Source organism: Litorivivens lipolytica (assembly GCF_014191715.1).
Lineage (GTDB): Bacteria > Pseudomonadota > Gammaproteobacteria > Pseudomonadales > Spongiibacteraceae > Litorivivens > Litorivivens lipolytica.
Genome location: NZ_JACHWY010000001.1, coordinates 576,715 through 634,385, shown reverse-complemented (window position 1 = coordinate 634,385; position 57,671 = coordinate 576,715). Strand labels below are relative to the sequence as shown.

The following is a 57,671-nucleotide window of genomic DNA, read 5'->3' as shown; positions in this document are numbered from 1 at the left end:
GCCATCCAACTTGAGGTCAACGACCGCGTGTGTGGGGTGACATTCTTTCAGTGCCTCAACGGTGGTTTCCAGACTACTGGCATTCACCACGGTGTAACCCCGGCGTTCAAAGGAGCGACCCAGTGTGCGGGCAAAGGCGGCATCGTCTTCCACCAGCAGCAAGGTCTTGTCACTGTCTGTCATGGCTCAGTCCTCCTTCAACACCAAAGATTCGAGGGGTAAGCGCAGTATAACTTCTGCGCCCTCACCCGGCAGGTTTTTGGTCTGCACCTCGCCGCCCAGTGTACGCACCACGTTAAACACCAGAAACAGTCCTAAACCACTGCCTGGCCTGCCTTTGGTAGATTGATAAGGCTGCCCAAGATGCTTAAAGACTTCGCCGTCAAAGCCGGGCCCCCGGTCGAATACGCGGATTATCAGGTCATCAGCATCACGTGACACTTCCATACCCACCCACAGGGGCGATGCTTCCAGCGCATTATCCAACAGGTTGCAGATCGTCTGCTTCAGTACCGAATCCGAGGCGATATCCACATCTTCGCCAAAGCGGTTTTCGAAATGCAGTTCCTGACTTTTACGGGTATCCAGCCACTCGGCGATCAACTCATCAAAAAACTCGTTGACCGTGGTTTCACCCGAGGCCTCGCCGCGTGTTTCCCCCGCTGACATTAGAATGCCGCTGACGATGGATTTACAGCGCCGAACCTGTGCCTGCATCTCCTCGATATCCTGATTCAGATCAGGATTATCCTTAAGCTCGGGCATGTGGCGCCAATCACCCAACAGCACCGCAATCGTGGCCAACGGGGTACCGAGTTCATGGGCCGCACCGGAGGCCAACAAACCCATACGCAAAATATGTTCTTCCTCGGCAGCGCGCTGTCGAAGCTCCGCCAGTCGCGCATCGCGCTCGCGATGGGTTTGGGTAATCCGGTTAACAAAAATTACGAGCAAAGCCGCATTGAGCAGGAGGCAAATAAACATGCCCTGCACGTAAAAACTCTCGAAACCCAGGTGGTAGTCCAGCGGCAAGTCGAGGGGCTTTGCCTTTTCTGCCAGCCAGAGAAAGCAAAGCGTCGCCACGCCGAGAAGCGCCCAGGCGAGAGGTGCCGCCATTAACACTGCGGCCAGGCCTACCTGAAGCACGTAAAGAAATACAAATGGATTAGTTGCGCCGCCACTTAAATAGAGCTGAAAGGTCAACGTGGTGATATCGACTAACAAGCCCACAAAGAGCTCAGCCGTATGAATCGGGCGCCCTACCCGCAGACTAATTTCATAAAGACCGTTAAATACGACCAATCCGGCCAGCACGCCAAACATTTGCCCCAGCGGCAAACTCACCCCAAAACTATAGTGGGCGACCAGAATGGTGAGCAATTGGCCAAGCACTGCCATCCAGCGGAGCTGAACCAGCTGCCGCATTTGTTTGCTCAGGGTGTCGTCGCTGTGCTGCTTAGTGTTGTAGCTGCGCAGACGCGTGATCGCTCTCAACATAGTCGTTGATGTTCCATCAGCCGGTTCAGGGCTGGGATCGACGAGATTTCAAAACGAAAAAGGCCGCCCCAGCCGCCATCAGGGCTAGGGTATACCAAGTGAGCGCATAGACCCTATGGGTATTGCTGAATTGAATAACGGTCAGGCCACCGATGGGGCCATCGCCGCCGGGGCTGCCCGGCTGATCTGCCGCAGCATCGACAAAATAAGGTGCGAGTTTGACGCCGTGATATTCACCGATGGCCGCCACATCGCGGGAATACCAGCGATTCGCTGCTGGCAGGTTCTCTCGTAGAAAGCCGCCTTTGGGCTCAGAAAGTCGCAGCAAGCCGCGAAGTGTCACCGTACCAGAGGGTGGCGTGGCAGGCTCAGTGCCCTGCCCCACAAAGCCCCGGTTAATTAAAACCGTGCCTCGCTCAGCCGTCTGCAGTGGTGTCATCACCCAATAGCCGCTGCCTTCCTCGGAAACCGCGAGCACACGGGTATCGCGATTCTGCAGGAAAGTGCCTTTGAGAAAGATATGACGGTATTCATGCGAGTCGACGCGAATATCCGGCCATTCTGCCGGCAGCGGCGCAGGCGCCGCGTCTGCATGAACCCGGGATTCAACGCGGTCAATGAGTGCAACTTTCCAGTCGAGCCGATCAAGTTGCCAATTACCCAGGGCAATAAACCCGGCGCCGGCCAGCAGCAATAATGCAGAAAATACCCAGCGCCAGTTCATGAGAGCGCTACATCATGCCCGGCATCATGAGCACATTCATGTTGTACATCACCCATAGCGAGCCAAACAGGGTGATAAACAACAGCACGGCGGTAAACAACAGCGAGAGCATGTTCCAGCCGCCTTCCGAATGAAAGTTCATGTGCAGGAAGTAGATCATATGCACCACGACCTGTACTGCCGCAAAGGCGAGAATAATCACCGCGGTGGTTCCCTTGGATTCAAATACCCCGCCCATAACCAGCCAGAAGGGAATTGCCGTGAGAAAAACCGACAGCAGAAAGCCGATCATATAACCGCTGAAAGACGCGTGCGGCGTATCGTCCTGGTGGTGATCGTGATGTTCGCTCATGCCATGGACCCCATCAGATAAACAAAGGTGAAAACGCCAATCCAGATCACATCAAGAAAGTGCCAGAACATGGACAGGCAGAACAGGCGACGGCGATTCTCGGGAATCAGACCGTGCTTTTTCAATTGAACCAGCAGCGTTACCAGCCAGATCAGACCGATGGTCACGTGCAGGCCGTGGGTGCCAACCAGCGTAAAGAAGGCTGACCAATAGGCACTGCGTTGCGGCCCGGCGCCCACATGCAGCAGGTGTGAGAACTCATACAGCTCTACCGCCAGAAAGGCCGCCCCGAGCAAGCCGGTAATAGCCAGCCAGATCATGGTGCCCTGCCTCTTGCCCTGCTGCATTTGCAGCATGGCGAAGCCGTAGGTGATCGACGAAAACAGCAGAAACGCCGTATTCAACGCCACTAAGGGCAGATCAAAGAGCTCTGCGCCGGTCGGGCCTCCTGCATAGCTCTGGCTCAGTACGCCATAGGTAGCAAACAGGGCCGCGAAAATCAGGCAGTCGCTCATTAAGTAGAGCCAGAAGCCGAACAGGGTGCCGTTCGGCGCGTGATGATCGCGGGCGATAAAGTTCAGGTTAGTATTGGCAGCAACAGACTGAGACATCAGGCAATCACCTCCCCGCGTTGCAGCTCGACTTTTTCTACTTCCTCAACGGGAATGTAGTAGTCGCGCTTGTAGTTAAAGGTGTGAACAATGATCGCGCCCAGCAAACCGGCGAAGGACACACCCGCCAGCAGCCACATATGCCAGATCAAGGCAAAACCCAGCACCGTACTGATACCAGCGATTACCACACCGGCGGCGGTGTTTTTCGGCATATGAATTGGCTCAAAACCGCTCTTCGGATGCTGATAGCCGTTGGCCTTCATCTGCCACCAGGCGTCGTTGTCGTGCACACGCGGTGTAAAGGCAAAGTTGTACTGGGGCGGCGGTGAGGTGGTGGACCACTCCAGTGTGCGGCCATCCCACGGGTCGCCAGTCTCGTCGCGCAATTGATCTCGCTTCTTGTAGCTCACATAGAACTGCAGCAGGAAGCAAATAATGCCGATACCAATCAGGATGGCGCCAACCAGTGCGATCTGGAACCAGATCTGCAGTGAGGGGTCATCGAACTGGCTCATACGACGGGTGACGCCCATCAGACCGAGCACGTATAGCGGCATAAAGGCCAGATAGAAACCAATCAACCAGAACCAGAAGGTTAGCTTGCCCCAGAACTCATCGATCTTGTAACCGGTGACTTTCGGGTACCAGTAGGTAATCGCGGCAAACACACCAAACACCACCCCGCCAATAATCACGTTGTGGAAGTGGGCAATCAGGAACAGGCTGTTGTGCAGCACAAAGTCAGCCGGGGGAACGGCCAGCAATACGCCAGTCATACCACCGATAACGAAGGTCACCATAAAACCGACAGTCCACAGCATCGGCACATCAAAGCGAATGCGGCCGCGGTACATGGTAAACAGCCAGTTAAACACCTTGGCACCCGTCGGGATCGAAATGATCATCGTGGTGATGCCGAAGAAGCTGTTCACCGTCGCACCGGAACCCATGGTAAAGAAGTGATGCAGCCACACCAGATACGACAGGATTGTGATGACCACGGTGGCGTAAACCATCGAGGAGTATCCAAACAGGCGCTTGCCACTGTAGGTCGCAACGATTTCCGAAAACACACCAAAGACCGGCAGAATCAGGATATAAACTTCCGGGTGACCCCAGATCCAGATCAGGTTCACGTACATCATGGCGTTGCCGCCAAGATCATTGGTGAAGAAATTCATATCGAGGTAGCGGTCGAGCGACAGCAGGCCAAGTACCGCCGTCAGAATCGGGAACGCCGCGACGATCAGAATGTTAGTGCACAGCGCGGTCCACACAAACACCGGCATTTTCATCAGGGTCATGCCGGGCGCGCGCATCTTAACGATGGTCACAACAAAGTTCACGCCCGATAGCAGTGTACCGACCCCGGCTATCTGCAGGGCCCAGATATAGTAATCCACCCCGACCCCGGGACTTTGTAATATCCCGGTTAACGGCGGATAAGCCAGCCAGCCGGATTTGGCAAACTCACCCACAAACAGAGACACCATCACCAGAATGGCGCCAGAAGCGGTCATCCAGAAACTGAAGTTATTCAGGAAAGGAAAGGCGACATCGCGCGCGCCAATCTGCAACGGAACGATGTAGTTCATGAGGCCGACCACAAACGGCATAGCCACAAAGAAGATCATGATTACACCGTGGGCGGTAAAAATCTGGTCGTAGTGATCTGGCGGCAGATAGCCCATGGAATCGCCAAAGGCGATGGCTTGCTGAATCCGCATCATGATGGCGTCGGCAAAGCCGCGCAGCAGCATCACAATGCCGAGAATCATGTACATCACACCGATGCGCTTGTGGTCAATACTGGTAAACCACTCGCGCCATAAATAGCCCCACAACCCCGCGCGCGTAACCGCTACTACCAGCGCGATACCGCCAAGGGCGACCATGATAAAGGTCGCGACAATAATCGGGTCGTGAAAAGGAAACGACTCCCAGGTAAGTCGCCCGAAAATAAGTTTACCGAGGTCCAACTGATCAGACATTTTCAACTACGCTCGCTGAGTAATTCGGATTGGCTGCGTGTTTCAACAACCGTATATTCAGTGCTCATGATGCCCGGCTACGGCTGGCATACTCTCTTGTTTGCTCTCTCGCTTATGAGCCGCATGCTTATGGCCACTCATCATGTCTTCCATGCAGAGCGTGCCGGGATCAACGCAACGGTTAAGAATCTTGTGATAGAGATCAGGCATCACCGTGCTGTAGTAACGCACAGGCTCTCTTTCACTAGGTTTTTCCAGTTCTTTGTAAACCGAACGGGTTAAGGCGTCGCCCTCCCCTTTAACCTTACTGACCCATTGTTCAAAGTCAGCCTCTTCCATGCCGTGGAATTTGAAACGCATGCCGTTAAAGCCAGCGCCGGAATAATTGGCTGAAAAACCGTCGTAGACGCCGACTTCATTAATCACCGCATGAAGTTTGGTTTCCATACCGCCCATGGCGTAAATCTGGCCAGCCAGCGCCGGGATGAAAAATGAGTTCATCATCGTGGTGGCAGTAATTTTGAATTTGATCGGGCGATCCAGTGGCGCAGCCAACTCATTAACAACCGCCATGTCGTACTCGGGGTAGAAAAACAGCCACTTCCAGTCCATTGCCACGACTTCAACCACAAGCGGTTCGACGCCTTCGGGGATCGGTTTGCCTTCGTCAAGACGGGACAGGGGGCGATAAGGATCCAGCTGATGGGTGCTAACCCAGGTCATGGCGCCCAGTGCGATAATGATGGCCAGCGGCGCGGCCCAGATCACCAGTTCCAGGTGAGTAGAGTGATCCCAATCGGGGCTATATTTGGCGTCGCGATTTGAGGCACGATAGCGCCACGCAAACCAGAAGGTCAGCGCGATGACCGGCACCACGATGATCAGCATCAGGATGGTAGCCCAGATGATCAGGTCAGCCTGCTGGGACGCAATGTCACCGGAGGGTGACATCACCACCCAGTTACAGCCGGATAGAGCCGGCACCAAGGCAGCGATTATCAGCGCTTTACTGAGATTTGTGAGTTTGAACATTGCCACATTTCGATCCGGCTGCTGGTAACGGGGGCAAACTTTACGGCAATCAACTGGGAGGGTGAATTGGACAATTTGTCCTATGGCTGCCCCCCGGCAAAAGCGGTAGTCTTTGCCCAGATCGAGTGAAATCACCGGGATTTGCCTGACTATGGCCACAGTTAACGCTAATACGACTACTGCTCCAGCATCAGATTTTCAGACGCCAGAAGGCCATTCGCCGGTCGCTCCGGGCGAGATCGCGGTCGGTGTAATCATCGGCCGCGCATCAGAACACTTTGACTTCTTTGTATTCGGAATGGCCTGTGTACTGGTCTTTCCGCAGGTGTTTTTCCCTTTTGCCGACACGCTTCAGGGCATGCTCTACGGCTTTGCCATCTTCGGTATGGCCTTTGTTTCACGTCCCTTTGGTACCGCGCTGTTTATGAGCATCCAGCGCCGCTGGGGCCGTAGCGTCAAATTGACCGCCTCACTGTTTCTGTTAGGTACAGCAACGGCAGGAATCGCCTTTCTGCCGGGCTATGCAACGCTTGGTGGTACGGCGATATTTCTGCTGGCTATGTTCCGTATTCTTCAGGGTTTTGCCCTTGGCGGTTCTTGGGATGGCCTACCTTCTCTGCTGGCACTGAACGCACCTCGCGCACGCCGCAATTGGTTCACCATGTTTGGTCAGCTCGGCGCACCGATTGGCTTCCTGTTGGCTAACTCACTCTTCCTTTATCTGATCCTGAACGTCAGCGCGGAAGATTTTCAGGCGTGGGCGTGGCGTTATCCCTTCTTTGTAGCCTTTGCGATAAACGTCGTTGCCCTTTTCGCACGCTTGCGTTTAGTGCTGACTGAGGAATACACCCTCGCTATGGAAGAAAGTGCACTGGAGCCCATCAGCACTCAGGAAATGCTGGATGAAGAAGGCCCGACCATTTTCCTCGGCGCATTTGCAGCCTTGGCCAGCTACGCCCTCTTCCACATTGTGACCATCTTTCCGCTGTCGTGGATTCTGTTGAACGGCTCGCAGACTATCAATGACGTACTGATTATTCAGGTGTTCGGCGCACTGATTGGTATTGTTGCCACAATTGCCTCAGGCGTCCTCGCCGGCAAAATCGGCAAACGCCGCACCGTCGGCTGGATGGCCGCTTTGATTGGTATTTTCGCCCTGTTCGCTCCCTACCTGATGAGCGGCACACCGGCATTGCAGAATGTGTTTATTCTGCTGGGCTTTGCCCTGCTGGGAGTTTCCTACGGCCAGTCTCAAGGCACAGTAACCGCAAACTTTAAACGCCGCTTCCGCTACACCGGCGCTGCCTTAACTTCTGATTTTGCCTGGCTGTTTGGTGCCGCCTTTGCTCCGCTGATTGCATTGGGATTGTCAGTGCAGTTTGGATTGGAGGCCGTAAGCCTGTATCTGATTTCGGGTGCGATTGGCACGCTGCTGGCGCTGTACATAAACCGCCGGATAGAGGCTCAGTAGATTCGAATTGGGTGCCACAACTCGAGCGGAAGCGGTAGCGCTTTTCGAATCGGGCATCACCCAGCCAAAAACGCCAGCGCTACGGAACTCGCGCTGTGCGCTCAGACAGTCCTCGCCTGTTCTTTCGAAAATATTGGCTCTGACGTTTTTGGCTGGGTGACTGCATGCCCTGACTGATTCGAAAAGCACTCCCCCTTCCGCCCTCACATTGGCGATAGACCATTACCGTCATTGCGAGCGAAGCGAAGCAATCTCAATCAGAGTGGCATCTGACCCTAGAGATTGTCGCGTCGCTGCGCTCCTCGCAATGACGCTAGAAGAGCCGCCGAGCCGGATTTAGCACTCCGCCCCCCAACACAAACAAAAAAGGCGCCAAAGTTACCCAAGGCGCCTTTCTCGAAACCAACAAAGCACTTACTTAAAGTAGGCGTTCTCCGTGTTGGTGTGATCCGTCATATCCCGAACACCCGCCAGCTCAGGAATTTGCTCAATCAAGGATTTCTCAACGCCCTCTTTCAGGGTCACATCCACCATGCCACAGCCCTGACAGCCACCACCAAACTTCAAAATAGCGAACTTCTCTTCAGTGATTTCAACCAGCGATACTTCACCACCGTGGGCCGCCAGCGAAGGATTCACCTCGTTGTAGAGAATATAGTTCACCCGATCTTCCAGCGGGCTGTTCTCGTTAACACGTGGCAAACGTGAGTTCGGGGCTTTGATGGTCAGCTGACCACCCATGCGATCCTTGGCGTAATCCACCGTCGCATCTTCCAGAAACGGCACACTGCGCGTTTCAACGTAGATGGTCAGTTTCGGGTAAGGAATCTGAATATCATCTTCTTTAGCATCGCCATCACGGCAGTAGGCAATGCAAGTTTCCGCTTTGGGGGTACCCGGCTGGGTAATGAAAACACGCACGCCAAGCACGTCATCACCCTGCTTGGCCAACAATTCTGCCAGGTATTCCTGAGCAGATTCGGTGATGGTCATTTTGACTTCAGTGCCGTCAGTTGCGGCAACCGTTTGACCTTCCGACATATATACCTCTTTGCTTTGCTGCCTGCGGTGCACAAATCGGGAATTCGCAGGCGTAGTCTGATAGAATCCGCCAGTTTAGCACGAAGGCCAATTTTCACATAAGCGGATAACCGTTTGTGGGGCCTTTTATTCGCCTTTTCAAGGGTTTAATCCCATAGAGTTTGTAAGGATTTAGCAGCACAATGGCCAATCGAGCACAACGTATTCAGGCACTTAAAGACGCTCTCAAAGATCGCATCCTGGTGATCGACGGCGCTATGGGCAGCCTGATCCAGTCTTACAAGCTCGAAGAAGCCGATTACCGTGGCGAGCGTTTTGCGGACTACCACCTTGATATCAAGGGTAACAACGACCTTCTGTCGATTACCCGCCCCGACGTAATCAAGGAAATACATCAGGCCTATCTGGATTCCGGCGCGGATATTATCGGTACCAATACCTTTAACTCGACTCAAGTGGCCCAGGGCGACTACGAAATGGGTTTTGTGGCCGAGGAGCTGAACCGGGCTGGCGCCAAGGTAGCCCGCGAGGTAGCCGACGCCCAGACCGCCCTTAACCCTGACAAGCCGCGCTTTGTTGCAGGCATTCTCGGCCCGACACCGAAAACAGCCTCGATTTCACCGGATGTAAACGACCCCGGTGCGCGCAATATCACCTTTGACCAGCTAGTCGACGACTATTACATGGCGACCAAAGCGCTGGTTGAAAGCGATGTCGACCTGCTGCTGATCGAGACCATTTTCGACAGCCTCAACGCCAAAGCCGCGGTTTACGCCATTCTTCAGTATTTTGAGGAAAGCGGCGAAGAAATTCCGATCATGGTATCCGTCACCTTCCCGGATGTGAGCGGCCGCACCCTGTCGGGTCAGACGCCGACTGCCTTTTGGAACTCCATTGCCCACGCCAAGCCGCTGATCGTCGGCACCAACTGTGGTCGCCGTATCTCGGAAATCCGCCCCTTCTTTGAAGAGCTCGCGGATGCAGCCGAATGCTACGTCAGCGGCCATTTCAATGCCGGCCTGCCGAACGAATTCGGTGAGTACGATGAAACCCCCGACGATATGGGTCGCGAACTGCGTGAACTGGGTGAGCGCGGCTATCTGAACCTGGTCGGTGGCTGCTGTGGCACCACGCCTGCGCATATTGAGAAAATCGGCGCATCCATTGCCGATGTAAAACCGCGCGAAATTCCTAAAAAGGAAGTCGCCTGTCGCCTGAGTGGCCTTGAGCCCTTCACTATCACACCGGACTCACTCTTTGTGAACGTAGGTGAGCGCTGTAACGTCACTGGTTCAGCTAAATTCAAGCGCCTGATTCTGGAGGGCGATTACGACACCGCCTTGGCCATTGCCCGTGAGCAGGTTGAAAACGGTGCCCAGATTATCGACGTGAATATGGACGAAGGCATGCTGGATGCCCATGCCGCCATCGTCAAATTCCTCAACCTGATCGCCTCGGAGCCAGAGATCTCCAAGGTGCCGATCATGGTCGACTCCTCCAAGTGGGATGTTATCGAAGCCGGCCTGAAATGCATTCAGGGCAAAGCGGTGGTGAACTCCATCTCCCTGAAGGAAGGCGAAGCAGAGTTTATCGAAAAGGCCCGCATCTGCCGCCGCTTTGGCGCGGCTGTGGTGGTCATGGCCTTTGACGAAGATGGTCAGGCCGACAATATCGAACGTCGCAAAGAAATCTGCTCCAAGTCCTACGACATTCTGGTGAACAAGGTCGGCTTCCCGCCCCAGGACATTATCTTCGACCCGAATATCTTCGCCGTGGCCACGGGTATCGACGAGCACAACAATTACGCGGTGGATTTCATCGAGTCGGTGAAATTCATCAAGAGCGAGCTGCCCCACGCACTCGTTTCCGGCGGTGTTTCCAACGTGTCGTTCTCGTTCCGCGGCAACAACCCGGTGCGTGAAGCGATTCACTCGGTCTTCCTCTATCACGCCATCAAGGCCGGTATGGATATGGGCATCGTCAACGCCGGTCAGCTGGCGGTTTACGACGATCTGCCGGAAGAACTGCGCGAACACGTTGAAGACGTGATTCTCAACCGTCGCGACGACGGCACCGAGCGCCTGCTGGAAATCGCCGAAAAATACCGCGGTGACGGCAGCACTGCGTCCAAGCAAGAGGACTTGAGCTGGCGCGAGCTGTCGGTTTCCAAGCGCATTGAGCATGCTCTGGTTAAAGGCATTACCACCTACATTGAAGAAGATGCCGAAGCCGCCCGTCAGGAAGCCAACAAGCCCATTGAGGTTATCGAAGGCCCGCTGATGGACGGTATGAATGTGGTTGGCGATCTGTTCGGCGCGGGCAAAATGTTCCTGCCGCAGGTTGTTAAATCCGCTCGCGTCATGAAGCAGGCCGTCGCCTACCTCCAGCCTTACATCGAGGCCGAAAAAGAGGAAGGCGCCAAACCCAACGGTAAGATTCTGATGGCTACCGTTAAAGGCGATGTACACGATATCGGCAAGAATATTGTTGGCGTGGTGCTGCAGTGTAATAACTTCGAGGTGATTGACCTCGGCGTTATGGTGCCCTGCGACAAAATTCTTGAAACCGCCAAAAAAGAAAACGTCGATATTATCGGCCTCAGCGGCCTGATCACGCCATCACTGGATGAAATGGTGCATGTTGCCGCCGAGATGCAGCGCCTGGATTACAACTTACCCTTGATGATCGGCGGTGCGACCACATCCAAGGCGCACACGGCCGTCAAAATCGAGCCCAAGTACAAAAACGATGCGGTGATTTATGTAGCGGATGCGTCGCGTAGCGTCGGTGTGGCCACGCAGCTAATCAGCGAAACCCAGAAAGAAAAGTTCGTTGCCGAACGCCGTGATGAATACGAGCGTATTCGCGAGCGCCGTGCGGGCAGCGAAAATCGCGGCCGTCGCCTGCCCTACACCGATGTGCTGGAAAAAGGCTTTAAAACCGACTGGGCGACTTACACTCCGCCCGCGCCTAGCTTTATCGGCACCAAGACCTTCGACGATTATCCGCTGGAAAAGCTGCGAGAAACCATCGACTGGACGCCCTTCTTCATCACCTGGAGTCTGGCCGGCAAATACCCCAAGATTCTCGAGGACGAGAAAGTCGGTGAAGCAGCGCGCAACCTGTTCAAGGATGCACAGGCAATGCTGGATCGCATTATTGATGAAAAGCTGCTGAAAGCCTCCGGAGTGATCGGCTTCTGGCCGGCAGCCAGCGAAGGTGACGATGTGGCGCTTTACAACGAGGACGGCAGCGAGCTCGCTACCCTCCACCACCTGCGCCAACAAACCGAGAAGCCGGACGACAGCAAGCCCTACATGAGTCTGGCCGACTACGTGGCCCCGAAAAGTAGCGGCGTGAAAGATTACGTGGGTGGCTTTGTGGTCACCGCCGGCATTGGCGCGGAAGCGTTGGCGGCTGAGTATGAAGCCAAAAATGACGACTACAGCGCCATCATGGTGAAGGCACTGGCAGACCGATTAGCCGAATCTTTCGCCGAGCATATGCACCAGCTGGTGCGCACCGAGTACTGGGGCTATGTCGATGCAGAAAGCTTCAGCAATGAGGAGCTGATCAAAGAGAAGTATCAGGGTATCCGTCCGGCGCCCGGTTACCCGGCCTGCCCGGATCACACGGAAAAACCGACCCTGTTCAACATCCTCAACGCCGCAGCCGAAACCGGCGTGGAGCTGACCGAGCACTTTGCGATGACCCCAGCGGCCTCGGTCAGCGGGTTTTACTACTCGCACCCGCAGTCACGCTACTTCGCGGTGGGCAAGATCGCCAAGGATCAAGTTCAGAGCATCGCGGAGCGCAAGGGCAAATCGCTTAAGGAAATGGAGCGCTGGCTGTCACCGGTACTGGACTATGATCCTTAAAATAGCTCGCTGAGGGTGAAAAACACCCGCCCATAAAAAAAGCCTCAATCGAGGCTTTTTTTATGCTTTCTTGCGGGCTTGGCAGCCAAACTTACTTGGGCATGCTCGCCAGCCAGAAAGTAACGGTGCCAACCACCAGCGCGATGATCGCAATGCTGGCAAAGGCATCGGCCAGGGCGTCTTGACGGGCTTCATCAGACATCAGAAATTCCTCAGCGTGGTTTGATTCGGGCCGCATTGTAGCGGATTCCCTGCAGACGACCAAGCGCCAGAGACCAACAATGACGCTTTGTCCTAAGCATATGAAAAACCAATCTTTCCCCTACTCCGCCGTAATCCGTAACATAGCGCCCGATCTAGGCTAAAGCGGCGTAAGCTCGCGCTAGCACAGGGTTTTAGTGTAAAATTACGCGCCTTCAAAGTAGGCCCCGGAGCACTTTTCGCCGCTTTCCGAGGCTAAAATCGAACTACGATTGGGACTACGATGTACATTTACGATCAATTCGACCGTCAGATCATCAACGAGCGTGTCGCCCAGTTTCGGGATCAGACCGAGCGTTATCTGGCCGGTGAAATCACTGACGAGCAGTTTCTTCCCCTGCGCCTTCAGAACGGCCTCTATATTCAGCGCCTGGCGCCGATGCTCCGCATCTGTATCCCCTACGGTACGCTGAACGCAACCCAGCTGCGCAAACTCGCGGAAATCAGCCGCAAGTACGACAAGGGTTATGCTCACTTCAGCACTCGCCAGAATATCCAGCTGAACTGGCCGAAGCTGGAAGAAGTGCCCGATATTCTGGCTGATCTGGCAACAGTGGAAATGCACGCCAACCAGACCAGTGGTAATTGTATTCGTAACTTCACCGCGGATCAGTTCTCTGGCGTTGCTCAGGACGAGGTTGAAGATGCCCGCCCTTGGTGTGAAATCCTGCGCCAGTGGTCAACCTTCCACCCGGAATTTGCCTTCCTGCCTCGCAAATTCAAGATTGCTATCTGTGGCTCTAAGCGCGACCGCGCTGCGGTGGCCTTCCATGACATTGGCCTGGAAATCATTAAAGACGCCCAGGGTGAGACTGCTTTTAAGGTGTTTGTGGGCGGCGGTCTGGGCCGCACCCCGGTAATCGGCTCACTGATTCACGACAGCCTGCCGAAAGAGCATGTGATCTCCTACCTCGACGCCATCCTGCGGGTTTATAACCAGCTGGGCCGTCGCGACAACAAGTACAAGGCGCGCATCAAGATTCTGGTGAAGGCCATGGGCGCCGAAGCCTTCAAACAAAAAGTTGAAGAAGAGTGGCAAGCCATCAAGGATGGCCCGATGACCCTGACACAGGATGCCATCGACCACGCCTTCAGCTTCTTCCAACCGCCTGCTTATGAGCAAGTTGATGCCGCCGGCGCTCAGTCTGCACTGGATGACAAGCGCCTGGCAGAGCCCCGCTTTGCGGCCTGGCTTAGCCATAACGTGGTTGCCCACAAGCAGCCCGGCTATGCTGCGGTGAATGTCTCGTTGAAAGAAACGGGCGTGGCTCCTGGCGATATTACCGCCGAGCAAATGGAAGCGGTTGCCGATCTCGCAGAGGAATTTGGTTTCGGTGAACTGCGCAGTACCCACGAGCAGAATCTGGTACTGCCGGATGTCCGCAAGAGCGATCTGTTTGCTTTGTGGCAAAAACTGGATGCCCTGCGCCTGGCTTCACCGGTTATCGGCACCCTGAACGATATGATCTGCTGCCCCGGCGGTGATTACTGTGCCCTGGCAAACGCCAAATCCATTCCGGTGGCCGAGGCCATTCAGCGTCGCTTCGACGATCTGGATTATCTCTACGATCTCGGTGAAATTGAGCTGAACATCTCCGGCTGTATGAACGCTTGTGGTCACCACCACATTGGCCACATCGGAATTCTGGGTGTCGACAAGAAAGGCCAGGAGTTCTATCAGGTGTCACTGGGCGGCAGCCAGAGCAATGACGCTGCCATCGGCAAAATTCTGGGCCCCTCTTTCGCTCAGGATGAAGTTCCCGAGGTGATCAGCAAACTGCTGGAAACTTACGTCGCCAACCGTACCGAGGAAGAACGCTTCCTGGATACCTACCGCCGTATCGGTATTGAGCCATTCAAGGAGCGTGTTTATGCCTGATCGTATTATTAAAGACGGCGCCGTTGTCGACGACAGCTGGCAAGTGATTCGCGAGCTTGAAGGCGATCTGCCCGCCGGCAAGATTATTGTGCCCGCGCAGCACTGGCTTGAGAACAAAGACGCCCTGCAAGCGCGCGGTGATGTGGCCGTATGGCTGGCCAGCGATCAATCGCCGAAACTGCTCGGCGATGACATTAAAAGCTTTGAGCTGATTGCGGTGGACTTCCCGGCTTTTGCAGACGGTCGTGGTTTCAGCTACGGCCGCGAACTGCGTGAGCGAGGCTTCAGTGGTGAGTTACGCGCCATTGGCGGCTTTATGCGCGATCAATTGGCCTACCTGACACGCTGTGGTTTTAACAGTTTTGCGCTTGAGAATGCGGATCTGGATAAGGCTGTCGCCAGTCTGAAGGATTTTTCCGTGCACTATCAGGTATCAATTGATAACCCCCAGCCCATCTTCCGGGCTCGTCAGGGTTAATTATCTGGCCGCCCTATTCAGGGCGGCAATTCTTACAGCCCGATGTAAACCTTAGAAGGTCATAAAATCGGGCGTATTGAACTTCCAGCTCTTCACCTCTGCCCGCTCCTTGATTCGCCAGCCCTGCTCAGTGCGAACGTATTTGTCCACATACCAAAGGCCAAGCATGAAAACGTGGGTCTTGCCCTCGCCCATATCCATTTCCATGGGGTTAAAACACATCACTCGACCTTCGCCGGTGTCACCGTTCACCTTAATCTGAATATTGGCATTCAGATGCTGGGAGTTCGGGAAGGCGGGCAGTGCCTGCTTCAAAAAATCGATCGTGGTGTCCAAGTCCCCCACCGATCCATCAAAGGCACTGTAATCAATATGCGCGTCGGCGGTAAATACATCGCGCAATTCATCCGCCGCCTTGCGGTCGATGATATCGGCATAGTGATAGAGCAGATCCTGTATTTCAAAGCGATCCGAGATTTCCTGTTGCGAAAGCATGGCGTGACTCCATTGTTATCATTAGTCACAGAATAAAAGCACGCCCGATAATAAACCTCACCCTAATGGGCTAACGAGCAGCCATAAAAAAAGGCCGCTTTCGCGGCCTTCAGATCAGTCTTCCAGTTTAAAGACTCGGCGAGCATTGTCACCGAGGAATTTTGGCCAGACTTCGTCTTTAAAGGGCACGTTAGGCATATCCTTGAATATCCGATCCAAAGACAGGCCCATAGGGAAGTAACCCGCGTACATGATCTTGTCAGCACCGCGCTTGTTGGCGAAGTTGATGATCTCTTCCGGATAGTGTTTTGGTGCAAAGGCGCTGGTCATGTAGTACAGGTTCGGGTACTTCAGCATCAGCTTCCAGGCCAGCTTTTCCCAAGGCTCTGCACCGTGGCGCATAACCACTTTCAGCTCAGGGAAGAACCAGCAGATTTCATCCAGCAGCTCGACTTTTTGCGGCGCCATCGGCAGACGTGGTCCGGGGACACCAATACAGGGGCAGAACGGGATATCGAGCTCAACCAGCTTGGCGTAAATCGGGTACCACTTGTTTTCGTTGTAAGGCACCTGCGGGCACAGGCCGGAGGCAAAGGCCGTTACCGCCTTGATGCCATATTCCTTGTGAAGGCGCTCAATCTTGCGCACTTCTTCCATACCATTGTTGGGGTTTGCCTCGTAGGCGCAGAAAAAGCGCTCCGGGAATCGCTCCAGTGCTTCCTTGGCGACGACGTTATGGTCGTCGATACCGAGCATGGCGCGCTGAATACCATGCTTGTCCATCTGCTCAACGGTATAGGCGATATAGTCGTCCTTGCCGCCAACTTGAGGCACGTCCTTGAACATATACTGGGCCGGAAATTTAAACATCTCGCGGCTTTCCTGATCCATGAGCAAGGGCTTCATGAATTCATACCACTGGCTATTGTCTTCGCCGGGTACGTTGAGCATCAGGTCGATGATCGGGAAATCGGTTGGCATGGGCATGGTAACGTCCTCGTTATCGTTGTCGGCTTGCATAAAGCGCCAAGAATGACCGTATTCTCCGCAAGGGGTCATTCTCTCTCAATAACAAACTACGTCAGATATACACGCAAATCCGGTCAGTTATGCTAGTCGCAACCGGAAATAGATAGAAAAACAGCATTGATAAGGCAGTATGCGGCGCTTAGCTGGTTACACCGGTCTCGACAATGGTTCGATTACGGCCCTGATTTTTGGCGCGATAAAGTGCCATATCTGCCAGGATCATCAGACCATCAAGCTCCTTTTGATCGGTCATACCGACAATACCGGAACTCACGGTTACAGGCCGGATGGTACCGTCCTCATTGCTAAGGAGGTGCTCTTTTATAAGCCGGGTTCGCAAACGCTCGAATATATTGTAAGCGTCCATAGGCTTGGAATTGGGCAGCAATACAGCAAATTCCTCACCACCGATCCGCCCCACAACATCATGTAATCGAAGGCTGCTTTTCAACAGTTTGCCGAATGCCCGAAGTACGTCATCGCCCTTGGGGTGGCCGTATGTATCGTTGATCTGTTTGAAATGATCGATATCCAGAATAGCGACAGACAATGGCTCCCTCGCGGATTTGGCGATTTCAAACTCGGCGTTGGCACGTTCAAAAAACGCGCGCCGGTTGAGTAGCCCCGTCATTTCGTCGCGATACGCCAGATCGCGCAATTTCTCGGCTTCGCGGGTCAGCTTGATGGCATCTTTCTGGGTGCGCAGTACATTATTCACCCTTGCGACCAGCGCGGTGAAGCTAAACGGCTTGGTCACATAATCATTGGCGCCGGATTCGAGGCAACGAGCGAGATTGCTGTCTTCGGTATTGGCGGTAAGAATAATCACGGGCAAATCGCCGTACTCGTCGCTCAAGCGGATCTGCTGCAGCACCTGATGCCCATCCATTTCGGGCATGCCAATATCAAGCAGCACCAGATCTGGTCGCTCCTGATCGATTAACATCAATCCCTCGCGGCCACTTTGTGCCGTCACCATATCGAATCCTTCGTCCTCAAGACCGTTCTTGAGAATATCCAGGTTGTAGGGCGTATCGTCGATGGCGAGAATTTTCGTCATGCTGGCGGGCAAGCTTTCCTGCGATATGGTTTCAGTCGACACGTATTAGCCTAACAGTTTTTATGTTGCGATTGTGCAAATAAGCTTCTGTTTTCAGTAAGCTACATCAAGCTTACTGTGATCCCAACTTACTGTTCGCTCAGCAATTATACGTATCGCGGTTTTCTTCGCGACCATGCTGCGTGTGGCTTCTACGAGCATCTCTTCCGGGTAGTCCCGGGTATTGTTACGTAGTAATACGGCCATGTGTAAGCGATGAACCTCTTCCGGGTCACGGATTAGTTCAGCTCGGCCATAGACCACAACCGCTTTCAGTTCTTCATATTCGGTGCCACTTTCGAACAGCACAGAAATGCGGTTATCCCGCTCGAGGTTTTTAATCTTCTGGGATTTGGTAAAGGTCTCCAGCACGATATCACCCTCATCCAACGCAAACCAGAGCGTTGTCATGTGGGGCCAGCCGTCTTTGCCATTCGTGGCGACCTGCGCGTTCTTCTGGGTAGCGATGAAATGCCAGACTTCCTCGTCTGTCATCTGAATCAGATCGCGCCTTTTCATATCTTCGTCCCGTTAGTGGTCCTAGACCTTAAGTGGATACAGGCCTTAGACTTCAATTGGCGCCATATCTTTATGGTGACTTTTACCGGCACGCGTTGCCACGGTTTTATCGGTAGTCTGGTAGCAGTTCACACCGCGCTCGTCCTGTTCACGCACCATACGCCCTGTCGCCACCAGGTAATTCAGGTGGGCAATGGCCTCGCCAAGTGCCAAGTTCATCTGGGTAACTTCAATCTTGCGATCAAACAACACGGGCAGCATGTCGATAGCATGTTGCGGTTCCAGACAGGCCTCTTCAATCGCCTCCAGATGATCCTGATGGTGTTCCTTTAAATAGTTTAGTCGAGATTGAACACCATAGAAGGGCGTGTTGTGGGCGGGAAACACCAATGCGTCATCCGGCAGGTCACGACTGAAACGCTCCAGCGAATCCAGCCAGCGCTGCAGAGGATTCGCCTCAGGTTCTGACGGCATCACGCTGATATTGCTGGTTATTCTCGGGATAATTTGATCCCCGGAGAACAGCAGCTTGTCGCGCTCATTGAAGAGACAAACATGCTCAGGTGAATGGCCGCTGCCGATCATTACCCGCCAATCTCGCCCACCGATGCTCAGTACATCGCCTTCGCTGAGACGATTAAAGGCCATAGGCAGAGGCTCGACAATGGAACCAAAACCGCGAAACTTGGCGCGCACCTGCTCCAGATAATCATCCGCAACACCTGCGGCGCTATAGAATGCCCGCGTTGTCCAGGAGATGTTGTCGAAGTCCATGGTGGAGAAAGTGCGGGCGTTGTAATACTCGCCAAAACTCATATACAAGGGCACCCGCCACTTCTCGCAGAGCCAGCCGGCTTGCCCTACGTGGTCAGGGTGCATGTGGGTCACAATAACGCCAAGTACCGGTTTGCCCTGCATGGGCCCTTCAAATAGCTGATTCCACGCCGCTTGGGTCTGCTTCAGACCCATACCGGTATCTATGATCCACCAGCCAGACTCATCTTCCAGCACGTAGAGATTGATATGATCGAGCGCCATGGGCAAAGCCATACGCAGCCAATACACCCCATCTGCGACTTCAGTCCACTCGCCAGTATCTGGTGTATTTTCAAAGGGGTATGAAATATCTCTCATGCAATTCCTTATCTAAGCCCTTAGGCCAGTTTCAGCGGCAAGTCGCGCAGGCGCTGGCCTGTGGCGGCAAATACGGCGTTCGCCAGAGCGGGAGCGACGGGTGGCAACCCGGGTTCGCCCACGCCGGTCGGCGCTTCCTGGGACGGCATGATATGAATCTCGATTTCCGGCGTTTCCGCCAGGGTGAGCATCGGGTAATCGTGGAAGTTGCTCTGCATAACCCGGCCATCTTCCAGAGTAATGCCGCTCTTTAAGGCTGCCGTCAAGCCAAAAACAATACCGCTTTCCATCTGGGATTTGACCACATCGGGATTGACTGCCAATCCGCAATCAACCACGCAGACGACCTTGTGAACGCGAATAGCGCCGTTTTCCACGGAAGCGGTCACGACCTGTGCGACCGAAGTGTGAAAACTCTCATGCGCCGCGACGCCTTGATACTGGCCCGGCTCGGTTTGCCCCCAGGACGCCTTCTCCGCAGCCATTTTCAACACGCCATAGCGCTTGGAGTCGGTAGGCATATGCTGCATACGGAACGCTACCGGGTCTTCACCAACCCGATGAGCTAGTTCGTCGATAAAACTCTCGGTAAAAAATGCGTTCTGGGAGTGCCCGACCGAGCGCCAAAAACCGACAGGAATGGGCGTGTCATCGTGTACTGCATCCACTTTCATATAGGGGAAACGGTAATCGGTGTGACTGATACCTTCCGCCATGGTGGAATCCACATGTTTTAGCAATCCGCCCAAACTGCGCGGGATCGCTGGTGGCAACCATTCCGGCATGGAGGCGGCTGCAAACATGGGCATCAGCTGGGACATGATACTCGGCACCACCGTTTTCGCCGTGATACTGGTGACCTTGCCTTTATCAAGAGTTGCCGCCATAACTGTTGTCGCGGCTGGTCGATAATAGTCGTGCTGGATGTCGTCTTCCCGACTCCAGACCATTTTGATCGGTGTTCCGGTTTTTTCGGATATACGTGCCGCTTCCACGATGTAATCCGGCACCAGGCGGCGACCAAAGCCGCCCCCGAGCATCTGGTTGTGCACAACAATCTGCTCGCGAGGCCGTTCTAGGGCTGCCGCCACCACGCCAATGACGGTATCCGGCACCTGGGTGCCAGTCCATATCTCAACGCGGTCAGCAACTACATTGACCAGTGCATTGGGTGGCTCCATAGGGCTATGGGATAGCATCGGGGCCTGATAGGTCACCTCGAAGCGCTCGCCCGTTGCTAGCGCCGCGTCACCCTCTTCACTAATATTTCGCCCTTCTTCTTTGAGTAGCGCGGTGTGATGGGCACGCAAACCCTTTTCATCAAGACCAGCCAGTGGACCTTTGTCCCAGATGATATCAAGCGCGTCAGCGGCTTTGCGCGCCGCCCAGTAACCGTCGGCGACCACGGCAACACCGCCATTGGTCTCAAAAATTGCCGAAACCCCTTTAATCGCTTTTGCGCCACTGTCATCGAAGGATTTCACTCGACCGCCCAAGTGCGGGCAGCGACGCATAACCGCCGTCTTCGAACCGGGCAAATTACAGTCGATACCGAAAGTTGCCGTGCCGGTAACCTTCGCCAGCGCATCGAGTCGCACACCATCGCGACCAATCTGGGTGAAATCCTCTGCAGATTTCAGTGGTGCGGCTTCCGGTGGTGTCAGATTGCGCGCGGTTTCAACCAATTCCGCAAAACTGAAACTGTCACCGTTTGCGTTGTAAACCATGCCGTTTTCAACGCTCAGCATGTCAGTACCGCCACCCCATTGTTTGGCAGCCGCCTGTCGCATCAGCTCGCGAAGATTCGCGCCAGCCTGCCTTATGGCCGTGAAGTTATTGCGCAGAGACACGCTGCCGCCGGTCATCATCATCTGAAATTCAGGGTCTCTGAAATCCGGATGGTAATAAGCGTGCTCCACTACAATATCGGTGGCAGGCAAATTCAGCTCTTCCGCCGCCAGGGTCGTCAGACCGGTATAAACCCCCTGCCCCATTTCCGCGCGTGGCAACTGGAACACGACCACGCCGTCCGGGCGTACCTGAAGAAAGGCGTTGGGGCGCAGCTCATCGGCTGTGGTACCCGGATACGGCGGCTCTCCGCCGCAACCGGTGAGGTGAATACCGATGGCAACACCACCGCCAAGGGCTGCACTACGTTTGAAAAAATCTCGACGACTGAGGCTCATGCGGACACCTCCTGCGCTTTGGTAACCACTGGATCAACAATCGACACCGCGCCGTCCTGACGCACCAGACTAGCCGCTTGCTTCACAGCAGTGCGAATGCGGGGATAGGTGCCACAGCGACAGATATTGCTCATGGCTGAGTTGATTTCTTCATCCGAGGGGTTGTTGTTTCGCTCCAGCAGCGCAACCGCCGCCATGATCTGGCCCGACTGGCAGTAGCCGCATTGGGGGACGCTGTTTTCCAGCCAGACCTGCTGTACCGGGTGTAACTGGGTGATATCGGGCGAAATGCCTTCAATGGTTCGAATGTCGCGACCGGCAGCGGCTGAGACGGGGAAACTACAGCTGCGTATGGCGTAGCCATCCATATGCACGGTGCAGGCGCCGCACAGGCCCTTGCCACAACCGAACTTGGTGCCGGTCAGCTCGAACTGTTCCCGAACAACCCACAGTAACGGGGTGTCCGGTTCTACATCAACGCGCTGCTCGCGACCATTAAGCGTAAAAGCAATTTCAGCCATAGATCCCTTCCATTCCTTCCTTCAAGCGCCGTGCCTGCTAAGGCCATACGGCACAACTATCTGTTCTGTTACCGCTTTTAAACGCGGTTTGGACCCAATGATACGCGAATACTCATCCATTCGACGAAAATTAACGGAAATTCACTCGCGGGAGTGCGGTATTTTGAATCCGAACTTGATTAGCCATCTATACTGAAGAAGTCTCCCCAAAACGGGGCTTTGGCAGTAGCATGTGAACCCGAATCGAGTTGCACTCACAGACAACGAGTCACCATGTTAGATATTTCTTTCTCCAGCATTATGGCGGTACTGCGCTACCCCCTCGTCGACCTGGGTAAAGGCCCGGTAACCCTCGCCTCGATCATGCTGGGGTTAGGCGTGATTTTTGCCTCCCTGTATCTGGCGAAACTACTCAAACAGAACGTTAAAAACCTCAATCGCGGCCGCTATGCGCTAACGCCCAGCTCCATTTATACCCTGGAACGGATCTCCCATTACCTTGTGATGATTGTCGGTGTACTGGTGGGTATATCGGTAATGGGTGTGGATTTCGGCAAACTGGCCTTGATTGTGTCGGCGCTGTCGGTCGGCATTGGTTTTGGCCTGCAGGCCATTGTCAGTAACTTTGTGTCTGGGCTGATTATTCTGCTGGAGCGCTCACTGAAGGTGGGAGACTTTGTTCAGCTGGACAGCGGCGTCACTGGCGTGGTTTCAGAAATCCGGGTACGAGCCACGGTCATCACCACGGCGGAAAATTCCGAGGTCATTGTGCCGAACGCGGAATTTGTTAACGGTAAGGTTACCAACTTTACCCATACCGATAATTTTTGCCGCCATCGTATTCCCTTTGGCGTTGCCTACGGTACCGACAAGGCCCTGATGACCCAATGCGTACTGGATGCCGCGCTGGCGCAGGAAATGACCCTGTCAGACACCAAGGAACATCAGCCTCAGGTCGTGATGAAGTCGTTTGGCGACTCCAGTCTGGATTTTGAACTGTTGGTCTGGACCAAGCCTGAGTATTCCGCTCGACCGTCGCTGGTTCGAGGTGTTTACCTCAGCGCCATCGACGATGCCTTCCGCGATGCCAATATTTCGGTGCCCTTCCCACAGCGCGATTTGCACTTTATAACCGACCGACGCGCGCCGGGTTCATAGCGGTACCAACTCACGCGGCAGTGGGAAGCAGTTCCTTCGGAAGTATTACTTCGTACGTCGCACCGCCTTTGCGATAGCGCTGGGAACTGAAATAAAGGCGGCTACCGTCAGGTGAGAACGCCGGGCCGCATATCTCTGAACCGGGGTGATGGATCTCGAGCAAGGTCTTGGCACCCTGATTGGGGTTCAGGATGATGAGACGGGCAACGTCTTTTGACGGGTCTTCAGCCACTAGAATATCGCCCCAGGGGCTGACTGTCAGGTTGTCGACGCTCATGATGGCTTCATCAATCTGTGAATTATCAAAGATCAGTTCAACGGCTTGATTAGCCACATCCAGACACCAGACCCGGTTGTCATATTTGGTCGTCCAGAAGATCAGAGAATCCGGAGCCTTGCCGCCCTTGGGCTGCAGTGTTCGCGCCACGGACGCCGGTAATGTGTACTGCCAAAGCCCTTCACCGCCCGCAAAGGTTGTGCCCGGAACCGCTTTCCCTTTTCGGCGCAAACGACCGCGATGTTTATCCTGACGCAGTTCCGGCGATGATAAGTCTACCCAGGATACGGGCAGCTGCCCCCTTACCAGCGCGTCACTCTCGGGATAGCAGTCATCCGCATAGCCCGCAATATTCATAACCTGAAGCCGACCTTTTTCGAGCCGTAATCGACCGTTGTCGAGCCTGTCTTCCGGGTCCGCGACCCAGCGATAAAATCGGCCGTCGCGGGTATCTTCGGTCAGGTAAGCAGTCGCCCTGCGTTCGTCGAGGGCAAAGGCTTCATGCGCGAAAATACCCAGCGCGGGTTTGGCCTGCCCCTGACCGGGCGCGAAGGGATCGCATTCAAAGCACTGGCCATCGCGTGATTCTTCACAGGAAATCCAGGTCTGCCAAGGCGTGGTACCACCAGCACAATTCTGCGTTGTACCACTGAGAATAGAATAGGCGCTATCGACCACGCCTTCTTTATTAAAGCTGATCGCGCCGCAGCCGCCTAAGGGCACCATCGGAACTTCAGAATTGGAGGTATAGACCCAGCCCCCTTCGGTACGGGCAAACACCGCCCCGCCATCCGGATAGGTATGCCAGGAATAATCACTCCGGTCGCTCACGCCACCGGGCGTTACCACCCGATCGCCCGCGACCGCCAGCAATCGCGCCTCGCAGCCTTTTGCCAACGATAGCCCCAAACCGTTTACTGGCTGCAGAGAACCGATATTCCAGAGGGGGCCCGTCGGCAAAGCCATCTGCTGATGGCTACTGACCTCCAGACAGGCGCTCAAGCTGCGCGCCGCGGGTGTGGTAGCGGCGGCTGCAAGAAAAGTTTGTTTCAGTAAGGTGCGTCGGCGCAAGCTAGTCATCAGTGTCTCTGTTGTATCAGGGAAAGCATCGCCTGAGTATGCCGATGAGCAACCAGCCTAAGCAACCACAAGCCGAGTAGCAGAGGCAAAATGCCGAGCAGCAATGGAAAGCGAATCATGAAAACAACAGGCTCCAGCACCATTCTCACGAGCCACTTGAGCCCCTCGTGTTGTTCAATGACCTCGGCAATTGCCGGTGAGAAATCATAGTAACGCTCAATAAACCAGCGCCCAACAGCCGTCGTCTGCAATACCTGATCGCGAAATTCGCGAAGCACTTGCACTTGACGGTGCCAAAGGCTGCCATAGGCGGCTGTGGCGATAAAACAGGGGCCGCCGGAACCGTCACCGAACCCACCCAAGGGTGGTCCTATAACAGGGTTGCGGTTGTTACGCAGATACGTCAGCGCGGCACCTGCATCAACCAAACCCGCGCCTGAAACGTCATCGTCTCCCGGCGCCGCCCGGTTCCCATTAACATCGATAGCTGTCGCTTGCAGGCTTTCGGTAAGCAAGACAGGCGTCGCGCTGCTTTCCACCTCGCGAAGCAAAGCAATTACGGCGGCCACATTCGGGGCCGCAGCCGACGTGCCAAAGAAGTTCGGAAAGCCATCAGGCTCACCAAAATCGCTCAGGGCATTTGACTGAAAATCCTGACCAAAGAACGTATTGTTATTGCCATCGACCCCGGACACGGTGGGCGCGATGCGCTGCTGTGGCGCGTAGTCACCGGCGGTATTAAACGGAATCTCTAAAACCCCGCCGCGTGAGGTATAGGGCTGGGGGTCGATATTGACTGAACCAAATTGCGAGGGCGCGTAGGCAGGCGATTCCCACCACCCCACAGCCGCCGTGCTGATTACACCGGCTGCAGCGACGTGTCCCCAAGCTGTGGGGCCGTTATAAGGATACTCTGCAGAATCAACAGAACCCACAAGCAGCAAGCGAAACTCCAGCGGTACGCCAGGAGCCTGCGGGATGTCATCCTGACTGCCTGCGTAGTGCTCCACCGCCAGATAAAACAGGGTGTCATTGGCTTGATCAGCCTGTAATTGCAGCAGCTCCCCGGCATCGCCCTCTGGATTTCCGGTCACACCTTGTTGAGCAATACTGCGCGCGACAAAGTCAGGGTGCGAGGGGTTCAAGGCCGCTACATTGTCGGACCGCGTCGCGTAGAGATCGAGGTCTATCTGCGCCCCCCTATCAGAGCGAACCGAGGCATTGGGCTGATTCCACTGCAACATAACAAAGACCCGCTCTCCTGCCGGCACGTTCACAGCAAGAAATCCGTCTCCTGTACCCCAGTCGTGCAGATCATCTCCGCTTGGCACGAAGCTCGAGGGCTGATCGTCTGTCGATGGATTAATGTCTCTGTAAATTTTACGAAAGCCCTGATCGCCATCATTCCCGACAGAGCTAACATAGGGTATGCCTGCTGCCACGCAACGCGCAGCTGCCTGAGCAACGATATCGTCCTGATAGAACGCCTCGTTGAGAAAACCGATATCATCCACAACAACCGTGGCGCGATTTTCAGAACACAAGGTATCAATCGCAGTGGCAAAAGCCGCTAATGATCTGCCAGCTGCATGGAACGCAATACCTGCCTCCGGCGCGATATCAAAGGCCAGTTCGGCCATTGCCGCACCTTCATCGGTACTTCCTACTGCACCCTCCAACAGCAAATTGACGACCGATGGAAGGTCCCCAGAATCCTGGGGTCGACTGCCTTGAAGACTGCCAGCTTCGCCACTAGGCGGCGTGGTATCACCATCGCGCACATCGTTGGTTCGGGCAAAGCTGTCTGAAATGATCCCGATGATCTGGCCACTACCTCCGCCCAGCTCACTCGCCTCGCTGCGCAAGGCAACAGGCGCGCGGCTCAACGCGCTCCCGGCACGTCGCACAAAGGGCGGTGGCGGCTCGATCTGCTCAACCTCTCTCAGGTTAAGCAAGGCATCGAGTTGATTTTCATCACTCACACTGACCGTTGCACTGCCATAGCGGCTGGAAGCAAAGTCCACGCTAACACCGAGAGCTTTAAGGTTGGCAATCAACTGCGATGTAATGCGTCCCCGCACTTCGAGCGTCAGCGGGAAGTCACTGGCCAAAAAGCGCTCATCAATACTTGAGCTCTGCGCCGCAAAACGGGCTACAAGCTGCGAACGCTTAGCGGCCAAAGAATTTTGGGTGAGTTTTGGACTGATGTGCGGCGACGTGGATTGAACGTTGCCTGAATAGTTCTCCGGAACGGCGAGCGCGAGCGAAGTGATCAGCGCGCCACAGGTGCCAATAAGACATCTCAAAGTCATCGGGTAATCGCCGTTGGAAGTGCCTGAACGCGAAATACACTGCCGAGGCCCGTGATCGCATCGAGCTCGGCGTAACTACTAATCACAACATCAAGGCGCTGATAGCGTGGGTAACGATGCAAAACCGTTAGACCTAAAGCGTTAAGCGATGCTTCAAGAGGGTTAACGTCTCCCTCATAGGCCACCTGCACCAGCAAGCCCTCCTCTGTCGTCGTCAAACCCGCAGCTTTTGCTTCTTCGACTAATAACGCCTGGCGCGGCATTGAAGCCAGCAAAGGCCCTAGTTTGCGATGAGGTTTTGCGAGCGGAACGGCATCGCTTTTCGCGGGTCGTGATGCCGCTTGCGATGACTGTGAAGTAGCGGCAGCATCTGAAGTGACCTGACAGGCCATCAACAGGCCGCTAACGGCAACAATCCCTAGGACTGCTAGACGGACTGCACCTGTCTTAGACCTGATCTGCCTGAACCTGATCTGTCTGAGATTTGAACCGAATACCATCTCGACTGCCTTAAATCATAGGTCATCATTGTCACCCATCATCGCGCAGCGATGAAACGGCGTTTAGGTAATAATTCACAAGGTGTCGCACGGGGGCATGGAGATCGATAACGTTACCGGTATTTTCTGATCCGAAACCCGAACATAATAAATCACACGCACTATTCTGATCACACAGAGGCAAGAATGAATACGATCAAAACGCGAAAATCGGCCACACTGGGGCTAGCCCTATTCTGTATAAGCTTGGCCGGAGGGGCTACCGCCGGCTTGTTTGACACCGTTGAAAAAGCGGCAAAGCCAGCTACCCAAGCCCTGGAAAAAGTCACCCCCTCAGGGGGCAAGATACTTCAGGTCTCGGATGCCCTGCCGCACCGTTACATCATTGTGCTGAAAGACGGCGTCAATGTTGAGCCGGCAATGAAAACGCTGATGAGCACCTTCGGTGGACAAGCAGACCTGAGCTTTACCAGTGTGCTTAACGGCTTTGCTGCCTACCTCACCTCGACTCAGGCAAAGGCTCTCAGCCTGGACAAAACTGTACGCTATGTAGAGCAAGATGCCATTGCCCGAATTTCCAAAAAAACGGTGCAACAAGGTGCCACCTGGGGCCTTGATCGTCTTGATCAGCGCGACCTGCCACTGGACAAGCAATTCTCTTACACGCTCACAGGTAGTAACACACATACTTATATTGTCGACACGGGTATTCGTAGCGATCACAAAGACTTTGCCGGTCGATTGGGCAAAGGCGTAAATACTAGCGATGATCCAAAGCAGCCGCCGGCCGGTTTGCTCGATCCGATCTTCGCCGCGCTGTTCGGTGAGAAGGAAAAACCCGATGACCCCACGAATGACTGTAATGGTCATGGCACACACGTTGCTGGTACCGCGGGTGGCACCGAATGGGGGGTTGCCAAAAACACCACCTTGTATGCTGTGCGCGTGTTGAATTGCGAAGGCGCGGGCTCCAACTCAACCGTAATTGCTGGACTGGATTGGATCGCAAAGAACGCCAAGCGACCTGCGGTCGTTAACATGAGTCTTGGTGGTGGCGCGTCATCCGCCATGGACGACGCGGTCAACGATCTCGTCAGCAAAGGCATTACTGTGATTGTCGCGGCAGGCAATGACGACAAAGACGCATGTCAGGCCTCCCCTGCCCGGGCGAAAAAGGCCATTACCGTTGCAGCCAGTGATAACCGCGACCGTCGCGCCGGCTTTTCCAACCACGGTCGATGCGCCGACCTGTTCGCACCCGGGAAAGACATCACCTCAGCATGGATTGATAGCAATCGTTCTACGAAAACGATCAGCGGCACTTCGATGGCTAGCCCACACGTCGCCGGCGTAGCAGCCCTGATGTTGGAGGCCGAGCCAGATCGCTCTCCCGCTGAGCTGGAAAAGGCATTGCTCAAGGCTAGCGTCAGCGGCAAAATCGGCGACCGTAAAGGCAGCCCGGACAAGCTGCTGCAAGTCATTCACAATTAAACGGAGAACGCTATGGGATTTGCACTTTCCGAAATGCGATTGACGAGCTCCGCCTTTACAGAAGGCGGTGCGATCCCCAGTAAACACACTGGCGAAGGCGAAGATATCTCTCCTGCGCTGAGCTGGACTAACGCACCAGAGGGAACCAAAAGCTTTGCTGTGATCTGCCACGATCCCGATGCACCACTTGTTTCTCCAGGTGGCACCTATGGTTACGTGCATTGGGTTCTGTATAACCTCCCGGCAGATTGCAGTGAGCTATCGGAAGGCTCGGACAGAGGTACGGCAGGCAAAAATGACTTTGGGAATAACAATTATGGCGGACCGATGCCGCCGCCGGGGCATGGCCTGCACCGATACTACTTTTGGGTACTGGCACTTAACAGTGATGAGCAACTTCCCGAAGGTCTAACCCTGTGGGAGCTTTTGGAAAAAATAGAAGCTAACGTGATTGGTATGAATCGCTTGGTGGGAACCTACCAGCGCGCCTAATAGCTTACGCAAGTCTTAGAGAGCTGAATCACCCTTGGGTGTCAGCTCTTTTTTTTTCTGGAGCGCTCTCTGAATCTTTGTACGCCACTTTTCTGGCATCATTGATCTCATCTATGGATGCGAGCGAGGCCGGCTCCACAATAGCTCCTGCCAAGGCGATCTGATTACTGCCACGGCGTTTGGCCATATACATCGCCTGATCAGCTTTTCGAAGAAGATTATCGATATCAGACGCGTCTTCAGGTGCAATCGCAATACCAATACTCGCACCAAAGTCAATTTCCACGCCGCGAAATTCAATCGGTAACAGCACAGCCTTGCGGATTTTCCGAGCAACGGAAACTGCGACGTCCGGAACGTCAATCTTGCGCAGTAACACGGCAAATTCGTCGCCACCCAGGCGCGCTATAACATCTTCGCCACGCAGCGTGCGGCGAATACGCTTTACCAGCTCTATGAGCACCTCATCACCGGCCTCATGACCATAGTCATCATTAATCGCCTTAAAACGATCAAGATCGAGATACAGTAACGCCAGACGACCGCCATCACGCGGACGCTGACGCAGTTCCATATTCAGTATTTCTTTTAACAAGTTTGGCCGAATTGCACCCGTCAGATCATCGTAGTGTGCTGCAGCCTTCAGTGCTTCACGCGACTCGAGCAGCTCCTCTGTCATACCAATCATGGCCGACGAAATACGATGCACCAGAACAAGGGTTACGACGACACCACCGATAAGGTAGTTAGCCCAGGCTGAGAAACTGAAAACATAATCGCGGGGATTAAACTGCGGCTCGATAATCTCGAGCACGAATCCAAGCCCCACCAGAGCGACCACGGCGCACACAAGGCCACTTGCGATTCGCCCGGCTTTCGGGGAGATCACAATACCGCTAAACAAAGCGCAGACAATCAACCAGAACGGCGCCGCCCCAAGCATCCCATATTGAACAAGGCCAGTGACTCCGGCGATCGCCAAAAGGCTGATGATGAAAAGACTGCGGGCGAACAAACTGATTTCAGCGCGGAGCATCCAGCTGATCAGCATGAGAATCGTAAAGGTAATAGCTCCAGCCTGCTCTAGCAGGTTAGCTGCAGAAGGATCACGAGCCAGAATAAACGGCAAGCCGGCGGCGCTGACAATCGCCACCACGGCGTGTACACCGTCTACAGTTCGCTGCTTGACTTCGAAAGCATCGTCAACCACCGATTTCTGGTTCTCGAATCCAGACATGGTTGTGTATTACTCAGTCTTCCTTAAATGAGTCATCATAATCCACCCTGTACAATTTTTGACTAAGTTGTGACCATCGGGTTTGGCAAAAATTACTTAGAGGAATCATCTGATGCCCAATGGCCCGGGCACCAGTGCTTATAGTAAGCGCCGAAGGCGATTCTAACCAATCTATTTTGCCGCGATATTCCCAAAATCGGCATTTATCGGGGGCTTAAGAACAGTACTATAACGCCAATAAGCGACCAATCCGCCTCAATTTGGGCCTTTTTGTGTCGTAGCAATGGTGTTTTCAAGAGGTTTGGTGCCCGGGGCCGGAATCGAACCGGCACGCCAGCAATAGGCGGGAGATTTTAAGTCTCCTGTGTCTACCAATTCCACCACCCGGGCCTGAAGATCTGCGCCGTTACTGACGCCAGATTAAGCAAGAGCTCAACCTGAGGGATTACGCTGAAAACGATCGATCTTTATCCAATAAATTCAATCGCTTAAGTTGAAGTAGCGCAGTGGAGGCGGAGAATACTAGCTTACTGCGCACGCTTTTACAATCGAAGTGTGATGCTGGCAAAAACTCATGGTCTTTCGCGTTGCAATGATTTCCGGAAAGAATCGATTTTAAGGACTATGCTGTAGTTTTATGGAATAAACGCCTCAGCGCTCTGATTCGCAGTTGTAAACCTTGCGGTATCTCTACGGAACATCGCGCAACACGTGGAAAACTATGAACTTTTGGCGATTCAACCTTGAAGACTCTTCACTCGGAAATCAGGTTCTGGGCACCTACGACCCGATACTCGTAGCGATCTCGGTTGCAATAGCTGCGCTTGCCGGTATCACCGTACTCGCGCTTGCCGACAGAATCACCGCATCGCCCGACCGCTCAACTAAAGCCTGGTGGCACGTAGGCGGAGCTGTCGCACTAGCGTGCGGTATATGGTCAATGCACTTTACCGGGATGCTGGCCTTCGAGCTGCCCGGCCATCCGGCCATGAATTACGATGCCGGTCTTACTCTGATATCGGTTTTCCCCGCTTTTCTCGCCAGCATGGCCGCCCTCCACTTTATTACCAAGAGCGAACTAAAGGGTTTCCACCGGCAAATGGCCGCGCTATTACTCGCCGCCGGCATAGGCACGATGCACTACACCGGGATGGAAGCGATGCTCATGCCCGGACTACGCTACGACTTTGCTCTGTTTGTGCTTTCTATCGTTGTCGCCCATCTGCTCGCGCTAATAGCACTAACCACGCGTATAAAGCTTCGCGCCACAAAAAGCATGCCTGAAAATGCAGTGAACCTGATTGCGGGCGTGGTGATTGGCGGGTCGATTGCCGGAATGCACTACACGGCAATGGCCTCAAGCAAGTTCTTTCTGACAACCAATACCCACGTGCCGAGCTCACAGTTCTCCGACAATACTCTGGCGCTGGGCATTTGTATTTTTGCAGCCGTTACTTTGGGGCTCAGTATTTTGGCCACCTGGATCGACCGGCAAGTGGGCTTTCAGAGGCTGCTGCATCTGGAGCGAATGGCGCACACCGATGCATTAACCGGTCTTCCCAATCGCGTGCTTTATGACAACCAGTTACAAACTGCGCTCGAACAAAATAAACGCTCTCAAGATGGCTATTTCGCGCTACTTTATTTCGACCTTAATAAGTTCAAACCGATAAACGATACCTATGGGCACGCAGCCGGGGATCTGTTGCTGCGTGAATTCGCGGTGCGCTTGAAAAAAAGCTTGAGAGAAACGGATCTTCCGGCGCGGCTTGGCGGTGACGAGTTTGCAGCCATCGTTCGCGACTTCGGCACGCGCAGCGACCTCGTGCTCCTGATCGAGCGTATTCAAGCTGCCATGAAAAAGCCCGTAGTACTGGGGCGCATAAGTCTCTCCATTGAGGTTAGCATTGGTGTCAGTCGTTACCCCCATAACGGGGATACGCCTCAACAGCTGATCCAAGCCGCTGATGACGCAATGTACCAAGCCAAATCCTCACAGCAGCCTTACTGCTTTGCTACGAAACCTCATTTATCGGCTGTCAAGAACCCTATCAACAACGGCGCCGATCTTAACAACATATCGATACGCTATCTGCCCAGTTTCGACCTAAAATCCGGCAACCTGGTCGGCGCAACTTGTCTGCCGGTAAGTTTGGATAGCCAAGGCAATGTTGACGATGCGACCGCGCCAAATCTTCCGGCCGACGCTCTAATTGACAAGATTGGTGAAACCTTAGTGGAGGATACCGCGTATTGGAGAAACGAGGGGGCCCGGGTTCCGCCAGTAGCAATCCCACTTACCCGAGAGCAGTTAGAAGCGCTGGAGCCAGCAGATATTAGCGCCTTTTGTGAGAAAACAGGCATATCGCCCGACAACCTTGCACTGGAAATACCCGCCAGCGTTTTCGCTATACAGCAAGAGTCAACCAAGAAGTCACTGCAACAGCTAGAAAAGACCGGCACACGTAGAATCATTAGTTATGTAGACAACTCCTCATCTCTACAATCTCTGTCTGATGCACGTGCAAATTGCGTAAAGCTTTCACCGGATTTTGTTAAGCAAGCTCTGGCGTCTGAGCACGCAAAGACCCTGCTGAAAACCATTGTAATCTTGGGAAGAGAATTTAATTTCGAGGTCAGCTGCGCTGGCGTCAGTAATGAACTCGAAATGCAGGCGTTACGCGAAGTCGGTTGTAGCAGCGCTCAGGGTGATTTCTTGCACGCACCCACATCCAGAGAGTCCATTGCAGAGCTCGTAAAAAAAGCGTCTGGGCAAGTATCTGTGATAGGTGGAGCGCAGGAATAAAAGGGGAAATGGAGGCGCGGGTCGGAATCGAACCGGCGTACACGGAGTTGCAGTCCGCTGCATAACCACTCTGCCACCGCGCCTTCAAGTCGATTTTGTTCTACACCGAGAAGTGTACGCCGGTTCGATAACCGGCTCTTTCTTTGGCCGTTGGCGCTGGAGTTGCAGTCCGCTGCATAACCACTCTGCCAACATGCCTCTATCGATTTTTTCTACACGTTCCAGAAAACCAGAGCGTGTACGCCGGTTCGATAACCGGTCTCTCCAAAGAGAGTTTGGAGCGGGAAACCGGGTTCGAACCGGCGACCTCAACCTTGGCAAGGTTGCGCTCTACCAACTGAGCTATTCCCGCAACATCGGCCTCGCCATAAGCCACTAAGGGGCCTGTTTGGCGAAGGCGGTTATTCTATGCTGTGACAGCGAGGAGTCAAGACAAGAAACTGCAATTGATTGAAATTTAAGGCTGGATTGCTCAAATAGCCATCAACTCCATCAGTCTTGAGAACGGGTAAGGTCTGGCCAGGCCGCTCGCAGGTAGATCACCATCGACCACAGGGTCAGCAAGGCAGCAACATAGAGCGCCACCATATTGGCCATGTAGAGAATGTTGTCACGGCTTTCCTGAAATAACAGCAGACCAATAATGGCGATTATCTGGGCCGTCGTTTTCAATTTACCGATAAACGAAACCGCTACGCTGGTGCGCTTGCCCAGCTCCGCCATCCATTCCCGCAACGCTGAAATCACGATTTCACGACCGATAATGACAACCGCCGGCAAGGTAAACCACCAGGCATCGTATACCTCAATCAGCAACGCCAATGCGATAGCGACCATCAATTTGTCCGCTACCGGGTCCAGAAAAGCTCCCAATGGCGTCATCTGACCAAGCTTGCGCGCGAAATAGCCGTCCAGCCAATCGGTGATTCCGGCCACCGAGAACACGAGTGCGGTATAAAAAGCCCGGTTATCCAGGGGCATATAAAACAGAATGACAAACACAGGAATTAGAAAAATCCTGAATAGTGTCAATAAGTTAGGAATATTCATTAGGACCCCTGAATCAAAGTGCGCCCATTTTAGGCGGGATTCGATCTTAGTGCTACTCGCTGCGTAGGCTTTCGTAAATATCTTGCGCCAGTTTACGGCTGATACCAGGCACCCGGCTCAGATCCTCAACACTCGCGGCGACAATGCCCTGCAGGCCGCCAAATTGCCGCAACAGCGCTTTCCGTCGCTGCGCACCAACTCCGGGGATGCTGTCGAGCGTTGATTGACGACGCTTTTTGTCCCGCCGGTTTTTGTGGGCGGTGATGGCAAACCGGTGAGACTCATCGCGCACATGCTGAATCAGATGCAGCGCGGGGCTGTTGGGCGGCAACCGGAGTTCTTTTCCGTTGTCACCGCGAATCAAGACCTCCATGCCGGCCCGTCGTTCGACGCCTTTGGCGACCCCCACCACTAGAAATTCGGGCAAAGACAGCTCCGCGAGGGTTTCTTTCGCGGCGTTCAATTGCCCCTTGCCTCCGTCGATCAAGAGAATATCGGGCACGGGATACTCCCCGGCGGCCACTCGCTTGTAGCGACGCTGTAACGCCTGCGCCATAGCCGCGTAATCATCGCCGCCAGTAATACCCTCGATATTAAACTGGCGATAATCGGATTTCAGTGGTCCATTGCCGTCAAAGACCACGCAGGACGCCACTGTCAGTTCCCCACCACTGTGGCTAATATCAAAGCATTCCAGGCGTTGTGGCAACTCATCCAGCTCTAGCGCTTCTTGCAAGGCTTCGTAGCGCTCCTGAAAATTGGCTTGCGTTGCCAGTCGATTCCCCAGATTCTGCTCCGCTGCAGTTTCGGCTAGGCTCAGCCACTTGGCTCGCCCCGCTCGAACTCGATGAGAAATGACCAGTTTCTGACCACGCGCCTCGCGCAAAGCGGCGACCAAGGTGTCGGGTTCAGGCAATTCCCGATTCACAATCAGTTCGCCCGGCAGATCGCGAATACCATTCAAATAGTACTGGGCAATAAAGGCCTCCAGCACCTCTGCTTCCGACTCTTCCAGATGCAGTTTGGGATAATAACTGCGACTACCGAGAATTCGCCCGGCCCGCACATAGAGCAGCTGAACACAGGCCTGACCGGCGCGAATAATGGCGGCCACGATATCGAGGTCGCCGCCCTCGCCTTCAATCCACTGGCTGGCTTGTACTTTCTGCAAGTGAGCAATCTGGTCGCGGTAAGTCGCGGCTTCTTCGAATGCCAGTTGCTCTGATGCCTGTTCCATCTTGTCACCCAGCTCGGCGATAAGGCTGGCATTTTTGCCTTCCAGAAACATCATGGTGTGACGGACATCGTCGGCGTAATCCTCGGCGCTGATACGATTCACACAGGGACCAGTGCAGCGATTAATCTGATACTGCAGACAGGGGCGACTCCGATTGGCAAAGTAGCTGTCTTCACATTGCCTGACCTTAAAGACTTTCTGCAGCAGGTTCAGACTCTCACGTACGGATGAGGCGTTCGGATAAGGGCCAAAATAACGTCCCTGTTTCGATTTGGCGCCGCGGTGAACGGTAATTCGCGGGTAATTGTGCTGGGTGGAGAGATAAATATAGGGGTAGGACTTATCGTCCCGCAGCAGAATATTGTAGGGCGGTTTGTACTGCTTGATCAGGTTCTGTTCGAGAAGCAGCGCCTCGCCTTCTGTCGCAGTAACCGTGACGTCAATGTGGGCGATGCGCTCCACCAAAGCCATGGTCTTGGCGGCCAGGCCGGAGGCACGGAAGTAGCTGGCCAGCCTGTTTCGCAGGTTCTTTGCCTTGCCAACATAGAGAATCTCATTGGCGACGTCCTGCATCACGTAAACCCCGGCCTTGCGGGTAACGTGCTTTAGAAAGGTTTCGTGATCGAAGGAAGTACTACTCATGTGCCGCGACAGTTCAGGGTGTCGCGGGCAACTCTACCACACCGTGTCGCAATGCCAACCAGGCCAGCTCGACATCACTGTTGATATTCAGCTTTTCGAAAATACGATAGCGGTAGGTATTCACCGTTTTAGTGCTGATATTCAGCAGCCTCGAAATATTCGCAACCTTTTCGCAGTTGACCAGCATCAAGGAGATTTCCAGCTCGCGGCGCGAGAGGCTATCAAACGGCGATTCCTTTGCGCCGAGGCTGCGCAGCGCGATATTGCCAGCCACTTCAGGGCTGATGTAGCACCCACCGGAAACCACGGTTTTAATGGCTTTAATAATCTCATCAAAGCTCGACCCTTTGGTGACATAACCACTGGCGCCGGCCTTGAGAAATTGCGAGGGGAAGGGTTCGTCTGCGTATACACTGAGCCCGATAACCCGGGTCGATGGGCAGGTCTGGACGATGCGGCGGGTAGCGCCCAAGCCGCCAATTCCCGGCATGCGGTGATCCATCAGCACAACGGCAGGGTTGAGTTCGCGGCTACGGGCAATGGCTTCTTCGCCGGTGCGGGCAGTCGCAACAATACGGTAACCCGGTTCGGCCTCCAGCATTTTTTCTATGCCAAAGCGAACAAGATCGTGGTCGTCAGCTAACAGAATACTGACCATGGTTGGGACTCCTGCCTGGCCCGAGCATCCCTTCAGTGGTGTCCGTCCCTGGTATTTTTTAGTGTTCGGGGGAGTTCACACGGCGGAATGTCAGATTAATACGCCCTTCCCTGACTCGCCGCGCTGCGGGTACCGCATGTAACCAATCGTGCTGAAAGCGCCCGGCCATGACCGGTAGACTGCCACCTTCCAGCATCACTTCACGCTTTACCTTTGGATCATTGCGCCGTTTCATCACAAAGCGGCGTGGCGCCCCGAGGCTGATTGAAGCAATGGTCGGCTCAGGGCCTAAGACGGCTTCATCATCGGCGTGATAGCCCATGGTATCGCCCCCATCGCGATACCAGTTCAATAGCACCGTATTAAAACGTGTCCCGAGCAAGCTGTCGATACGGGTTTTCAGCATCTGTAAACTAGCGGGCCAGCCCTCAGCGCGATGGGTGAGCCCGGAGTAACGGTATTCAACCCCGGAATCCCCGTAAAAGGCATTCAAACGTGGAACTTTATGCCGTTTACCAAACAGAAAGACCGCTGGCTGCGACCATTGACACTCGTCACAAAGTTGCTGATACAGTGCCTGCTGGTCTGTCACATAGTGTTGATTTAGCCCCACGCGGCTGGCGCCGAACTCCAGCCAGTCCAGCGTCTCTCGGTCTATCGGGTCAAAAAGATCCAAAAAGCCTCCTGAATCTGGCGTATCAGCCCGTTCGACTATACGTGGTAAAACGATCAGTACACTCTCGGTTCGATTTCCAGAGTAACACCGAATCGATCTTGGACGGATGACTGAATATCGGCGGCAAAGCCGAGAATCCGCTCTCCGGAGCAACGGCCCGGGTTGATCAGCACCAGCGCCTGTTCGCGATACATACCAACGCCGTTGTGCTCGACACCTCGCCAGCCCGCCTGTTCGACCAGCCAGCCGGCGGCCAGTTTACAGGCGTCGCCGTGAGGCCATAGCGGCATTTCCGGGTGAGACTGTTGCAGTTCATCCGCTTGAGCCCGTGAGATGATCGGGTTTTTAAAGAAGCTGCCGGCATTGGGCAGATCGGCTGGCGACGGCAGTTTACGGCCTCGCACTTTTCGAACCGCAGCCGCCACTTCCTGCGGGCTGGCATCAGCAGAAACTTCAACGGCCAGCGCCGGATACGACAAATTCACCGCAGACTGCCGGTGCAAGGCCAATTCCACCTCGGTAATCACAAACCGGTCGCGCAAACCCTGTTTAAAAATACTGTCCCGGTAGGACAATTCGCACTCTGCTGCACTGAGGCGGCGCTCAGAGTCATTCGCCAGATCGACGCCGACCACGGCATGCAACACGCTGCTGAGCTCTACCCCATAGGCACCAATGTTCTGAATCGGCGCAGCACCCACGCTACCGGGTATCGCGCTGAGATTCTCAAGCCCATACCAACCCTGCTCCAGACTATAGCGAACAAAGGCATCCCAGTTTTCTCCAGCGGCGACTGACACCAGCACGGTTTCCCCATCGTCGCTCAGGACACGGACGCCCCGGAGATTCAGCGCGATGACCACACCGTCGTAATCTCTCGACAGCACGATATTCGAGCCACCGCCTAGAATTAGCTGAGGGAGCTCATGTTGACGGGCAAAGGCCAAACCGTCCCGAAGCTCACTGAGTGTCGTTGCGGTAATAAAATGACGAGCGTTTGCCGGCACTGCCAGCGTGTTTCTCATCTGAAGGGAGACGTTGGACTCAGGGCTCACGCCCCACGCTCCTGCAAGGTTTTAAGCAGTCCATTGGCGGCATCCTCGACCAGATCCAGCACATGTGTGAAGCCTTCATCGCCACCATAGTAAGGGTCGGGAACTTCTCTCTCGGTAAAGTGGCTCGCGTAGTCGAGAAACAATTCAACTCTGGCCCCATGAGAGGCCGGCGCCAGCGCCTGAATGTCACTGAGATTGGCCTCATCCATCGCCAGAATATAGTCAAAGTTCTGGAAGTCCTCGGTGCAAAACTGCCTCGCTCTGAGGTGTGACATATCAAAACCACGTTTTGCAGCAGCCTCAGTGGCTCGCGGGTCCGGCGGTCGACCGATATGCCAGTCGCCAGTGCCAGCGGAATCCACGCTGACCCTGTCGCTGAGGCCGGCGTCTTTCACTCGCTGCTCGAAGATCGCGTGGGCGGTAGGAGAACGGCAGATATTGCCCAGACAGACAAAAAGAACGCGTACCACCTCAGTTGCCCTCCCCTGCCAGCACGCGACGAACGGTCTCCAGATCCGCCTGGGTATCTACACCCGCAGGAATGCTGGCTACGGCTTCGGCCACGTGAATGCGCGCGCCCTGTTCGAGCGCACGCAGTTGTTCGAGTTTTTCGATGGTTTCCAGTTGACCGGGTGGCCAGCTTACAAAATCATTCAGCAAGCTCACGCGGTAAGCATAGATGCCAATATGTCGAAAATATGGCAATGAGGTCGGCAAAACCTCTGGCTCGGCAGCAAATTCATCCCGCGCCCAGGGTATGCAGGCACGACTGAAATACAATGCAAAACCGTTAGCGGCGAGCGCGACCTTGACGACATTGGGGTTGCGCAGGGCAGCAAGGGAGTCGAGCGGCTCGGCCAATGTCGCCATTTCTGCGCGGTCGTTGGCCACCAAATTCTCTGCCACTTGATCAATTACTACGGGCGGGATCAGTGGTTCATCACCTTGCACATTCACTACAACCGCATCGTCAGCCAAGCCGAGTTGGGCCGCCACTTCCTGAAGACGATCCGTTCCGGACTGGTGGTCCTCGCGGGTCATGCAGACTTCTGCACCAAAGCCTTCACAGGCAGCCTGCACGCGCTGATCATCCGTGGCGACGATGACGCGGTCAGCATTACTTTGACAGGCTCTATCCCAGACATGCTGAATCATGGGCTTACCCTGTATATCCAGCAGGGGCTTGCCCGGCAGACGCGTTGACGCATAGCGCGCGGGAATTATGACGGTAAAACTCATCCCTTATCCTCAGACAGTTTCTTCAGCTTGCGCTCGAGGCTCGTGTAAAAACTCGCTGGCAGGGCCGCCTGCACGGGCAGTGACCACATAGCGTCGCTGGCAAAAGGTGCACATTTTACCGCGTCTTTCTCTGTCATCACGAGGGGCAGTTCCCCTTCAAAACGCAAATCCCGCTCGGTATAGGCGTAGTGATCGGGAAATACATGGGGAATCGGGGTCAGGCCGAGTTCGACCAATGTGGTAAAAAAACGCTTCGGATTACCGATACCAGCGACCGCGTGAACACGCCCGCCACCTTGTTGATCAATCTGCTCTACAATCAGGTCGCCCGCGGCCAGGGTCTTCCCGGTTTTAAGATTCTTCAGTTTGCCGGGTTCGAGGCGCATTTCACAGTGACTGCGCGTCAGTGAAAGTGTGCTGTCTCCGTTCACCACAATCAAATCGACTTCGTCTAGCCGGTTCTCTGGCTCGCGCAGCGGCCCAACCGGTAGGCAATGGCCATTGCCGAAACCGCGAACACCATCTATCACAGCGATTTCGATATCCCGATGCAACCGGTAGTGCTGAAGGCCATCGTCGCTGACCACAATATCGCAATCAAATTGTGCTTGTAGCGCCCGGACATCCGCCACCCGATCCGGACCAACGACAACCGGACAGCCGGTTGAGCGGGCGATCAGCAGGGGCTCATCCCCAACCAGCTCAGCACTCGCATTCGCTTTGACAACATAGGGATACGTCGGCGCCTGCCCGCCGTAACCCCGGCTGATAACGCCGGGCTTGTAACCCTGCGACTGTAGCCAGCGCACCAAGGCAATGACCAAGGGGGTTTTGCCGGTGCCGCCAACGGCAACATTGCCAACCACGATAACCGGGAGAGGCAGCGGCTCGGCGGATTGCTGCAAGCGCTTTCGGCGATAGCGGGTAACAACGCGATAAAAACATTCCAGCGGCCACAGCAGCCACAGCGCGCGCAAACGCCGTCTATACCAGGCTCTTTCTAAGCGCTGCGCAAAGCTCATTATTCCGGCTTGGGTTCACGGGTTGTAAGACTGAGCGAGGTAAAACCCAACTGACCGGCAGCATCCATCGCTCTGATCACAGATTGATGCGGTGCCTTCGCGTCGGCGGTAATGACCACAGGCTGGGTGGTATCGCCGTCGGAGACTTCCGCTATCGCGGCTTTCAAACCTTTCAGATTCGGCGTTACAACCGTCAGCTTATTGACCATGTATTGGCCCTGGGCATCGACGATAACCTCAAGGGGCACCATTTCCTGCGGCGCCGGGTCACCACTGGCCTCGGGCAGCTCCAGCGTCAGCCGGCTTTCCTTGGTAAAGGTTGTGGACACCATAAAAAAGATCAGCAGCAGGAATACCACATCAATCAGCGGCGTCAGATTGACCGAAACCTCTTCCAGTTTCTGCCGTTTGAAATTCACGACTTACCGCCCTTTGGGTTCACTAGGTGCATGTGGTTTACCAGCTTGATGGTCTCCTGCTCCAGCTCGACCACAATCGAATCGATACGGCGGATATAGTAGCGGTGCATCATCAGCGCTGGAATGGCGACACTCAAACCGGATGCGGTGGTAATCAGCGCTTCGGAGATACCACCCGCCAGAACCCCGGCATTACCGGTTCCTTGCAGCATGATTTCGGAAAAGACCCGAATCATACCGATTACCGTGCCCAGCAGACCTAACAGCGGCGTAATGGCTGCGATGGTCCCCAATGCATTCAGGTATTTTTCAAGGCGGTGTATCACGTGCGACGCGGCATCTTCGATACTTTCCTTCATAATATCCCGGCCATAACGGGCATTCGATAAACCCGCCGCCAGAATTTCCCCCAGCGCGGAGGAGCGATGCAGGCGGCGCAGCTTCTCGGCATCCAGCTGATTGTTTTTCAGCCAGTCGGAGACTTGAGGGAAGGTGTTGGGTGGCGCAATCTTTTTCGGGTCGAGTTCAATCCAGCGCTCTATACAAATGGCCAGCGCGGCCGCGGAACAGAGCAGTATCGGCAGCATCAACCAGCCGCCAGCCTTAACCAGTTCAAACACAGGAATACCTCTTATTCTGATCTGCCTGCATTATACGTACTTCGCGGCTTGAAGCGACACACTCACTGCCAGTAAAAACGGCGCTGTTCGCGGTGCCGTGTGACACCCTCCACACCACGGGGCGATAGCAGGATGCTGATTGCCCCGGACGCGGCGGTCGAGGCGACGCCGCTACCCGCATTTTTATACCGTTCGACGACCTCCGGAGCCGGATGACCAAACTGGTGTTTATACCCTGCAGAGAAAACCACCAAATGGGGCTGCAGTAGCCCAATAAATGAGCTCGACGACGAGGTTTTGCTGCCATGGTGCGGCGCAATCAGGACCGAAAGCGGAGGATTAACAGCACGTGCTAAATCAGCCTGCAAACGTTGTTCGACAGAACGATCAATATCGCCGGGCAATAGAATAGACGCACTTCCCGACTGAATTAATAGAACGCAGGAACGGTTATTCGAGGAAGATTCCAATCGGGCCTGCCTTGGATGCAGCCACTGAAACCTCACGCGATCCCACTGCCAACTTTCACCCGCCCGACACGGCTCACTGTCAGAGAGTAATTCGCCAGAAAGGAGCTTCACGTCCGGGTACGCCTGAACCACTTTTGAATACGCACCCGCGTGGTCATTATCGTTGTGGCTGACTATCAGTTTATCCAGCCGACTGATACGCTCGTGAGCAAGGAAGGGTAGCACCACTGCATCGGCCAGATCGAAACTGTCGGAATAACGGGCCCCCACATCATAAACCAGAGAATGACTGCGGGTTCTGATCACAACCGAGAGCCCCTGCCCGACATCCAGTACATCGACTTTCAAGCTCCCCCTGTCGAGTTCAGGACTTTGCACGGCAAGCATTAACGCGCCAGCTAATGGCGTCAGAAACAGTATAAAGAGATAGCGCGCCGGCAATACGTTTGGAGCCAGCAGCAGAGCGAATGCCAAGCATATGCCTGACCAGGCGTGCGTGTCAGGCGTGTACTGCCAGGCCGGCAATCGCGGCACCAGCCACTCGACCTTAGTCATTACCGCGTGCAAGCCGATATTGGCTAACCACCACAGGCCCTCAGCCAAGGCAGGTTGGACGCCTTCAAGGCAGAGCGCGACTAAGGTCAGAGGAATCAGCACCACACTGAAAATCGGTACGGCAATCAGGTTAACAGGCAAGCTGAGGGGCGAAAGCAGACTGAAAAAAGCCAGACTCAGCGGCGCCAGCCCAAGTAACAGCGACCACTGAGCCCTGAATAGACTCAGCCAGCTTTTCGTGCGGTCAAACACCGCTAGTAATACCGCAACCGCGCCGAATGACAGCCAGAAACCGGGCGTCAGGCTGGCCATCGGTTGCAAGAGAAGGACAAGAAGTAGCGCCAGCGACATTACCTGCCAGCGATTGACGCCGCGCCCCAGAAAAAGCGCCAACAATCCCGCGCTAACCATGATCAACGCCCGCTGAGTGGGTAGGCTGAAGCCCGCTAGCCAGGCATAGCCTGTCGCCGCGCCCAAACCACATGCCATAGCCAACCAAGAGCGCCCATAGATTTGGGACAACAAGCGACCCAACAGCAGCCCCATCCCTGCCGCAATCCCGATATGCAAGCCGGAAATCGCCACCAGATGAGAGAGACCAGACTCCCTGAGTATTTCCCAGTCGCCCTCACTCAGGCGATCTCGATCACCAACCGCCAGCGCCAGCAGCAAGGGATGGCGCCCATAGGGCTGCAGACGCTCCCTTAGATACTCAACTACGCGAGCGCGAGGGGCTGAGCCCTCCGCGACCAGCGTACCTGAGCGAACATAGCCGGAAGCGTGCAGACCTGAGCTCACCAACCAGCGAGCGTAGTCAAATGAACCCGGGTTGGCATAACTGCGAGGGCGCTTGAGTCGCACCTGAAGGTTCCAAGCCTGACCTTCGCGCAGTAGTGCGTTTGTCCTGAAGCTTAAACGTACCCGTTTCACGACACAGCCCGTTTCACTGCAATGGTCGACACGAAAATCAAAACGCCAGGTGCCACCTCGATGCGGACGGTACTGGGGTAAGCCCTCAATCGTCCCGCGTAGGGAAAGATCTTGCCCTTCCAGCGGCTCGGGAAGCAGATCACGCAATAAAAGGTTTCCGTGGACGGTCCCGATGATGAGACCAACAAAGAGGCAAACCACACAAACACTCAAATGACGCCAGCGACTGCGCAGAAAAAACCAACAGAGCAAACAGACCGTAAAGGCTGTAAGCAAGACAGCCATAGAAGGCAGCGCTGGCAACCAGGCGACACAGCCAACGCCAACTGCAGTGGATATCGTCCTTGATACCATGGTGGTGAAGCATTCCCTTAGCAGGCATAATGGCAGCCTGCTGGCGGTGTTAATCCCCCGCCCTACTCTTGCAGCAGGCCTGTTACGTCATTATGCCCCGCAAAATTTTCAAAAGGTACATGCCACACCCGGATGCTATTAAAGAGCATCCGTCGGTGCGCTGGTTGGGACCGATGATCCATGAACCCAACCTTTGGCACCTGAATCGTCGTTCGGTGACCCTCGCCTTCTTTATCGGTGTGTTTGTGGCGTTTATGCCGCTTCCGGGCCAGATGGTGATTGCTGCGCTGGCGGCCATCCTGTTCAGCGCTAATCTCCCCCTATCTGCCTGCCTGGTCTGGATAACCAATCCGGTTACCATGCCCGCGTTTTTTTATATTGCCTACAAACTCGGTGCCATTCTGCTGGATATGCCGCCAACCGGCTTCTACTTTGAACTCAGCTGGGAATGGTTTCAAACCGGCTTGCTGACGAAATGGCGCCCCCTCTTGCTGGGATGCACGTTGATGGGACTGTTTTTTGGTCTGTTATCAGCGGTTACCGTGCACATTCTCTGGCGAATTCACACCATTCGCCGATGGCGCAAGCGCAAGCGCGACCGCGCCGATAGAAAGCTGCGAGCCGCCCGCAAGAAAACAACCTAACGGTAGCTCAATACGGCAGCCGGTTGTACGCTCGCCGCCCGCCACGCCGGATACAGCGTCGCCAGCAGACAGATCAGATACGACACGCCACACACCATCAGCCAGTCTTCCATGCGTAAATCCGAGGGTAAATACGTTATCGGGTAAACATCACCCTGCAGAAACTGGATACCTGCTGCGCGTTCAATCCAGGCCACAATGTCGGTAATCGCCCAAGCACCGAGTGCCCCCAGCACACCACCGGCCAGCACACCGATCAAACCGATCACGGCGCCGTAAAGCAGAAACGTTTTAATGATCTGCCCCGGTGTCGCCCCCTGACTTCGAAGAATGGCGATATCACTTTCTTTTTCATGGACGACCATAACCAGCGTCGACACGATATTGAAAACCGCGACCGCGACCACCGCCAGCAGCATCACCACAACCAGATTGCGTGACATTTGAATCGCGTGGTACAGATTGCCTAGCTGGCTGGTCCAATCTGAATATTGATAATGGAAACCAAGCTGATTACGCAGCTCCCAGGCGATGGTTCGCGCGCTGAAGACATCTTCCACAGAAACCCGCAGCCCAATCACAGGATCCACACCGGTAGCGCGAGCGGCATATAAATCCATGAGCACCAGACGCTGATCGATCTCCGTCCCTGAATCCAGCACATCGACCACTTCCAGGCGGTTAAAGCTGACATTGGACGATTGCTGGGCCGATGCCGGTGTCACCAGATTCAGGCTGTCACCCACCGCAACGCCCAAGAGCTTTGCTAAACCGGCACCGATAATCACGGGGGCAACTTGCTCACTGGTTTGCGAAAGACGCGGCAAATCCACAAAGCGCCCAAGGCCTGATACCCGGTCTTCCACTGCAGCGTCCACACCATAAACGAGGGCGGGCTCCATACTGCGACCGCGCGACAGCATGGCAGGAAATTCTATAAAAGGCGCGACTGCTGCGACACCGGGCTGTTGACGGGCGGTCTGCGCCATCGCATCCCAGTTTTCTTCCGCAGACCACGGCTTCACGGTTACGTGAGGCACCAACGACAAAATTCGCTCGCGCATTTCACGGTCGAAGCCATTCATGACAGACAGCACCACAACCAACAGTGCAACGCCAAGCACTAGCCCGGCCGTGGACAGACGCGACAAAAAAGCCAGTAGATGATCCGCTTTACGATCCAGGCTGTAACGCAGTCCGATAAAACCCCACACCACTCAGCTCTCCCGTGCCAATTGGCCGTGAGCTATGCGATACACCTGCCCAAACCGCGACGCCATCTCCATATCGTGGGTCACGATTACAAAGCTGGTTTGGCAATCCGCATTCAGTCGCAACAGCAACTCTTGAACGGCAGCCGCGTTTTCCGCATCAAGATTACCGGTTGGCTCGTCCATTAATACGCAACCGGGCTCGCCCACAAGAGCTCGGGCAATAGCCACCCGTTGACGTTCACCCCCGGACAGCGCCGAGGGACGGTGTTTGACTCGCTGTGACAGGCCCACCTGATTCAATAGATCTGCTGCCTTGTCCAGCGCATCGCGCTTTCTAACGCCGCGTATTAGCAGTGGCATGGCCGCATTTTCCAGTGCACTGAATTCTGGCAGCAAATGATGAAACTGATAAACAAAACCCAAGGCCTGATTGCGCAGCAAGGATCGCTTGGCCTCGGAAAGCCGGTTGATATTCTCGCCCATAACCGAAACGGTGCCAGCCGTTGGCACATCCAGACCGCCGAGCAATTGCAACAAGGTGGTTTTGCCGGAGCCCGACTGCCCCACAATCGAGAGCAATTCTCCCTTCGCAACGACCAAATCCACACCGGACAGCACGTCGACGGTTTCCGGGCCCTGGGTAAAGGATTTGCTCAGTCCCTGACAGGCCAATACGGTCATTAGTTGATCCTTGATCGGTGTTTGTACATCAGTCATAACGCAAAGCCTCAGCAGGCTCGATCCGGGCTGATTGCCAGGCCGGATACAGGGTCGCCAGCACGCTCAAGGCGAGCGCGACACTGACAATGAGGGCAAAATCCAGCCACCGGAAAACCGATGGTATTGCACTGATAAAGTACACATCGGGATTGAAGACTTTCATGCCAAGGCTCGATTCCAGAAAAGCGATTAACTCTGATACATTCATCGCGACCGGCACACCAATCAAGGCTCCGAGCGCTATACCCAAAACGGCTGTCAGAAGACCGTAGACCAGAAAAATTCTGACTATCGTTGTCGGCGTTGCACCCATGGTACGCAGAACAGCAATCGCCGGACGGCGCTGGGATACCGCCATGGTCAAAATCGAAATAATATTGAAGGCCGCAATCACCACAATAAAAAACAGCAGCAGACGTACCATCCTCTTTTCCATCTTGACCGCCTGAAACAGACTGCCTTGAGTCTGAGCCCAGGATTGGGTTTCAACACCCGCCGGTAACAGGTTTGCGAGTTTTGCCAGCTCTTCGGGCGCCGCAAACAGATCGTCAAACTCGACTCGCAGTCCATTAACCGCGTTGCCAAGGCGCAGCAGTCGCTGACCGACCTTCAGGTGAACGAATGCTGTATTGCCGTCAACATCGGCACCAGCGCTAAAAATGCCAGCAACTTCCAGCGTTTTTTCCTGTGGAAACAAGCCCAAGGGCGTGACCGTAACCGTGGGTAAAACCAGCGTAACCCTGTCACCGACGGTAAGTTGCAAACGCCGCGCAAGAATATCGCCAAGCAGGATTTCAAAGCGGGGTTTATCGAGGTAATTGCCATCTACCATTTGCTGCTCGATATCCGACACCGAGCCTTCGGTTGCGGGGTCGATACCGTAGAGTTGAATGCCGCGCAGACGATCTCCGCGCACCAGCATGGCCGCGGTACCTGTGTAGGGCGACACCCCTCTTACGCTCGACTGTTCAGAAACGGTTTTCATAAGCGCCGACCAGTCTTCAAGACGGCGATCGGGGCCGTCGACAAAGCCATGTGGCACCAGCGACAGCACGCGGTTGCGCAGCTCGGCTTCAAAGCCGTTCATCACCGACATCACTACAATCAGCGAGGTGATCCCGACCGCCATACCCAGCAGTGAAATCCAGGTCACCACCGACAAAAAGCGGTCGCGGCGACGGCTGAAAAAGTAGCGAAAACCGATTCTGATAGGATAAGACCAGGCCATTGGCGAGTCGTCGTGAGTTTGGCTTATAGTAAGGATTGTTGTGCCGAGCACGTTTGTCATCATACGCGAACTTGCCGGGCAGCAGAACCAGCGCCCATACCCACAGTCTGCGGAGTGTCACAATGCTGCTGATTTTACATCCGGATATCGATCACCAGTCTGAAGAGTATCAGGCCACCCTGCGCCACCTCCAAGCACTCAAGGGCGTGTCCGTCAAAGAACACGTGGTACAGGGCCAGCAACAAAAGCTGACCGAGATCTACCTGCTCGGCGAAACAAAATCGCTCGATACCGCTGACATGGAAGCCTTGCCGGCGGTTGAGCGAGTCATCCGTATTTCCGAGGAGTACCGTATTCTCGGGCGGCACCACGACGATCGACGAGTCAGTGGTTTTGACTATCAGGGCCTGCGTTTTGATCAAGACTCGCTACACGTCTTTGCCGGCTTATGCGCGGTAGACACTCCCGAGCATGTGGAAATCATGATGAAAGCCGTCGCAGCCCACGGCCAGCGCTGCACGCGCATGGGCGCCTACAAGCCGCGCACCAATCCCTATGCCTTTCAAGGTCACGGCAAGGGTTGCCTGCCCTACGTGTTTGAGCTGGCGGGCAAACACAATATCGCCACTATCGCGATGGAAGTAACTCATGAATCCCATATCGAAGAAATCGATACCTGTCTGGAAAAATGCGGCCGCCCCACCGGGGTCATACTGCAAATCGGCACCCGCAACACCCAGAACTTTGAGCTGCTCAAAGCGATTGGACGGCAGCAGCGCTACCCGGCACTGCTAAAGCGTGGTTTCGGCATCACACTGAATGAATCACTGAATGCGGCTGAATATCTCGCCAGCGAAGGCAATACCCAGGTGATTTTCTGTCTGCGCGGTATGAAGAGCGACTACGGGGCACCGCACCGCAATATGGTCGATTTCTCCCATGTACCGGTAGTGAAACGACTCACGCGGATGCCGGTGTGCATTGATCCGTCTCACTCCGTGGGCACCCGCGACCACGGCCCTGACAAAGTCATGGATATTGCCCATGCGACCGCGCAGGGCATTATCGCTGGCGCCAATATGGTGCTGGTGGACTTTCACCCGGAGCCGACCAAGGCACTGGTCGATGGGCCACAGGCCCTTTTGCTGGATGAGCTTCCCCGGTATCTGGATGACGTTGCGCTGTGCCGTGAAACCTACGAAAAACGACGGAAGCTGTGGCAGTGATTCGTTGGTTTTTCTGTCTTGCGCTGTCAGTCACGCCGCTGGCGTTTGCGGAAAAGATCAGCATCGGCGATACCCGGTCGATCGATCTCGAGCGGGTATTTCTTCAATTGGAAGCCGCCTCTGGCAATACAAAACGGCGCGAAATTTCCAGCCTTGATGCGCCGGTGGACCCCGCAGTCTTTACCCGCCTCAAACGTACAAAGAGCAACGGCCGCGAGAGCTACAGCAACGCCACACTGATAGCCGCTAACCACTGTTACTGGATCGCGTCTACCGCTGGTCACAGCGTGCTCGACCACCGCTTCAGCCGGCTTACCAATCGCGGGGATATCGCGGTTCAGGTTCCCGGCGGCGACTGGTTGAACCCGGTAGAAATTATTGCCAGCCCGGATCTGGAATGGAGCAGTGATGAAATTGATGACTGGGCCTTATTAGTTCTGCGCGCTCGGCGCTGTGAATTTGATGACAGCCAGCACTTTCCGGATATTCTGCCCCACCTGCCGACGAGACCACTAGAAAGCAGTGAGCTGGCCGACTGTCGGAATCAGGTGCAGTTTATGTGCTACCACTTCGATCAGGGCAAAGAGACCGGACAACGAATGCTGGAAGATAACTGCCAGCTGCTCAGCATTGAACGCGAACAGGGCCGCACCGGCTACGCCAGCTGCAAGGTAGATTACGGTGTTTCCGGCTGTTCACCAGTTTGCGTGCTGGGTGAAGTGTGGATCAATCTTGGCGTGTTTTCGAAGGGTTTGATGCGCCATCGTTCCGACAGCTATCCGCAACCGGTCGCGGGCTTTCGGATCATGGACGGGGAAATCATGACCGCTCTTGAGGGATTGAAACAGAAGTACGGGATCAGCCGGCACTGACCTTCTGGTCAGCACCGGCTAGCTACAGCTTACTTGGCGAGTTCCTCGCTAAGGAACATCCAGGTTTCCAGCACAGAGTCCGGGTTCAGCGACACACTGTCGATACCCTGCTCCACCAGCCACAGCGCAAAATCCGCGTGGTCGGAGGGCCCCTGACCACAGATGCCAATGTACTTGCCCTGTTTCTTACAAGCCTGAATGGCGTTTTTCAGCAGAACTTTCACCGCATCGTTGCGCTCGTCAAATAGGTGAGCTACCAGACCGGAATCGCGATCAAGCCCCAGCGTCAGCTGAGTCAGATCGTTCGAACCGATGGAGAAACCGTCAAAGTACTCCAGGAACTGGTCGGCCAGAAGCGCGTTAGCCGGCAGCTCGCACATCATGATGACCTTCAGCCCGTTCTCACCACGCTTGAGACCATTCTCTTCCAGCAGTTCGATAACCTGCTTGGCTTCGCCAACGGTACGCACAAAGGGCACCATAATCTCAACGTTAGTGAGCCCCATTTCGTCGCGCACTTTCTTCAGCGCACGGCATTCCAGACGGAAGCATTCGCGGAAGGAGTCTGAGATATAGCGGCCAGCACCACGGAATCCCAGCATGGGGTTTTCTTCGTCCGGCTCGTACAGAGTTCCGCCAATCAGGTGAGCGTACTCGTTGGATTTGAAGTCGGACATCCGCACGATAACGCGCTCGGGATAGAAGGCACCGGCGATAGACGCAATACCTTCAACCAGCTTCTCGACGTAGAAATCCACTGGCGAGGGGTAACCGGCGATGCGGCGTGCGACCGCCTGCTGCACATCTCTCGGCAACTCCTCGTAATCCATCAGCGCTTTCGGATGCACGCCGATCATACGGTTGATGATGAACTCCAGGCGCGCCAGACCCACACCGGCATTCGGATAAGCCTGAAAATCAAAGGCGCGGTCCGGGTTGCCCACGTTCATCATGATCTTGAAAGGCAGCTCGGGCATGGCCTCGAGTTCATTGCGGCTGATATCAAAATCCAGACAGCCTTCATAAACCAGACCGGTATCACCTTCGGCGCAGGAGACAGTCACTTCACGACCGCTGGTCAGAACCTCGGTAGCGTCGCCACAACCGACTACCGCGGGAATACCCAGTTCACGCGCGATAATCGCCGCATGGCAGGTTCGGCCGCCGCGATTCGTAACGATAGCCGAAGCCCGTTTCATGACAGGCTCCCAGTCCGGATCGGTCATGTCGGTGACCAGTACATCCCCTTTTTGCACTTGATCCATCTCTGACAGATCAGCCACGACCCGAACCGGACCACTGCCTATTCGCTGCCCAATTGAGCGCCCTTCACAGATAACCTTGCCTTTTTCTTTCAGCAAGTAGCGCTCCATCAAGTTGGCAGATTCCTGACTTTTTACGGTTTCCGGGCGAGCCTGGACAATAAACAGCTTGCCGGTATCACCGTCCTTGGCCCATTCGATATCCATTGGACGCTGATAGTGCTTCTCGATGATCAGAGCCTGCTTAGCCAGCGCCATGACTTCGTCGTCAGTAATACAGAAACGGTTGCGATCAGCCTCTTCGACCTCCACGGTTTCAACCGATTTGCCAGCCGACGCCTCACTGCCGTAAATCATCTTGATAGCTTTGCCACCCAGATTACGACGCAACACGGCGTGTTTGCCCTGCTCCAGAATCGCCTTGTGCACATAAAACTCATCGGGATTAACCGAACCCTGCACCACGGTTTCACCGAGGCCGTATGAGGCAGTAATAAACACCACACCGTCGTAACCGGATTCCGTGTCCATGCTAAACATCACACCGCTGGCACCGATTTCAGAACGGACCATGCGTTGAATGCCCGCAGACAGAGCAACATCTGCATGCTCGAAGCCTTTGTGCACGCGGTAAGCGATAGCGCGATCGTTATACAGAGAAGCAAAAACCTCTTTGATCGCAATCTTGACGTTGTCCAGCCCGCGAATATTCAGGAAGGTTTCCTGCTGACCGGCGAAAGATGCATCAGGCAGATCTTCTGCCGTCGCAGAGGAACGCACGGCGACCGCAATTTCCGCGTTACCTTCCGCAAGTTCTTCAAAAGCCTTGCTGACAGCGGCGTCCAGTTCTGCGGGAAAGGGGGTATCGATAATCCACTGTCGGATATCCTTGCCCGTTTCGGTCAGGGTTTTTACGTCATCGACATCCAGCCCTTCGAGGCGCTGTTTGATGCGCTCGTTCAGACCACTCTGCTGAAGGAAATCCCGGTAAGCTGAAGCAGTCGTCGCAAAGCCGCCGGGAACGGATACGCCAGCGCCGGACAGCTCGCTGATCATCTCACCCAACGATGCGTTTTTGCCGCCCACACGCTCGACATCATCCATGCCAAGCTCTTGAAACCAAAGAACGTATTCAGACAAAACGGGTTTCCTCTAGTGAATAAGGTACGTGGTTTAAAGATCGCGTATGATACTGGAATTCGGACATAAATTCGCCCCGTAAGAGGCCCCGTATTGTGACAGAAATGACCAAAAGAACGGCATTCTTCATCTCTGACAGCACCGGTATCACCGCAGAAGCTCTCGGCAGCAGTCTACTGGCCCAATTTGAGGGCCTGAAATTCGAGCGAGTCATCCTGCCCTACATCGACAATGCCGAGAAAGCCCGGTCGGCGGCCGAAAAAATCGACCGCGTGGCCGCCCGTGACGGCACCCAACCGATCGTTTTTGACACCATCGTGAACGAGGAAGTTCGCAGCATCATCAAGGCCAGCGCCGGTTTTACCGTGGATATTTTGGCAACTTTTCTCACACCACTCGAAGAAGCCCTCGGCACCAAGTCGTCGTTTACCGTCGGTGGAGCCCACAGTGTTTCCAGCGAACCGGACTACAAGTACCGGATCGACGCTGTGAACTACGCGCTCGACAATGACGATGGCGCCAAAATTGACCGTTATCATCAGGCCGAACTGATTCTGGTTGGCGTGTCCCGCAGTGGCAAAACCCCCACCAGCCTGTATCTGGCTCTGCAGGCCGGGGTATTTGTCGCCAACTACCCCCTGACCGAAGATGACCTGGATAATGGCCGCATTCCCAAGCCCTTGGCGCCTTTTCGGGACAAGCTCTACGGCCTGACCATCAAGCCGGACCGGCTGGCGACCATTCGCACCGAACGGCGCGCCAATGCCCGTTATTCCACGCTCGCCCAGTGCGAATATGAAGTGCGGCAGGCAGAAATTATGTTTAACCGCTTCGGTATACCCTATATTGAATCTACTCATGCCTCGATTGAGGAGATTGCCACCCGAATTCTGGTGGGGGCAGGACTGCGGGGACACAGCAAGTAGATGCAGCAAGAAGCCAAATACGATACCGCCCTGATTCTTCCCGGCGGCGGTGCCAGAGCGGCCTATCAGGTCGGCGTTATTAAGGCCCTCGCCACCCTTCACGGCGACCGCCAGTACAACCCATACCGCATTCTGTGCGGTACTTCAGCCGGGGCTATCAATGCCGTTGCGCTGGCCAGCAAGGCAGAAAACTTCTCGAATGCCGCTGACTGGCTCGAATCTTTGTGGACGGCTCTAAGCACCGATCAAATTTACCGCTCAGACTGGCTGGGAGTGATGAGCAACGCCTGGCGCCTGCTGCTGTCCCTGTTTAACTCGGGTATTGCGGTTGGGCGACCCGTAGGCTTGCTGGATAACTCACCCCTGCGGGAATTGCTGAAACAAAATCTCGATATTGCTGCCATCTCGGAGAACATCAACGCGGGACACCTAGATGCGTTGAGCGTTACCGCGATGGACTATACTCAGGGTGTCTCCATCAGCTTTTTTCAGGGCGGACCCGAGCGTGCCGGTTGGCAGCGCTGGCGCCGTCAGGGTGTACCAACGCCCATCGATATTGCCCATGTGATGGCATCCACCGCCATACCGACCATCTTTCCGCCGCAACGGATCGGCCGCAATTACTTTGGTGATGGCGCCCTGCGTCAGCTCACACCTATTAGCCCCGCCCTCCACTTGGGCGCTGAGCGCGTGCTGATCATTCCGGCCAACGGTCACCGCAAAGAATACCGGCGGCCGTTGCAGAAAATTCAGTCACCCGCCTTCGGTCAGATTATAGGCCACTTGCTGAACAGCGCCTTTGTCGACAGTATCGAGACCGATATCGAGCGTCTTGAACGGATCAACCAGCTGATCCGGCTGATGCCGGAACAGGAATCCTTTACTGAGCATCAACTGCGCCCGATAGAGGCACTGGTGATTTCACCCTCGGAAGATATCGATGCAATCGCCGATGATTTCCTGCGCGAGCTTCCGCGCAGTATCCGCACTTTTTTCAGGGGGAATGCCGGTCGCAGCGCCGGTGGGGTAAACGTGGCCAGTTATCTGCTGTTTACCACTGCATTTAGCGAGCGACTGATTCAGTTGGGCTACAACGATGGCATGGCGAATATCGAGGAATTGCGGCGCTTTGTGTATGGAGACTAGCCGCTCGTTATAGATTGGGAGCCAAGCCAATAATAGCGTACAACCCCTTAAAGCTGACCGCAGGTTTACCGTCCTGCAGCACTTGAGTGCGCAATTCGATCTTCGCCTTGCCGCGCTCATCAAAGTGCTTAAAAAAGCTATCCCAATCGGCTTCTTCCACCGGGATAGACGACGCCACAATATCGGTGGGCACCGGTGCCAGATACTCAATCTCACCCTTGGCCACCACAATATTGGGATCAATACCTCGCTCACGGCAGCGCAGGTAAACCATCCCCCACCCCGCCATCACAGCCACCACATAAAGGCTGCCACCAAAGGCGGTGTGCTTGTCGTTAATGCTTGGGCCGAGTGGTGCTCTCAGTGTCAGCGAGGCGCTGTCGTAATCTGCGACTTCAATTTCCAGCGCCCGCGCAGTCGGCAGATGGGTTTGAACAAACTCGGTAAGCGTGTGGGCAACGTCTTTCATCAATTCGCCTTGAACAAAAGATCAATCAGCAATTTCGCCGCCAGATAGGGCGTGGTTTTGCCCTCGGTCACCTGACGATCCAGCTCCGGCATCTGCTGCTTCACTTCCAGGTTTTGCTTCAGCTTGAGGTCGAGCATTTCGTGCAGCAGTTTATGCATCCATTCCTGGGCCTGACGGGCACGCTTTTCGTGGAAGGCATTGTTCTTAATCGCGTCGATCTGAAAGTCTGAAATCATGCCCCAGACTTCCTCGATATTTTCCTTTCGAAGCGCGGAGCAGGTTTTAACCTGAGGCGTCCAGAAGCTGGTATGACGCAGCAGGTGCAAGGCATTCTGATAATGGCGCCGGGTTTGCTGGGCCATGTTCAGGCTGTCGCCGTCAGCCTTGTTGATCACCAGAGCATCCGCTAATTCCATGATGCCTTTCTTAATGCCCTGCAGCTCGTCACCGGCATTGGGTAGCATTAGCACCATAAAGAAATCGACCATGCTGGCGACTTCATACTCGGACTGACCGACGCCGACGGTTTCAACCAGAATCACATCGTAGCCGGCCGCTTCACAGAGCAGCATAGTTTCGCGGGTTTTCAGGGCTACACCACCGAGCGCACCTTCTGAGGGCGAGGGCCGGATAAAGGCATTGTCCATCCGAGACAATTCTTCCATCCGGGTTTTATCCCCGAGGATAGAGCCGCCAGCGATGGGCGAGCTGGGATCAACCGCCAGCACGGCGACTTTCTTACCCTGCTCGATAACGGTCTGCCCGAAGCTTTCAATAAAGGTGGATTTGCCAACCCCGGGGATGCCGGTAATACCGACGCGAATGCTGTTGCCGGTATAGGGCAAAACAGCTTCCAGCAGTTTTTGGGCCTGTTCGCGGTGTTCAGCTTTTTTGCTTTCTACCAGCGTAATGGCTTTAGCGAGAGCGCGGCGGTTGCCTTGGCGGAGTTGGTCTACGTCGATCGACATGGATATTGAGACTCTGATTGGAAATAGTGGGTCCGATTAGAGTCCGTCATTGCGAGGAGTGAAGCGACGAAGCAATCTCCTGCTGCGGAGCCAATATAACGAGATTGCTTCGCTGCGCTCGCAATGACGACGGACGTCGGAGCCCCCTTTTTAGTCAGGAACCCCGACACAGGGGGCAAACTCAGCCCTTATAGTTCGCGTTAATAGCGTCCAGCACTTCGCGAGCCGCTTTCGGAATCTGGGTTCCGGGCCCGAAGATGCCTTTAACGCCTGCCTTGTTCAGGAAGTCATAATCCTGACGCGGGATAACGCCACCGGCGACGACGATAATATCGCCTGCGCCCTGCTTCTTAAGTTCTTCGATCAGCGCAGGTACCAGCGTTTTATGACCGGCGGCCTGAGACGATACACCCACGACGTGAACGTCGTTTTCAATAGCCTGCTTGGCCACTTCTTCCGGCGTGGAGAACATGGGTGACAGATCGATATCAAAGCCGACGTCGGCGAATGCGGTGGCAATCACCTTGGCGCCACGATCGTGACCGTCCTGCCCCATTTTGCAGACCAACATACGCGGGCGACGACCGTGCTTCTCAGTGAAAGCCTCGATATCGCTGGAGATTTCGTTCCAGTTGTCGTCGTTCTGATAGGCGCTGCCGTACACACCGGATACCGTTTGAGCCTGCGCATTGAAGCGACCGAATTCGCGCTCCATGGCAAAAGAGATTTCACCTACGGTAGCACGAACGCGGGTGGCTTTCACCGCCAGGTCCAGCAGGTTGCCTTCACCGGAAACCGCGCACTGATAGATGGCTTCAAGGGCATCTTCCACCGCCTTTTCATCGCGTGAAGCGCGGATACGCTCCAGCGCAGCGACCTGAGACTTGCGGACTTTCTCGTTATCGATATCGAGAATATCCACGTCGTCTTCTTTTTCGAGACGATACTTGTTCACGCCGACGATAACGTCTTCGCCACGGTCGATACGGGCCTGCTTGCGAGCCGCAGATTCTTCGATGCGCAGCTTGGGCATGCCGGTTTCGATGGCCTTGGCCATGCCACCCTTCTCTTCAACTTCCTGAATCAGCTCCCAGGCTTTTTCAGCGATGTCGTTGGTCAGGGATTCCATCATGTAAGAACCGCCCCAAGGATCTACCACCTTGGTGATACCGGTTTCTTCCTGAATGATGAGCTGGGTGTTGCGGGCGATACGGGCGGAGAATTCCGTCGGCAGCGCAATCGCTTCATCCAGTGCGTTGGTGTGCAGAGACTGGGTACCGCCAAACACCGCCGCCATCGCTTCAATGGTGGTACGCACCACGTTGTTGTAAGGGTCCTGCTCGGTGAGCGACCAGCCAGACGTTTGGCTGTGGGT

50 protein-coding genes and 3 tRNA genes (2 of these 53 only partly in view) are annotated in these 57,671 nt (G+C 54.8%); 13 read left to right on the top strand and 40 right to left on the bottom strand.

What is annotated here, in order from left to right:
- The 7 genes in view from FHR99_RS02875 to cyoA are tightly spaced (at most 57 nt apart) and all read right to left on the bottom strand, a layout consistent with a single transcriptional unit that may run on beyond the window.
- Positions 1–183, bottom strand: partial view of a response regulator transcription factor gene (locus FHR99_RS02875; protein ID WP_183409042.1) — the beginning only. It extends 357 nt beyond the left edge of the window; the window shows 183 of its 540 coding nt (coding positions 1–183); the start codon lies at positions 181–183; its stop codon lies off the left edge, out of view.
- A 3-nt stretch (positions 184–186) separates the two neighbouring features.
- Entirely contained in the window at positions 187–1,497 is a 1,311-nt protein-coding gene (locus FHR99_RS02870) for an ATP-binding protein (RefSeq protein ID WP_183409041.1), read from the bottom strand.
- 25 nt (positions 1,498–1,522) lie between these two features.
- Positions 1,523–2,221: an SURF1 family protein gene (locus tag FHR99_RS02865; RefSeq protein ID WP_183409040.1), complete on the bottom strand. Its 699-nt coding sequence runs from the start codon at positions 2,219–2,221 to the stop codon at positions 1,523–1,525.
- Between the two features lie 7 nt (positions 2,222–2,228).
- Positions 2,229–2,573, bottom strand: a complete 345-nt coding sequence (gene cyoD, locus FHR99_RS02860) for a cytochrome o ubiquinol oxidase subunit IV (protein WP_183409039.1) — start codon at positions 2,571–2,573, stop codon at positions 2,229–2,231.
- Positions 2,570–3,184, bottom strand: a complete 615-nt coding sequence (gene cyoC / locus FHR99_RS02855; RefSeq protein WP_183409038.1) for a cytochrome o ubiquinol oxidase subunit III — start codon at positions 3,182–3,184, stop codon at positions 2,570–2,572. The genes cyoD and cyoC overlap by 4 nt, the downstream gene beginning before the upstream one ends.
- Positions 3,184–5,178, bottom strand: coding sequence for a cytochrome o ubiquinol oxidase subunit I (gene cyoB, locus FHR99_RS02850; RefSeq protein WP_183409037.1), 1,995 nt, complete (start codon positions 5,176–5,178; stop codon positions 3,184–3,186). Before cyoB ends, cyoC begins: the two co-directional genes overlap by 1 nt.
- A gap of 57 nt (positions 5,179–5,235) precedes the next feature.
- On the bottom strand, positions 5,236–6,210 hold the full coding sequence (cyoA, locus tag FHR99_RS02845; protein WP_183409036.1) for a ubiquinol oxidase subunit II: 975 nt from the start codon (positions 6,208–6,210) through the stop codon (positions 5,236–5,238).
- Positions 6,211–6,361: 151 nt separating this feature from the next.
- On the opposite strand from cyoA, the gene FHR99_RS02840 reads away from it, so the two are divergent.
- Positions 6,362–7,681: an MFS transporter gene (locus FHR99_RS02840; protein WP_183409035.1), complete on the top strand. Its 1,320-nt coding sequence runs from the start codon at positions 6,362–6,364 to the stop codon at positions 7,679–7,681.
- A gap of 414 nt (positions 7,682–8,095) precedes the next feature.
- Here the strand turns inward: FHR99_RS02840 and nfuA are convergent, their stop codons facing one another.
- Positions 8,096–8,722 carry a Fe-S biogenesis protein NfuA gene (gene nfuA, locus FHR99_RS02835; protein WP_183409034.1) on the bottom strand — a complete coding sequence of 209 codons (627 nt, stop codon included), beginning with the start codon at positions 8,720–8,722 and terminating at the stop codon, positions 8,096–8,098.
- 182 nt (positions 8,723–8,904) lie between these two features.
- Between nfuA and metH the strand changes: the two genes are divergently transcribed.
- The 3 genes from metH to FHR99_RS02820 all read left to right on the top strand — a co-directional run bounded on the left by metH (position 8,905) and on the right by FHR99_RS02820 (position 15,218).
- Complete coding sequence (gene metH / locus FHR99_RS02830; RefSeq protein ID WP_183409033.1) at positions 8,905–12,600, top strand: methionine synthase; 3,696 nt, start codon at positions 8,905–8,907, stop codon at positions 12,598–12,600.
- Between the two features lie 484 nt (positions 12,601–13,084).
- Entirely contained in the window at positions 13,085–14,740 is a 1,656-nt protein-coding gene (locus FHR99_RS02825) for a nitrite/sulfite reductase (RefSeq protein ID WP_183409032.1), read from the top strand.
- Positions 14,733–15,218 carry a DUF934 domain-containing protein gene (locus tag FHR99_RS02820; protein ID WP_183409031.1) on the top strand — a complete coding sequence of 162 codons (486 nt, stop codon included), beginning with the start codon at positions 14,733–14,735 and terminating at the stop codon, positions 15,216–15,218. Before FHR99_RS02825 ends, FHR99_RS02820 begins: the two co-directional genes overlap by 8 nt.
- Positions 15,219–15,269: 51 nt before the next feature.
- On the opposite strand, the gene FHR99_RS02815 is transcribed toward FHR99_RS02820, so the two are convergent.
- The 7 genes from FHR99_RS02815 to FHR99_RS02785 all read right to left on the bottom strand — a co-directional run bounded on the left by FHR99_RS02815 (position 15,270) and on the right by FHR99_RS02785 (position 22,201).
- Positions 15,270–15,713, bottom strand: coding sequence for a nuclear transport factor 2 family protein (locus FHR99_RS02815; protein WP_183409030.1), 444 nt, complete (start codon positions 15,711–15,713; stop codon positions 15,270–15,272).
- 114 nt (positions 15,714–15,827) lie between these two features.
- Positions 15,828–16,700 (bottom strand): amidohydrolase family protein, encoded by an 873-nt coding sequence (locus tag FHR99_RS02810; protein WP_183410102.1) that lies wholly within the window; start codon positions 16,698–16,700, stop codon positions 15,828–15,830.
- Between the two features lie 181 nt (positions 16,701–16,881).
- On the bottom strand, positions 16,882–17,844 hold the full coding sequence (locus FHR99_RS02805) for a diguanylate cyclase (RefSeq protein ID WP_183409029.1): 963 nt from the start codon (positions 17,842–17,844) through the stop codon (positions 16,882–16,884).
- Between the two features lie 51 nt (positions 17,845–17,895).
- Positions 17,896–18,360, bottom strand: coding sequence for a pyridoxamine 5'-phosphate oxidase family protein (locus FHR99_RS02800; protein WP_183409028.1), 465 nt, complete (start codon positions 18,358–18,360; stop codon positions 17,896–17,898).
- A 45-nt stretch (positions 18,361–18,405) separates the two neighbouring features.
- Positions 18,406–19,494 carry an MBL fold metallo-hydrolase gene (locus FHR99_RS02795; protein WP_183409027.1) on the bottom strand — a complete coding sequence of 363 codons (1,089 nt, stop codon included), beginning with the start codon at positions 19,492–19,494 and terminating at the stop codon, positions 18,406–18,408.
- A gap of 20 nt (positions 19,495–19,514) precedes the next feature.
- A complete protein-coding gene (locus FHR99_RS02790) occupies positions 19,515–21,680 on the bottom strand; it encodes a xanthine dehydrogenase family protein molybdopterin-binding subunit (RefSeq protein WP_183409026.1) in 2,166 nt (721 codons plus the stop codon).
- Positions 21,677–22,201 (bottom strand): (2Fe-2S)-binding protein, encoded by a 525-nt coding sequence (locus tag FHR99_RS02785; RefSeq protein ID WP_183409025.1) that lies wholly within the window; start codon positions 22,199–22,201, stop codon positions 21,677–21,679. The genes FHR99_RS02790 and FHR99_RS02785 overlap by 4 nt, the downstream gene beginning before the upstream one ends.
- Before the next feature lie 273 nt (positions 22,202–22,474).
- On the opposite strand from FHR99_RS02785, the gene FHR99_RS02780 reads away from it, so the two are divergent.
- On the top strand, positions 22,475–23,359 hold the full coding sequence (locus tag FHR99_RS02780) for a mechanosensitive ion channel family protein (RefSeq protein ID WP_183409024.1): 885 nt from the start codon (positions 22,475–22,477) through the stop codon (positions 23,357–23,359).
- A gap of 10 nt (positions 23,360–23,369) precedes the next feature.
- Here the strand turns inward: FHR99_RS02780 and FHR99_RS02775 are convergent, their stop codons facing one another.
- The 3 genes from FHR99_RS02775 to FHR99_RS02765 all read right to left on the bottom strand — a co-directional run bounded on the left by FHR99_RS02775 (position 23,370) and on the right by FHR99_RS02765 (position 27,246).
- Positions 23,370–24,716: an alkaline phosphatase PhoX gene (locus tag FHR99_RS02775; RefSeq protein ID WP_183409023.1), complete on the bottom strand. Its 1,347-nt coding sequence runs from the start codon at positions 24,714–24,716 to the stop codon at positions 23,370–23,372.
- Complete coding sequence (locus tag FHR99_RS02770) at positions 24,716–26,827, bottom strand: CFI-box-CTERM domain-containing protein (protein ID WP_183409022.1); 2,112 nt, start codon at positions 26,825–26,827, stop codon at positions 24,716–24,718. Before FHR99_RS02770 ends, FHR99_RS02775 begins: the two co-directional genes overlap by 1 nt.
- Before the next feature lie 197 nt (positions 26,828–27,024).
- Entirely contained in the window at positions 27,025–27,246 is a 222-nt protein-coding gene (locus tag FHR99_RS02765; protein ID WP_183409021.1) for a hypothetical protein, read from the bottom strand.
- Between the two features lie 468 nt (positions 27,247–27,714).
- On the opposite strand from FHR99_RS02765, the gene FHR99_RS02760 reads away from it, so the two are divergent.
- On the top strand, positions 27,715–29,019 hold the full coding sequence (locus tag FHR99_RS02760; protein WP_183409020.1) for a S8 family peptidase: 1,305 nt from the start codon (positions 27,715–27,717) through the stop codon (positions 29,017–29,019).
- 12 nt (positions 29,020–29,031) lie between these two features.
- The gene (locus FHR99_RS02755; protein WP_183409019.1) at positions 29,032–29,511 is read left to right on the top strand and encodes a YbhB/YbcL family Raf kinase inhibitor-like protein; all 480 of its coding nucleotides are present in this window, start codon (positions 29,032–29,034) and stop codon (positions 29,509–29,511) included.
- A 28-nt stretch (positions 29,512–29,539) separates the two neighbouring features.
- Here the strand turns inward: FHR99_RS02755 and FHR99_RS02750 are convergent, their stop codons facing one another.
- Together FHR99_RS02750 and FHR99_RS02745 are read right to left on the bottom strand one after the other, a co-directional pair.
- Positions 29,540–30,748, bottom strand: a complete 1,209-nt coding sequence (locus FHR99_RS02750; RefSeq protein ID WP_183409018.1) for a GGDEF domain-containing protein — start codon at positions 30,746–30,748, stop codon at positions 29,540–29,542.
- Positions 30,749–31,050: 302 nt separating this feature from the next.
- Positions 31,051–31,138 (bottom strand) — tRNA-Leu (locus FHR99_RS02745).
- A 331-nt stretch (positions 31,139–31,469) separates the two neighbouring features.
- On the opposite strand from FHR99_RS02745, the gene FHR99_RS02740 reads away from it, so the two are divergent.
- The gene (locus tag FHR99_RS02740) at positions 31,470–33,554 is read left to right on the top strand and encodes a diguanylate cyclase domain-containing protein (RefSeq protein ID WP_183409017.1); all 2,085 of its coding nucleotides are present in this window, start codon (positions 31,470–31,472) and stop codon (positions 33,552–33,554) included.
- A gap of 9 nt (positions 33,555–33,563) precedes the next feature.
- Here FHR99_RS02740 and FHR99_RS02735 read toward each other — a convergent pair.
- From FHR99_RS02735 to FHR99_RS02675, 13 genes are all read right to left on the bottom strand, one after another.
- A tRNA-Cys gene (locus FHR99_RS02735) sits at positions 33,564–33,637 on the bottom strand.
- 193 nt (positions 33,638–33,830) lie between these two features.
- Positions 33,831–33,906: transfer RNA gene (locus FHR99_RS02730), tRNA-Gly, on the bottom strand.
- Positions 33,907–34,046: 140 nt separating this feature from the next.
- Positions 34,047–34,604, bottom strand: coding sequence for a CDP-diacylglycerol--glycerol-3-phosphate 3-phosphatidyltransferase (gene pgsA, locus FHR99_RS02725; RefSeq protein ID WP_183409016.1), 558 nt, complete (start codon positions 34,602–34,604; stop codon positions 34,047–34,049).
- Positions 34,605–34,656: 52 nt separating this feature from the next.
- Positions 34,657–36,483: an excinuclease ABC subunit UvrC gene (gene uvrC / locus FHR99_RS02720; RefSeq protein ID WP_183409015.1), complete on the bottom strand. Its 1,827-nt coding sequence runs from the start codon at positions 36,481–36,483 to the stop codon at positions 34,657–34,659.
- Positions 36,484–36,496: 13 nt separating this feature from the next.
- A complete protein-coding gene (locus tag FHR99_RS02715; RefSeq protein ID WP_183409014.1) occupies positions 36,497–37,141 on the bottom strand; it encodes a response regulator in 645 nt (214 codons plus the stop codon).
- A gap of 58 nt (positions 37,142–37,199) precedes the next feature.
- Positions 37,200–37,817 (bottom strand): alpha-ketoglutarate-dependent dioxygenase AlkB family protein, encoded by a 618-nt coding sequence (locus FHR99_RS02710; RefSeq protein ID WP_183409013.1) that lies wholly within the window; start codon positions 37,815–37,817, stop codon positions 37,200–37,202.
- Between the two features lie 53 nt (positions 37,818–37,870).
- Positions 37,871–38,872, bottom strand: a complete 1,002-nt coding sequence (gene murB, locus FHR99_RS02705; protein WP_343067347.1) for a UDP-N-acetylmuramate dehydrogenase — start codon at positions 38,870–38,872, stop codon at positions 37,871–37,873.
- Positions 38,869–39,342 (bottom strand): arsenate reductase/protein-tyrosine-phosphatase family protein, encoded by a 474-nt coding sequence (locus FHR99_RS02700; protein WP_183409012.1) that lies wholly within the window; start codon positions 39,340–39,342, stop codon positions 38,869–38,871. Before FHR99_RS02700 ends, murB begins: the two co-directional genes overlap by 4 nt.
- Position 39,343: 1 nt before the next feature.
- Positions 39,344–40,111, bottom strand: a complete 768-nt coding sequence (kdsB, locus tag FHR99_RS02695; protein ID WP_183409011.1) for a 3-deoxy-manno-octulosonate cytidylyltransferase — start codon at positions 40,109–40,111, stop codon at positions 39,344–39,346.
- Positions 40,108–41,088 carry a tetraacyldisaccharide 4'-kinase gene (gene lpxK, locus FHR99_RS02690; protein WP_246386446.1) on the bottom strand — a complete coding sequence of 327 codons (981 nt, stop codon included), beginning with the start codon at positions 41,086–41,088 and terminating at the stop codon, positions 40,108–40,110. The genes kdsB and lpxK overlap by 4 nt, the downstream gene beginning before the upstream one ends.
- Positions 41,089–41,132: 44 nt before the next feature.
- Entirely contained in the window at positions 41,133–41,552 is a 420-nt protein-coding gene (locus FHR99_RS02685; RefSeq protein ID WP_183409009.1) for a biopolymer transporter ExbD, read from the bottom strand.
- Complete coding sequence (locus FHR99_RS02680; protein WP_183409008.1) at positions 41,549–42,172, bottom strand: MotA/TolQ/ExbB proton channel family protein; 624 nt, start codon at positions 42,170–42,172, stop codon at positions 41,549–41,551. Before FHR99_RS02680 ends, FHR99_RS02685 begins: the two co-directional genes overlap by 4 nt.
- A gap of 62 nt (positions 42,173–42,234) precedes the next feature.
- Complete coding sequence (locus FHR99_RS02675) at positions 42,235–44,412, bottom strand: DNA internalization-related competence protein ComEC/Rec2 (protein WP_246386445.1); 2,178 nt, start codon at positions 44,410–44,412, stop codon at positions 42,235–42,237.
- 188 nt (positions 44,413–44,600) lie between these two features.
- On the opposite strand from FHR99_RS02675, the gene FHR99_RS02670 reads away from it, so the two are divergent.
- Positions 44,601–45,125, top strand: a complete 525-nt coding sequence (locus tag FHR99_RS02670) for a DUF2062 domain-containing protein (protein ID WP_246386444.1) — start codon at positions 44,601–44,603, stop codon at positions 45,123–45,125.
- Here the strand turns inward: FHR99_RS02670 and FHR99_RS02665 are convergent.
- From FHR99_RS02665 to FHR99_RS02655, 3 genes are read right to left on the bottom strand one after another with little or no spacing between them, the layout of a single operon-like run.
- A complete protein-coding gene (locus tag FHR99_RS02665) occupies positions 45,122–46,342 on the bottom strand; it encodes a lipoprotein-releasing ABC transporter permease subunit (protein ID WP_183409005.1) in 1,221 nt (406 codons plus the stop codon). The genes FHR99_RS02670 and FHR99_RS02665 overlap by 4 nt on opposite strands.
- Complete coding sequence (locus FHR99_RS02660; protein ID WP_183409004.1) at positions 46,343–47,056, bottom strand: ABC transporter ATP-binding protein; 714 nt, start codon at positions 47,054–47,056, stop codon at positions 46,343–46,345.
- A complete protein-coding gene (locus tag FHR99_RS02655; protein WP_183409003.1) occupies positions 47,049–48,287 on the bottom strand; it encodes a lipoprotein-releasing ABC transporter permease subunit in 1,239 nt (412 codons plus the stop codon). The genes FHR99_RS02660 and FHR99_RS02655 overlap by 8 nt, the downstream gene beginning before the upstream one ends.
- A gap of 122 nt (positions 48,288–48,409) precedes the next feature.
- On the opposite strand from FHR99_RS02655, the gene FHR99_RS02650 reads away from it, so the two are divergent.
- Both FHR99_RS02650 and FHR99_RS02645 read left to right on the top strand, forming a co-directional pair.
- Positions 48,410–49,513, top strand: a complete 1,104-nt coding sequence (locus tag FHR99_RS02650; protein WP_183409002.1) for a 3-deoxy-7-phosphoheptulonate synthase — start codon at positions 48,410–48,412, stop codon at positions 49,511–49,513.
- Entirely contained in the window at positions 49,510–50,385 is an 876-nt protein-coding gene (locus tag FHR99_RS02645) for a hypothetical protein (RefSeq protein WP_183409001.1), read from the top strand. Before FHR99_RS02650 ends, FHR99_RS02645 begins: the two co-directional genes overlap by 4 nt.
- Before the next feature lie 29 nt (positions 50,386–50,414).
- On the opposite strand, the gene ppsA is transcribed toward FHR99_RS02645, so the two are convergent.
- Positions 50,415–52,787, bottom strand: a complete 2,373-nt coding sequence (gene ppsA, locus FHR99_RS02640) for a phosphoenolpyruvate synthase (protein ID WP_183409000.1) — start codon at positions 52,785–52,787, stop codon at positions 50,415–50,417.
- A gap of 104 nt (positions 52,788–52,891) precedes the next feature.
- On the opposite strand from ppsA, the gene ppsR reads away from it, so the two are divergent.
- Together ppsR and FHR99_RS02630 are read left to right on the top strand one after the other, a co-directional pair.
- Entirely contained in the window at positions 52,892–53,713 is an 822-nt protein-coding gene (gene ppsR, locus FHR99_RS02635; RefSeq protein WP_183408999.1) for a posphoenolpyruvate synthetase regulatory kinase/phosphorylase PpsR, read from the top strand.
- The gene (locus FHR99_RS02630; protein ID WP_183408998.1) at positions 53,714–54,859 is read left to right on the top strand and encodes a patatin-like phospholipase family protein; all 1,146 of its coding nucleotides are present in this window, start codon (positions 53,714–53,716) and stop codon (positions 54,857–54,859) included.
- Between the two features lie 7 nt (positions 54,860–54,866).
- On the opposite strand, the gene FHR99_RS02625 is transcribed toward FHR99_RS02630, so the two are convergent.
- The 3 genes from FHR99_RS02625 to scpA form a co-directional block, all read right to left on the bottom strand.
- Positions 54,867–55,328 carry a YiiD C-terminal domain-containing protein gene (locus FHR99_RS02625; protein ID WP_183408997.1) on the bottom strand — a complete coding sequence of 154 codons (462 nt, stop codon included), beginning with the start codon at positions 55,326–55,328 and terminating at the stop codon, positions 54,867–54,869.
- Positions 55,328–56,296: a methylmalonyl Co-A mutase-associated GTPase MeaB gene (gene meaB / locus FHR99_RS02620; protein ID WP_183408996.1), complete on the bottom strand. Its 969-nt coding sequence runs from the start codon at positions 56,294–56,296 to the stop codon at positions 55,328–55,330. Before meaB ends, FHR99_RS02625 begins: the two co-directional genes overlap by 1 nt.
- Positions 56,297–56,477: 181 nt before the next feature.
- Positions 56,478–57,671: the 3' portion of a methylmalonyl-CoA mutase gene (scpA, locus tag FHR99_RS02615; protein WP_183408995.1), read on the bottom strand. It continues 972 nt past the right edge of the window; only the last 1,194 of its 2,166 coding nucleotides appear in the window; the start codon falls outside the window, past its right edge; the stop codon is at positions 56,478–56,480.

Excerpts from the sequence above, each read along its gene's own strand:
- FHR99_RS02870 (WP_183409041.1), bottom strand. The coding sequence starts at position 1,497 with ATGTTGAGAGCGATCACGCGTCTGCGCAGCTACAACACTAAGCAGCAC.
- FHR99_RS02865 (WP_183409040.1), bottom strand. The coding sequence starts at position 2,221 with ATGAACTGGCGCTGGGTATTTTCTGCATTATTGCTGCTGGCCGGCGCC.
- cyoD (WP_183409039.1), bottom strand. The coding sequence starts at position 2,573 with ATGAGCGAACATCACGATCACCACCAGGACGATACGCCGCACGCGTCT.
- cyoC (WP_183409038.1), bottom strand. The coding sequence starts at position 3,184 with ATGTCTCAGTCTGTTGCTGCCAATACTAACCTGAACTTTATCGCCCGC.
- cyoB (WP_183409037.1), bottom strand. The coding sequence starts at position 5,178 with ATGTCTGATCAGTTGGACCTCGGTAAACTTATTTTCGGGCGACTTACC.
- cyoA (WP_183409036.1), bottom strand. The coding sequence starts at position 6,210 with ATGTTCAAACTCACAAATCTCAGTAAAGCGCTGATAATCGCTGCCTTG.
- FHR99_RS02840 (WP_183409035.1), top strand. The coding sequence starts at position 6,362 with ATGGCCACAGTTAACGCTAATACGACTACTGCTCCAGCATCAGATTTT.
- nfuA (WP_183409034.1), bottom strand. The coding sequence starts at position 8,722 with ATGTCGGAAGGTCAAACGGTTGCCGCAACTGACGGCACTGAAGTCAAA.
- metH (WP_183409033.1), top strand. The coding sequence starts at position 8,905 with ATGGCCAATCGAGCACAACGTATTCAGGCACTTAAAGACGCTCTCAAA.
- FHR99_RS02825 (WP_183409032.1), top strand. The coding sequence starts at position 13,085 with ATGTACATTTACGATCAATTCGACCGTCAGATCATCAACGAGCGTGTC.
- FHR99_RS02820 (WP_183409031.1), top strand. The coding sequence starts at position 14,733 with ATGCCTGATCGTATTATTAAAGACGGCGCCGTTGTCGACGACAGCTGG.
- FHR99_RS02815 (WP_183409030.1), bottom strand. The coding sequence starts at position 15,713 with ATGCTTTCGCAACAGGAAATCTCGGATCGCTTTGAAATACAGGATCTG.
- FHR99_RS02810 (WP_183410102.1), bottom strand. The coding sequence starts at position 16,700 with ATGCCCATGCCAACCGATTTCCCGATCATCGACCTGATGCTCAACGTA.
- FHR99_RS02800 (WP_183409028.1), bottom strand. The coding sequence starts at position 18,360 with ATGAAAAGGCGCGATCTGATTCAGATGACAGACGAGGAAGTCTGGCAT.
- FHR99_RS02795 (WP_183409027.1), bottom strand. The coding sequence starts at position 19,494 with ATGAGAGATATTTCATACCCCTTTGAAAATACACCAGATACTGGCGAG.
- FHR99_RS02790 (WP_183409026.1), bottom strand. The coding sequence starts at position 21,680 with ATGAGCCTCAGTCGTCGAGATTTTTTCAAACGTAGTGCAGCCCTTGGC.
- FHR99_RS02785 (WP_183409025.1), bottom strand. The coding sequence starts at position 22,201 with ATGGCTGAAATTGCTTTTACGCTTAATGGTCGCGAGCAGCGCGTTGAT.
- FHR99_RS02780 (WP_183409024.1), top strand. The coding sequence starts at position 22,475 with ATGTTAGATATTTCTTTCTCCAGCATTATGGCGGTACTGCGCTACCCC.
- FHR99_RS02775 (WP_183409023.1), bottom strand. The coding sequence starts at position 24,716 with ATGACTAGCTTGCGCCGACGCACCTTACTGAAACAAACTTTTCTTGCA.
- FHR99_RS02760 (WP_183409020.1), top strand. The coding sequence starts at position 27,715 with ATGAATACGATCAAAACGCGAAAATCGGCCACACTGGGGCTAGCCCTA.
- FHR99_RS02755 (WP_183409019.1), top strand. The coding sequence starts at position 29,032 with ATGGGATTTGCACTTTCCGAAATGCGATTGACGAGCTCCGCCTTTACA.
- FHR99_RS02750 (WP_183409018.1), bottom strand. The coding sequence starts at position 30,748 with ATGTCTGGATTCGAGAACCAGAAATCGGTGGTTGACGATGCTTTCGAA.
- FHR99_RS02740 (WP_183409017.1), top strand. The coding sequence starts at position 31,470 with ATGAACTTTTGGCGATTCAACCTTGAAGACTCTTCACTCGGAAATCAG.
- pgsA (WP_183409016.1), bottom strand. The coding sequence starts at position 34,604 with ATGAATATTCCTAACTTATTGACACTATTCAGGATTTTTCTAATTCCT.
- uvrC (WP_183409015.1), bottom strand. The coding sequence starts at position 36,483 with ATGAGTAGTACTTCCTTCGATCACGAAACCTTTCTAAAGCACGTTACC.
- FHR99_RS02715 (WP_183409014.1), bottom strand. The coding sequence starts at position 37,141 with ATGGTCAGTATTCTGTTAGCTGACGACCACGATCTTGTTCGCTTTGGC.
- kdsB (WP_183409011.1), bottom strand. The coding sequence starts at position 40,111 with ATGAGTTTTACCGTCATAATTCCCGCGCGCTATGCGTCAACGCGTCTG.
- FHR99_RS02675 (WP_246386445.1), bottom strand. The coding sequence starts at position 44,412 with ATGGCTGTCTTGCTTACAGCCTTTACGGTCTGTTTGCTCTGTTGGTTT.
- FHR99_RS02670 (WP_246386444.1), top strand. The coding sequence starts at position 44,601 with ATGCCACACCCGGATGCTATTAAAGAGCATCCGTCGGTGCGCTGGTTG.
- FHR99_RS02660 (WP_183409004.1), bottom strand. The coding sequence starts at position 47,056 with ATGACTGATGTACAAACACCGATCAAGGATCAACTAATGACCGTATTG.
- FHR99_RS02655 (WP_183409003.1), bottom strand. The coding sequence starts at position 48,287 with ATGGCCTGGTCTTATCCTATCAGAATCGGTTTTCGCTACTTTTTCAGC.
- FHR99_RS02650 (WP_183409002.1), top strand. The coding sequence starts at position 48,410 with ATGCTGCTGATTTTACATCCGGATATCGATCACCAGTCTGAAGAGTAT.
- ppsR (WP_183408999.1), top strand. The coding sequence starts at position 52,892 with ATGACCAAAAGAACGGCATTCTTCATCTCTGACAGCACCGGTATCACC.
- FHR99_RS02630 (WP_183408998.1), top strand. The coding sequence starts at position 53,714 with ATGCAGCAAGAAGCCAAATACGATACCGCCCTGATTCTTCCCGGCGGC.
- FHR99_RS02625 (WP_183408997.1), bottom strand. The coding sequence starts at position 55,328 with ATGAAAGACGTTGCCCACACGCTTACCGAGTTTGTTCAAACCCATCTG.
- meaB (WP_183408996.1), bottom strand. The coding sequence starts at position 56,296 with ATGTCGATCGACGTAGACCAACTCCGCCAAGGCAACCGCCGCGCTCTC.